The following is a 57,671-nucleotide window of genomic DNA, read 5'->3' as shown; positions in this document are numbered from 1 at the left end:
ACCTGATCTCGTCCTGACCTTCTCCGATCTTCAGGCCGATATCGTCGCGCAACTGATCCGCGTGGGGGTGGCCGTGCACGCGTTCAACCAGCGCGACATTTCCGGCATTCTGGCGATGATCCGCACGCTGGGCGCTCTGGTCGGTGCGGGCGCCAAGGCCAAGGCGCTGGCGGCAAGGTTCGAGGCGCGGCTCCAACGTCTCCGCGACAGGACACGGCCCGCCCGACCGAGGGTCTATTTCGAGGAATGGGACGATCCGCCGATTTCCGGCATCGCCTGGGTCAGCCAATTGATCGAAATCGCGGGCGGCATTGATGTCTTTGCTCATCTGAGCGGCGAGCCCGCCGCCAGAAATCGCATTATCGACCCGAAAGATGTGATCGATGCCGCCCCCGACGTGATCATCGCAAGCTGGTGCGGCAAGAAGGTCCGCCCGGAACGGATTGCGGACCGCCCCGGCTGGCAGAACATACCGGCGGTGAGAGCGGGCCGGATCGTCGAGATCAAATCTCCGATGATCCTGCAACCCGGCCCCGCGGCGTTGGGCGACGGGCTGGATGCGATCGAGCAGATCCTGTGGGGTGACTATTCTGGAAAAGGTGAGCGCGTATGACCGATCTTGTCGACTTTCTGAGCCGTGGCGGTCCCGCGATCTGGGCCATCGGCGCGCTGTCTGTCGTCACTCTGGCGCTGATCTTCTGGAAAATCTGGCAGTTGGCGCAGATGGGCGCGTGGTCCGATGGCACCCAGACCGACGAAGCGATCGGGCACTGGCAGGGCGGCGATGCGGCAGCCGGTCTGCGGCATATCAGCGGACGCAGATCCTTGCGCGCGCAAATGGCCGTAGCAGCGATGGAGGCGCGCCAGGATCCGGGCCTGACGGCGGAGGCCGCCCGTGAAGAAACGACGCGTATTGCGAAATCCCTGCTTTCCGGCGCGCGCGGCGGGCTTCGCGCGTTGGAGCTTATTGCGACGATTGCGCCTCTGTTAGGCCTGTTAGGCACTGTATTGGGCATGATTGCCGCGTTTCAGGCACTTCAGGTCGCGGGCACGCGCGCCGACCCGGCCACGCTCGCCGGTGGCATCTGGGAGGCGCTTCTGACAACCGCCGTGGGCATGGCGGTTGCGATCCCGGCCTCTATGGCTCTGACATGGTTCGAAACCGTCGTGGATCGAGTGCAGGCGGATATGGAGGATGCCGCCACGCGCATCTTCACGCGGGGGCCGTCATGAGCTTCCAGTTCGCCCGGACAAGACCCAGCCGCCGCCCCAGCCTGACGCCGATGATCGACGTGGTGTTCCTGCTTCTGGTGTTTTTCATGCTGGCCGCCCGCTTCGGTCAGGACGGTGCGTTGCCGTTGAGCCTTTCGGGGTCGGGCGGCACCTATTCCGGCCCGCCGCGGCTGGTCGATGTCCTTCCGGAAGGGCAGCGGCTGAACGGGCAGGCCGGAGAGGTTGCGGAAATCGTGGCCCGGCTGAATGACCTGACAGACAGGCCGGATGACACCATCGTCTTGCGCGGGGTCGACGGCGCCAGCCTGCAACGTCTTGTCACGCTTATGTCCGCGCTCGAACAGGCCGGTTTCACCCATCTGGTGCTGGTCGAATGATCTCCTTCGGGCCACCCACCCGTCGCCCCCGCGGCGAAACGATCGTTCCGATGATCAACGTGGTCTTCCTGCTTCTGATCTTCTTTCTGATGACCGCGCAGATCGCCCCGCCCGATCCGTTGGAGGTAACCCCGCCCAGTGCTCCGGCCACGCCGGCCGATCCCGCACCAGACACGCTTTACATCGATGCGAGCGGCGCACTTGCGTATGAAACACACCAGAACGACGCGGTATTCGCGGCACTTGCCCTGCGGGAGCCCGGGCCGCTGACACTCCGCGCGGATGCGGCGTTGCCGGCGGGTGATCTTGCGCGCATCCTGCCCCGCCTTGCGGCAATCGGGATCACGGAAATCGCGCTTGTGACGGAGGCGCCATGAACAGGCTGCTTCAGATCCCTGCCTTTCTGACCGTATCGGTTGCCGTTCACGCAGCCGTCTTCGTCCAGCTTTCCGATGGCGCAGCCTCGCGCTCAGACGCATCAGGCGCCGTAGAGACGACATTTCAGGCCGCATCGGGAGAGATGGCCGAACTGGTCGCACGTTGGACCACGCCGCCGGATGTGGCGCAGCCCGCTGCTCTTGCGCCTCCGAGCCTCTTACACCTGCCCATTCCGCCAACGCCGCCCGACCCCGCGCCAAGACCGGCCACGCCGGATACGCTGCGCCAGCAGACACTGCCGGAACCTATGCCGACAGTGCCGAACGCCGAGACGCGGCTTAGCACCTTGCCGGATATCCGCGTGGCAAATCTGACAAGTCCGGAGTTTCAGAATGCGCCGCACACGGCCCTGCCGCCGCCCGAGATAGTCCGCCGCGCCGGGCAGCCCGAGTTGGCGCCCCCGCCGATCTCGGACACTACGCCCAGGCTTGTGCCCGACGCCATCTCGCCTCTGGCCATTGCCCAATCTGACCGTCCCGTGGCCCGGCCGGAACGGCCGCAGGCGCCCGCACCCTCCACAGCGGCGCAAGCCCGACAAACTGCCGGCGAGCCGCGCGGCGACGTCGCGAGGGGCAATCTCCGGCAAGCTTCCGACACCGCGATATCCGCGTCACAACGGCAGCGCCTCGTGGCGGGTTGGGGAGCGCAGATCCATGCTCGTATCGAACGCCGAAGACCAAGTGTGGACGGGCAGGGGGCCGTGACCCTGCGCCTGAACATCGGACGGGACGGGCACTTGCAGAGCCTCTCGCTCATCGTGTCCTCAGGCAATCCAGAGATCGACGAGGCGGGCATCAGGGCCGTCCGGAGTGCGGGCCGCTTTCCCGCCGCGCCTGATGGCCTCTCGGAACAGAGCTATCGGTTCGATCTTCCGATCCGGTTTCGCTGATCGCAGCAGAAACGGGGCGGTAAAGGTACACCGCCCCGTTTCAAACCCGTTTCAAGACCGCGCATCAGTCAGTGGCGTCGATATACATCGCAGCCAGTTCCGCCGTCGTATAGTCGGCCGGATTCACACCCAGATAGGCCGCCAGCTGGGCATTGCCGCCATTTGCGCTCCGGTTCTGTGTCGATACGGTTTCGGGCCCGTCCTGAAGGATGTGACGGATCGCGATCGCATTGTCATCGGACATTGCGTTGGAAAGCTGGATCAGCTCGGCGGTGGTATAGGCACCGGGCTCGACACCAAGCGACGCCGCCAGTTGCGCGTCATTCGCGACGGCGGGAAGCGCGAGGGTCACGGCCAGAGCGGCACCAAGGGGAAGGATCATGCGTGTCATTGTCTTATCTCCGACATTTCCGGGCAAACCGGTCTGATCTGCCCTTCATGACTTCAAGATGGGCCGGAGGCGGCGACAAAACTTGAACCGGTCAATCCAGTTTTTGAACCAAACAGTTTAGTTTATTTTTGACGTCTGTAACCCGAGGGCGTGATTCCGACTGCTGATTTGAAACTGCGGGACAGATGGGCCTGATCCGCAAAGCCGGTGGCCATCGCGATGGCGCCAAGGCTGAGCGCCGGGTCACGTAAACGCGCTTTCGCGGCAGCAAGACGTCGCCGCATGACCAGCGCCTGCGGCGTGATGCCGGTGGTCTGCTTGATCGCGCGCACCAGTGCGGAATCTGACATGCCAAGATGATGCGCCAGTTCCGGCGTCCGCAAAGGCTGGTCGATCCGGCGATCGATGTAGTCAAGCAACCGCGCGTATCGCTCCGTGGTCAGCCCACCGGTTTCGGCAAACGGAGCATCGTCGGTGATCGCATAACGCCGGACCAGCGTCACTACGAAGACCCGCGCCAGGGCATCGAACAGAACAGCCTGGCCGGGCCCCGGCTCCTCAAGCGCGATCTTCATCTGCAGAGCCCAGTTGCCCAAGTCCCTGTCTTGCAGGACGTTGCTGCCATCGAGCCGGGACCCCACGGTCAGAACTCTCAGATCGCCTTGAATGAAGTGCTGAATCCGTTCCGGGTGCGCGCGGATCAGCAGGAACTTGACGGGCGCCAGCCATTCCCAACTGCAGACCGCGCCCACTGGCACCACGACCATCGAGCCGGGAGGCAGATCGAGTGGTGTCTGCCGGCCATCCCGGCGCTGAAGACCTGCGGCGGACTCGGATTGAAGCGGAATCAGAAGGCAGTGGTCGGGCAGGCTCACGGGCGCCATCGGCCCAGCCTCCATTTCGAAGTAATCGGCCCTGAGCAGCTGTTCGGTTCCGCCGCCGGGCAGACGCGTGGAACTGAGCCGCGCCGTGTCAAGCCAAAGCCTGCTATGGACTCCCATACCACCCTCGATAAAACCGAACCGTTCAGTTTAAAATAGAGTATCATCCGGGCAGCGCAAGAACCGTATGGTCCGATATGAAATTGCTATTGCCACCCCCCTGACGTTTTCATCGGGCATGCGCGGCATTCTGTGCCTTTAACCCCGGCATCGCACTGCTAGCTTAACTGCAACTCCCGCCTTGAAAGGCTGTTCCATGCTGAGCGTGACCGATATCCACAAATCCTTCGAAACGGAGGATGGGCCGCTGCCAGTTCTGCGCGGTGTGTCATTGACGGTGGCGCCGGGCGACACGCTTGCGCTGACCGGCGAAAGCGGGTCGGGAAAAAGCACGCTGCTCCATCTGATCGGCGGACTGGACACTGCGGACAAGGGGCGGATCGAGGTGGACGACGTGGACCTCTCGGCGCTGGATGACGCGGGCCGGGCGCGCCTGCGCCGCGACATGGTTGGTCTGATCTTCCAGCAATTCAACCTGATCCCGTCCCTGACGGTCGCGCAGAACCTCTCCTTTCAGGCACGGCTTGCAGGCCGCCACGACGCCGCATGGGTGGATGAACTCGCCAGGCGTCTGGGCCTGTCGGAGCACCTTGCCCGCTACCCCGAACAGCTTTCCGGCGGACAGCAGCAGCGCGTGGCGATCGGCCGGACGCTGGCAGCACGGCCCCGCGTGGTTCTGGCAGACGAACCCACGGGCAATCTCGATGAAACAACGGGCGACACCGTTCTTGGTCTGCTCCTGGAGCTGGCCGCGGAAACCGGCACCGCGATCCTGATGGTCACCCACTCGACACGGTTGGCACACCGTCTGGCCCGACAGGTGCATCTGACCAAGGGCCGGCTCGGCAGCGCAGGGCTTGGGCGGGCGGCCGAATGACCCGTGCCGCCTGCGCCGCCCTGCTCTCCCATTGGAGGCGCCATCCCGGCCAATGCCTGACCCTGATCCTCGGCCTTGCATTGGCCACGGCGCTCTGGTCCGGCGTTCAGGCGATCAATGCCGAGGCGCGCGCCTCCTATGACCGGGCTGCCGCGGTGTTGGGACAGGATCAACTGGACCGCCTGACCCGCGAGGACGGTCTTCCGATACCTCTGGCCGAGTACATCGCGCTCCGTCGCGCCGGGTATCTCGTCTCTCCGGTGATCGAGGTGGAGCTTTCCGACCCCGGCGCGCGCCTCCGCCTGCTTGGCATCGACCCGCTGACCACCCCGCCAGAGGCACAGGCGCCCGCACTAGTGGGCGGCGAGATCTCGTTCGAGGCCTTCGTCACCACACCGGGCCGGTTGCTTGTCGCCTCGGAAACAGCCGCGCGACCGCTTCCGCCCGACCTGCCGCCCCTTGTCGTCACATCCGGTCTCGCTCCCGGCACGGCGCTTACCGACATCGCGACCGCCGCCCGGCTCAGCGGCCGCTCCGACCCGTCTTATCTGCTGGTTGCGCCGGTGCAGCCCTCCGGCCTTCCGCCCCTTGCCGAAGCCACCGATCTAACGCTTTCCACGCCCCAATCGGGCAGCGATATCGGGCGGCTGACCGACAGCTTTCACCTGAACCTCACGGCCTTCGGCCTGCTGGCCTTCGCCGTTGGTCTGTTCATCGTTCACGCCGCAATCGGCCTCGCCTTCGAGCAACGGCGCACCAGCTTTCGGACGTTGCGTGCGCTTGGCCTGCCGATCCGGCGGCTCGTCACGCTTTTGGCCGTCGAACTGACCGCCTTCGCCCTGATTGCCGGTCTTATCGGAATCATTCTGGGATACATCGTCGCCGCTGCACTCCTGCCCGGCGTCGCGGGCACGCTGCGCGGGCTCTATGGTGCCGAGATTTCCGGCCAGCTTGCCTTTCGGCCGGTCTGGGCCGTCACCGGGATGGGCATCGCCCTGATCGGTACCGCCGCCGCATCGGTGCAGGCGCTGATGCGGGTAGCGCGCCTGCCGCTTCTGGCGCCCGCCCAGCCACGCGCCTGGGCGATGGCCTCCGGTCAGGCCATGCGCGGGCAAATGATGTTTGCGATTGGTCTGTTTGCCCTGGCATTCCTCCTCGGCGCATTCGGGACGGGCCTGATCGCCGGGTTTGCCTGTCTCGCCGCGCTGCTTGTCGGGGCAGCCCTTGCGCTTCCGTCGCTGCTCACCGCGCTCTTGCGTCTCGCGACCCGGTTCGCCACCACACCCTTTCGGGAGTGGCTTCTGGCGGATACCCGCCAACAGCTTCCCGGCCTGTCCATGGCGCTCATGGCGCTCTTGCTTGCACTCGCCGCCAATATCGGTGTCTCGACCATGGTCGGCTCCTTCCGGGGCACCTTCACCGGGTGGCTCGACCAGCGGCTTGCCTCGGAGCTTTACGTCACCGCGCGCACCCCCTCCGAAGCCGCTGCGATCCGCGCGGCCCTTCGGCCCCGGACCGATGCGGTTCTGCCGATCGTCTCCGCCCCGGTGACGCTCGCGGGACAACCGGCAGAGCTTTACGGCATTGCCGATCACGCCACCTATCGCGACAACTGGCCGCTTCTGGCCGCCGCACCCGATGTCTGGGCGCAGGTGGCCGCGGGCGAGGCTGCATTGATCAACGAGCAGCTCTCCCGCCGCGAGCGCCTGGCCATTGGCGATCCCGTGACGCTACAACCCGGGTGGACCCTGCCCATCGCCGGGGTCTATTCCGACTATGGAAACCCGGTGGGACAGGCGATCATCGGCCTCGATCTCTTCACCGACCGGTTCCCCGATGTTCCCCAGCTTCGTATGGCCGTCCGCGTCCCGCCCGATCGCGTCCCCGCAGTGGTCGACGCATTGCGGGCGGAATTCGACCTGCCCGCCGCCAATCTGATCGATCAGGAAGAGATCAAACGCTTTTCCCTGCGCATCTTCGAGCAGACATTCCTGGTGACCGGTGCGCTCAACATTCTCACTCTCGGTGTGGCCAGCCTGGCCCTTCTGGCCAGCCTTTTGACGCTGGCCGGGATGCGGCTGCCGCAACTGGCCCCGATCTGGGCGCTCGGCCAGACCAGGGCCGCGCTGGCCCGCGCCGAACTGGCCCGCACCGCGATTCTGGCATTCCTGACCTTCGCTCTGGCGATCCCCGTGGGTCTCGCGCTTGCGTGGGTCCTTCTGGCAGTCGTGAATGTTGAGGCGTTCGGCTGGCGGCTCCCGATGCAGATGTTCCCGGTCGATTGGCTTCGCCTTGGCCTTTATGCGCTTCTCGCGGCCCTTCTGGCGGCTGCCTGGCCGGCGTGGCGACTGGCCAATATCGCACCCTCAACCCTGCTCAAGGTCTTTGCCCATGAACGCTAGGCTGTGGATTCCGATGCTGTTGCTGACCACCGGTCAGGCTCTGTCGCAAGGCTTTGCGGGCCTCGGCACCGATGCCGAGGGCTTTGCCGTCCCCGCACCCGATCCGCAATTCGCCTTCCCCGCCGATCACGGCCCCCACCCGTCCTATCGCATCGAATGGTGGTATCTGACGGCCACGCTCACCGGAGCGGACGGTCGGGATTACGGTATCCAGTGGACGCTGTTCCGCTCCGCCCTCCGCCCGGAGGAGGCCGAAGGCTGGGATGCGGCGCAGCTTTGGATGGGCCATGCGGGCGTGACGACCGAAGACGCGCATTTTTACGCGGAGCGTCTGGGTCGCGGCGGCGTCGGGCAGGCGGGCGTCACGCCCGACCCGTTCGAAGCCTGGATCGATGACTGGGCAATGATCTCCACCGCGCCAACCGGCGCGGACGCGCTCTCGGCCCTAGAGTTGACGGCGCGCGGTGCCGATTTTTCCTATGATCTGGACCTGCGCGCGACCGGCCCTCTCGTATTTCACGGCGATGAGGGATATTCCGTCAAATCCGCCGATGGGCAGGCCAGCTACTACTATTCGCAACCCTTTTATGAGGTGTCCGGCAGGCTCACCCTTCCTGACGGCCCGACGGAGGTTACCGGCAGTGCATGGCTCGATCGCGAATGGTCTTCCCAACCGCTTTCTGCCGATCAGAACGGATGGGACTGGTTTTCGCTCCAGTTCGCGGATGGCGCCCGATTGATGGGGTTCGGCCTCCGGTCGGCCACCCGGCCCACATACACTTCCGCTACCTGGATTGGCCCTGACGGGAGCGCAACCGCCTATCCCGACGGCGCCTTGCGCCTCACGCCGCTGCGCACCGAAAGCGTGTCGGGGCGCGACGTACCGGTGGAGTGGCGCATGGAGCTTGCCGCCCGCGACATCGATGTCGAGACAGTTGCGCTCAACCCGCAAAGCTGGATGGGCACCAGCTTTCCCTACTGGGAAGGTCCGATCCGCTTTTCCGGCAGCCATGAAGGGCGCGGATATCTGGAGATGACCGGCAACGAATAGGCTCTGTCCGGCAGGATAGGGTCTTCTCACGTCGTTCCGGTGAACAGTGGAAACGTCACCGCCAGGGCCCAGGCAAGCACGATACCAAGACCCAGACCCATCGCCAGCGCCGAGCCCGTGCGCCGCCCGACCCAGCCGCCGATCACGCCGAAGCTGAGATAGAAAAGCCCGATCACCGGCAGGATGATGATCAGGAAAAACAGCCGCTCGAAATCCAGGGCGACCGCGATGCCCAGAGATGTCAGAAAAGCCAGCCGCGCCACCCAGCGACGCCAGATGCGGGCATGTCCCGCCTGAAGCAGCGCCGCATCGGCCACCATCGCCAGAACCGCGCCCGGCAGGATCGCCGCCAGAATTGGCAGACGTCCAGCGTGCGGAAAGAAGCTCGCCACATAGCGGTCCAGCACACCGCCGAAGGCGATCAGGGCAAAACCCGCCAGTAGAATGCCGGCCGGCCAGCCTCTCAGCTTCGGCAGATCGCCCTCGACCGCCAGGCCGGCCAGAACCAGCGATCCGTAGACGGCCAGGTGCAGCGCCAGATAATCGGCCACCAGAACGGGCAGAAACCGTGTCTCCACAAGGGAGAGGATCAACGGGGTCAGAACCGCAGGCGCAAGCGCAAGCGCCAGGAATGCGCCCTTGGGCACCTCAGGCAGTCGTGGGCCCTCCGGCAGCATGTTCGCCAGGGGCAGGCCCAGAAGGACGACACCCAGAAGGGTCAGCAGGATCGGGCCGCCGATATTGGCGATGCCGCTGCGATAGTCCCGCCCGAAGGTCGCATTCAGCCATTCCCGCGACTCCCGCATCCCGGTTGCGGAGTAGAGTACGCCCACATGCTCCACCATCGGGGCCGCCACCGCGCGGCGGGCAAAGCCTTCGCCGGGCGTTCCGGCCGTGTCGCCTTCGGCGGCGCCGACCTCGGCCATGATCCGCTGTGCCTCCGCCCGCAAGGCGCCCTCCCACGCGCCGTTGATCACGAGCATGTTCTCCGGTTCGGCCGCCGTGACCGCTTCGGAGAAAAGAGAGATCGCCACCACGGCGGCCACACGATCATCCGCAAGCGCCTGTCGGACGATGATATCCGAGGCCATGGAATGTCCCAGCAGGGCCACCCTCCCATCCGCACCCGGCAGGGCCAGCGCGGCGTCGGTGACCCGCCCGATCTCCTCCATCAGCAACCGGGTGGTGCCGTCGATCGAATTCACGTCGCCGGACATCGGCACCGGGTTTCGCCCATGCCCCTGAAGATCGTAGCTGACAGTGATGTATCCAGCCCGCGCGAGCGTAAGCTGATAGGGATGCATCAACTGCCGCGATCCGGCAAAGCCGTGGGCGATCACCACGACCGGCGCCGTGGTCTCGGGGACCTGCATCACGGTCGCCGGCGTTTCCCCAACCATAAGCGACGAGATCTCAAGCCCCGCCCTTGGCCGCTCCAACAGGAACAGGCCAAGTCCGATGCAGACCAGCGCCACCAATGCCGCGAGGATATCGCGCAAAACCAAACCTGCCCTCCAATGGACTGCTCAGACCTTGTGCCCGAAGCATAAAAGACCCCGGCCCAAAGCCAATCGAGAATTTGAACGGTCATCTGGCCCTTCGGAGCCGAACATGCTCTATGCGCGTCAGCCATTTGCAGACCGGAGCGTTCATGTTCACAGCGACCCTGATCACCAACCCCGCGATGTATCTGGAAGCCGCGCTCGTCGACAGTTTGCGAAATGCGCTTGGTGGCGACGATATCCTGTGGCTCGCCCCCGACAAGGCCGCCGAGTTCACCTTTCCCAAACGCCCGAAAAACGAAGCGCAGATCTGGACCAGCCTGCAGGCCGAGGGCGTCGATCTGGTGGTCCAGCACAGCGAAGGCCGCCGCAAGAAGGTACTGCTGGCCGATATGGACAGCACGATGATCCGCCAGGAATGCATCGACGAACTGGCGGCCGAGGCCGGCGTGGGAGAGGATGTGGCCGGGATCACCGCCCGCGCGATGAATGGCGAGATCGCGTTCGAAGAGGCGCTGCGCGCCCGGGTGAGCCTGCTGAAAGGTCTCGAAACCTCAGTAATAGAGACTGTTCTGGCCCGACGGATCACGCATATGCCCGGTGGCAGGGCTCTGATCGCGACGATGAAGGCTCATGGCGCTCATACCTTTCTCGTGTCAGGCGGTTTCACCGCTTTTTCGGCGAAAATCGCGGCCGATCTGGGTTTTGACGATCATCGCGCCAATACGTTGCTGTCCGAAGGCGGCGTCCTGACCGGAGAGGTCGCCACGCCAATTCTTGGCCGGGATGCCAAGGTGCAGGCGTTGCACGATGTCACGGCGCGGCTGAACCTTGCGCCGGAGGATGTGCTGGCCGTGGGCGATGGGGCCAATGACCTTGGCATGCTCCAGCTGGCCGGCACGGGTGTCGCGCTTCATGCCAAACCCACCGTGCAGGAGCAGGCGAAGATCCGTATCAACCACGGCGATCTTACGGCGCTTCTCTACATCCAGGGCTACGCGGAGGATGAGATCGTCGCGCCTGATTAACCTCGTTTAAGGCGCAGCGCCCCGATCCATCGCAGACTCCCCCTGTTCGATGACAGGAGAGGAACGATGAACCTCAATGCGATTCCGGCAATCGACATGTCGGACAGCCCCACCGGCTGCTGCCCCCGCTTCCACCCCGAAGGCTGGGACGGGCAGAAGCTGCATTTCCGGGACAAGCCTTTCATCCGCGCCACGACCCGCAGCCTTGCGCATGTGCCTCTGAACATGGACAAGGTCATGACCCGCGTGCAGACCCACATCCAAGCCGCGGATGCCGCGATCCCCGAAGGCTACCTGATGCTCAGCCGCGATCTTTCGGCCTGGAAGGGCGAACATCTGATCGCGGTCAGGGGCGATGTGCCGGAGGAGGAGATGGTGACGCTCTCTGGCGACTTCATCACCCGCGTCTTCGAAGGCCCCTATCGCGAGGTCGGCAAGTGGCATGAGGCAATGCAAGACGAGGTCCGTGCCATGGGCAGGGAACCGGGCAAGATCTGGTTCTTCTACACCACTTGCCCCAAATGCGCGAAAGCCTATGGCAAGAACTACGTGGTGGGCGTGGCGGAGACATTGGCCACCTGATCATCGACTAGGTTGCCCGTGGCGCGGCGATGCCGGCGGCGCCGTGGCTCATGGTTCCTGGCCTGGTCGCAGCCCGGGTTGCAAGCAGGCGGATCGATATGGACCGCAACGCCGAAGAGGCTGCCGGAAGATAGGGGCGCGGTCTAACGCCGGTGCTTTCCATTCGTCTGGCTTTGCGGCGAGCCGTCACCCCAACGATGCGGCTCACCGTGATACGCAAACCCAGATCACTCCGCCGGAACGGCCGCCTCTTCGATGCCGAGCGGATGGGACAGCTTGTTGAGCATCTCCTTGGGGCAGACCTGCAGGAAATTGGCCAACTCCAGATCCCAGTGCTGAAGGATATCGCGCGCCTTGCTGCTCCCGGTCTCTGCCGCATGACGCTCCACCAGGGATTTAAGTTCCGCCTCCCAATGCGCCGTGCTTACAGGGGCGGTCACCAGCGTCTCAAGGTTCATGTTGACCTGCGACTGCCCGTCGGGATCGTAGAGATAGGCCATCCCGCCGGTCATGCCCGCACCGAAATTCGCGCCGATGGTCCCAAGGATCACGGCGACGCCGCCGGTCATGTATTCGCACCCGTTCGAACCGCAGCCCTCGATCACGACCTTCGCGCCGGAGTTCCGCACCGCGAACCTCTCGCCTGCTCGGCCCGCGGCAAACAGATACCCGTCTGTCGCGCCATAGAGCACGGTGTTACCGATGATCGTGTTTTCATCGGCCTTGAGCGGGCTTACCTGCGGCGGCTTCACCACGATGATCCCGCCGCTCAACCCCTTTCCGACGTAATCATTGGCATCGCCGGATACTTCGAGCTTCAGCCCCGGGGCCGCAAACGCGCCCAGAGACTGCCCGGCGGAGCCCTCCAGCTTTACCGTGAGATGATCGGGCTGAAGTGCATTCCGCATCCCGAAAGACTGGACGATGTGGCTGCTGGTGCGGGTCCCGATCGTTCTGAGCGTGTTCTGCACTGCATAAGACAACTGCATTTTCTCGCCGTCTTTCAAAAAGCGCGCGGCATCTGCCACGATCTGTGCATCCAGCGTGTCCGGCACCGCATTCCGCGTCTTGTTGCGGTCGTAGACGATCTTGTCCGCACCATCGACCGTGATCAGAAGCGGGTTGAGATCCAGATCGTCCAGATGCGCCGAGCCTCGGGAAACCTGCGTCAGCAGATCGGCCCGGCCAATCACGTCATCCAGCGACCGGGCGCCGATGGAGGCCAGCAACTCGCGAACCTCCTGTGCATAGAAGGTGATCAGGTTCACCACCTTATCGGCCGTGCCGGTGAACTTCTCCCGCAGGCTCTCATCCTGCGTGCAGACCCCCACGGGGCAGGTGTTCGACTGGCATTGCCGCACCATGATACAGCCCATGGAGATCAGCGCGGCGGTGCCGATACCGTATTCCTCGGCCCCCATCATCGCGGCCATCACGATGTCGCGGCCGGTGCGCAGCCCGCCATCGGTGCGCAGCGTGACACGGTCGCGCAGCTTGTTCATCGCCAGAACCTGATGCGCCTCGGTCAGGCCCATCTCCCACGGCAGGCCGGCATATTTGATGCTCGTCGCGGGAGAGGCGCCGGTGCCCCCGTTATGACCCGAAATCAGGATCACATCCGCCTTGGCCTTGGCCACACCGGCGGCGATGGTGCCAACGCCGGAGGACGCCACCAGCTTCACCGTCACCTTCGCGCGCGGATTGATCTGCTTTAGATCGTAGATCAGCTGCGCCAGATCCTCGATGGAGTAGATGTCGTGATGCGGCGGCGGGGAGATCAGCGTCACGCCCTTGGTCGAGTGCCGCAGCCGCGCGATCAGATCGGTGACCTTCATGCCGGGCAACTGGCCGCCCTCGCCGGGCTTGGCACCCTGCGCCACCTTGATTTCCAGCTCTTCGCAGTGGTTCAGGTATTCCGCGGTCACGCCGAACCGGCCCGAAGCGACCTGCTTGATCTTGGCCGAAGGGTTGTCGCCATTGGGCTCCGGCACGAAATGCGCCGGGTCTTCGCCACCCTCGCCACTGTCGGATTTCGCGCCGATCCGGTTCATCGCCACATTGAGCGTCTTGTGCGCCTCAGGCGACAGCGCACCGAGGCTCATGCCCGGCGTCACGAACCGCTTGCGGATCGAGGTGATGCTTTCCACCTCTTCGATCGGCACCGGCTTGCCCAGCGGCTTGATATCCAGCAGGTCCCGCAGATGGATCGGCGGGTTCTTTCGCATGGTCGCGGAATACTGCTTCCAAAGCTCGTAACTCGACCGGTTGCAGGCGGCTTGCAGCATATGCATGGTCTGCGCTTCCCAGGCGTGCTTCTCGCCCGAGCGGCGCGCCTTGTAGAAGCCCCCGATCGGCAGCACGTCCTGCCCCCCGCGCCATCCGCGGGTATGAACCTCTTCCACCTTGTTTTGCAGGCCCGTCACGCCGATGCCGGATATCCGGCTGATCATGCCGGGGAAGTATTCCGCAACCATGGCGCGGGACAGGCCCACCGCCTCGAAATTCAAGCCACCACGATAGCTGGAGATCACGCTGATTCCCATCTTCGCCATGATCTTGAGAAGACCCTGATCGATGGCTTGCCGATACCGCGCCACCGCTTCGGTCAGTGTGCAATCCAGCAACCCCCGGTCGATGCGGTCAGCCAGCGAATCCTGCGCCAGGTAGGCATTGACCGTGGTCGCGCCGCAACCAACCAGAACGGCAAAATAATGCGGGTCGATGCATTCCGCCGAGCGGACGTTAAGCGAACAGAAGGTCCGCAATCCGTTACGTGTGAGCCAGCTATGCACCGCAGATGTGGCAAGGATCATCGGCATCGCAACCCGCTCCTCGTTCTGGAAGCGATCGCTCAGCACGATATGCCCGGCGCCCGAGCGTACCGCGTCTTCGGCCTCGTTGCGGATCCTCTGCAAACCCTCTCTCAGCGTGCCCGCCCCCCCGTTCACGGGGAAGGTGCAGTCGATGGTCACCACGCTTGCGCCGAACTGATCCAGCATCGCCTCGAACTGGGCGTTGCCCACGAATGGGCTCTCCAGCACGAGGATCTCGGTCTGTGAGCTGTCTTCGTCCAGCACATTCTTGAGATTGCCGAACCGCGTTTTCAGGCTCATGACCCGATATTCGCGCAGCGAATCGATGGGGGGATTCGTCACCTGGCTGAAATTCTGCCGGAAGAAATGGCTGAGCGGCCGGTACTGGCCCGACAGAACTGCACTTGGCGTGTCGTCGCCCATGCTTGCCAGCGCCTCTTTGCCATCTTCGGCCATGGGCGCCAGAATACTCTCCAGCTCTTCGATCGAGTATCCCGCCGCGATCTGCCGCTTGCGCAGCTCTCCGCCGGTGAAAAGCGCCCTTTCCGTGACGCCTTCGGTGATCTCGGCCAGATCTGTGATCTTGCCCACCCAATCGCCGAAAGGCCGGGCCGACGCCAGCGCGTCTTTTATCTCGGTGTCATGGAACAGTTTCTGTTCGGCCATATCGACAGCAATCATCTGCCCCGGCCCCAGCGCGCCCTTCTCAACGACGGTGCTTTCATCCACCGGCACCATCCCCGCCTCGGACCCGGCAATCAGCAGCCCCTCGCCTGTCACCACATAGCGCATCGGCCTGAGGCCATTCCTGTCCAGACCGGCACAAACCCAGCGCCCGTCGGTCATCGCAAGCGCCGCTGGCCCGTCCCAGGGCTCCATCACGGAGTTGCAGTAGGAATACATGTCCTGCCACGCCTGCGGCAGTTCCGTCGCCGTCTGGCTCCACGCCTCGGGCACCAGCATCGTCTTGGCCATCGGAGCATTGCGGCCCGCGCGTACCAGCACTTCGAACACGGCATCCAGGGCCGCGCTGTCCGACGAGCCGCCGGGCACGATCGGTTTGATGTCTTCGGCCATATCGCCGAAATAGCTGGACGAAAGCCGGATCTCGTGGCTCTTCATCCAGTTCACATTGCCTTTCAGCGTGTTGATTTCGCCATTATGCGCCAGCATCCGGAACGGCTGCGCCAGCCACCATTGCGGGAAGGTGTTGGTTGAATAGCGCTGGTGATAAATCGCAAACGCGCTCTCGAACCTTTCATCCTGCAGATCCGGGTAAAACTCCGCCACATCCTGGGCCAGCATCATGCCCTTGTAGATGATCGACCGGCAGCTCAGCGAGCAGATGTAAAGCTGCCCGACACCAGCTGCCGCGGCCGCCTTCTCGATACGCCGGCGGATGACGTAAAGCTCCCGCTCGAACGTTTCTTCGTCAACGTTTTTGGAATTCGAGATGATGATCTGCTCGATCTCGGGCCGGGTCGCATTGGCTTTCTCGCCCAGAACCGAGATATCCACAGGCACATGGCGCCAGCCGTAGATGTAGTATCCCATCCGCAATACTTCGGATTCCACGATCGTCCGGCATGTTTCCTGCGCGCCGAAGTCGTTGCGCGGCAGAAACACCTGCCCGACAGCCATCAGACGCATCATGTCCGGCTCGTGACCCGTGCGGCGCACCTGATCATAGAAGAAATGCACGGGGATCTGAACATGAATGCCCGCGCCGTCGCCCGTCTTGCCATCGGCATCAACCGCGCCGCGGTGCCAAACGGCCTTCAGCGCATTGATGCCGTTTTCAACGACCTTGCGAGATGGCTTGCCATCCACCGAGACGACCAGCCCCACTCCGCAGGATGAGTGTTCCGATTCAGCGGAATAGAGACTGTTTTTGGCCATCCAGGCTCTGCGCTCATCTTCACGGGCAGCCCAGCGGGCATCGTATCTGGTCATGGCTGTCCTCCTTGGCGGGGCATCTCAGTCCACCTCCGCGATATGGGGGTGTTTGGCTTCGTAATCGGCCTGGGTGCTGCGCGTGTGCTCGCCTGCGAACCGGCAGGAGGCAAAGGCACGGTCGATGTAGATCTCCGAGATCAGGGGATAGTCCTTCGCCCCGTCAAAGATTCCAACCATGAACTCATAGTCCTCGCCGGGGTTCTGGAGCCACAGGGAGGTCCCGCAACGGGGGCAGAAGGCGCGTTCGGCGATCTCGCTTTCGTAGATCGCCACCTCGCCCGTCACCGTCACCTGATCGGGGGCCGCCGTAAAGACATTGAGCGCCACGCCGGACCACCGACGGCAGCGCGCACAGTGGCAAGCGCCGGTTTCGGCGCGGTGGATGCCCACCTCGATCGTGATGGCGCCGCACAGGCAGCGGCCCTCGACCCCCTGGGCCATGACGGGCTCGTCGACGCTCATGGGGCAGCGCTGCCTTCGGGCGTTGCGTTTTCCATACTCGCGACCATCTCCATAACCTCGGCTTCGGTCATCCGCTTGCGGGTTCCGGCAAATGCGTGGCTGTCCGGCTTCATGTCGATATAGACCTCGGTTGTGAACTCCAGCCCGTCGAAGCTGTCCAGCGATCCGGCCGACAGGCTCAACAGCCCCTGCATCGGCCCCGGTGCGGTCAGCCGCCAGAACAGGCTCGATCCGCAGATCTTGCAGAACCCGCGCTCCGCCCAGTCCGACGATTTGTAGACCCCGATATTCTCCTCCCCGGTCCAGCTTGCGCCGTCCGGTGGAACTTCAAGCCCGAACTCGATGCCGCCGCTGAATTTCCGGCACATCGCACAATGACATGCGCCATAGGTCTTGGGCGCTTCGGCCAGTTCGAACCGTACCGCGCCGCAAAGGCAACTGCCTGTCTTGCATCCGCTCATTCCGTCACCCTCCCTGCGCCTGATCCTCGTCAAACAGCCCCGACATCGTATTTCCGCAATCGTAAATCGGGGTCATGCTCAGAAACCCGTCTTCGCCAGGCTCGGCAAACTCCATGGGCGAATAATTGCCCTCGAACGTACCGCCATCGGGGGTGGTCACCGTTTCGGTCCCGCCGAAGAAGAGACGCCAGTCTTCGCTGACGAACTGGTTGCCACTCACCCGGCGCGGCCCGAACCCGGTCTCGTATTCGTAGGAAAAGGACGTGATCTGCAAAAGATGCCCATCGACCATCACGCTGTCACCGGTCAGCGCGTCAAACCCGACATAATCGCGTTGTTGCCTGCCGTTCGGACCTTCTTCGATGATCGTGTAAACCATCGAATCCGTGCCTGTTTCGAACAGCTCGGTCAGGCTGGCCGGGTCTTCTTCCGGCTCCACAAGCACCGACTCGCCCCCGTCGCGCAGGTCGTAGCTTCTCAGCCAGCGGAATTCGCTGTCGGTGTATGACAGGGAAAACGGCCCGTCTTCGCCGATGCCGATCCGCCAGTGATGGCCCGCGGGGTCGGCCTCGCATGTCCAGAAATGCGACACATAGCAGCTTCGCGATTGCACGGTCAGAAAAGCGGCGCAGCCCGACGGCGGGGTGAAGAAGCCGCCCTGCTGTGCCGCCGCAGGCATTCCCGAAAGGCCGGACGAAAGAAGCAGGGCCATCGTCGTGGCCGCAATGCCTTCTTTGCCTTTTGCTCTGATCCGGTCAGCAATCATGACCTTTAACCTCTCTTCAGATTTCGCCGTTTCGACGGATACGCACGCCCGCACATGCCGCGATCGTATGACATGCCTGCCAGATCCATGCCGAGGCTGCCGTGATACATCACTCCGCCGCCAGTGTCGTATGTTCGGCGATCTTTGCCAGAATCGCCTCGGCCGCTTCCCGTCCATCGCGAATGGCCCAGACCACGAGGCTTGCGCCGCGCACGATATCCCCCACCGCATAGACACGTTCTAGGGCGGTCTCATGGGTCCGGAAATCGGCCTTTACGGTGCCCCAGCGGGTTACCTCCAGTTTGGGCGTCTCCCACAGCGAGGGCAGATCTTCGGGCTCGAACCCTAGCGCCATGATCACCAGATCCGCATCTTCCACATAATCGGCGCCGTCGATGACCTCGGGGCTTTGGCGGCCCGTCGCATCGGGCTGCCCCAGCCGCATTTTCTGCACAATCACGCCCTCGATCCGGTCGCCCTTGAAGCCCTTGGGCGCGGTCAGCCAGACGAATTCGACACCTTCCTCCTCGGCATTCGCCACCTCCCGCTGGCTGCCGGGCATGTTCGCCCGGTCGCGCCGGTAGAGGCATTTGACGCTGGTGGCGCCCTGCCGAACGGCGGTGCGCACGCAATCCATAGCCGTATCACCACCACCGATGACGACCACGCGCTTTCCCTCGGCGTTCAACTCACCGCTGTCGAACTCCGGCACGTCATCGCCGAAGCTCTTGCGGTTCGATGCGGTCAGATAGTCGATTGCACGGACCAGACCATCGGCACCGACACCGGGTGCCTGCAACTCTCGGGACTTGTAAACCCCAGTCGCGATAACGACAAAATCGTGCTTGTCGCGGATGTCGGCGAAGCTGATCTCGTCGCCCACGGTGCAATTGAGCACGAAGCTGACGCCGCCATCTTCCAGCTGGTCGATCCGTTGCATGACCACCGGTTTTTCAAGTTTGAAGCCGGGGATCCCGTAGGTCATCAACCCGCCCGCGCGGTCGTAGCGATCGTAGACGGTCACCTGCAAACCGGCCCGGCGCAGCATATCCGCAGCCGCCAGCCCGCCGGGACCCGCGCCGATGATGCCAACGCTTTCGCTGCGTTCCGTCTTGGGGGCGATCGGCTTCACCCAGCCCATCTCGAACGCGGTGTCGGTGATGTATTTCTCCACCGATCCGATCGTGACGGTGCCATGACCGGATTGCTCGATCACGCAATTGCCCTCGCACAGGCGATCCTGAGGACAGATACGGCCGCAGATTTCGGGAAATGTATTGGTTGCCTGGCTCAGCTCATAAGCTTCTTCCAGCCGCCCCTCGGCGGTCAGGCGCAGCCAATCGGGGATGTTGTTGTGCAGCGGACAATGGGTCTGGCAATAGGGCACACCGCACTGGCTGCACCGACCGGCCTGCTCGGCGGCCTTCTCCCGGGCATATTCACCGTAGATTTCCTGAAAATCCTCTTTGCGCAGATCGGGCGGACGCTTCTCCGGCATCGCCTTTTCCACGGTCACGAATTTCAACATGGTTTGATCGGCCAAGACAGCCTCCCCTTCAGCACATTGCTCCTATATCTCTCCGCAAATCTCAATAAAAGACAGTAGTGCTTACCTAATTGCAGATCTGCGGATGAGTTTTCTCGCAATTCGCGTGCCGAGCCGGAAAAATATGTCAGCTTTAGCTACCTATATGCCGACTTTCGATTTGTCTCCAACACTTTAGGTTGTTGGTATTGATTCGTCACCGGGATGGTCCATGAGCCTCTTTCACCTGTTCCTGGTCGCCCTGATCCAGGGTTTGACCGAGTTTCTGCCGATTTCGTCGTCCGGCCATCTGATTCTGCTGCCGAATCTCACCGGCCTGGACGATCAGGGGCAGGTCATCGACGTTGCGGTGCATGTCGGCACCCTGGGCGCTGTGATCCTGTATTTCTGGGCCGATGTGAAAGACGCCGCGGCGGGCTCACTTCGCCTGATCCGGGGCAAAGTGGACACGCGGGGCGCCTTTCTGGCGCTCTGTCTTGTGATCGCGACGATCCCGGTGATCCTTTTCGGGCTGATCCTGAAGCTGATGGGATGGGATGATCTGTTGCGATCGACAGCCGTCATCGGCTGGACGATGCTGATCTTCGGGATTGTTCTTTACTGGGCCGACCAGTCCGGCGCCCAGACGCGTACCGCACAGCAATGGACCCTCAAACACGCGCTGATCATGGGGCTCTGGCAGGCGATCGCCCTGATCCCCGGCACCTCCCGGTCGGGTATTACGATCACTGCCGGGCGGTATCTGGGCTATGACCGCGAAAGCGCCGCGCGGCTCGCGATGCTCATGTCGATCCCGACGATCATCGCCTCGGGCGCCCTTCTGGGCGGTGAGGTCATTGCCACGGCAGATGCGCAGGCCGCGCGGGACGGCGCAATCGCCGCCGTCTTCGCCTTCCTGGCGGCTCTTGCCGCGCTGATCTTCATGATGCGCCTGCTGCGCAGCGTCAGCTTCACGCCGTATGTCATCTACCGGGTGATTTTGGGGCTGATACTTCTGGGTATCGCCTACAGCTAGGTCCGCAGGTTCTCGGCGCTTTCCTTGATCTCGGCATATTGTCCGCCGCTGCGATAGGGCCAGAGATACTCTTCCAGAACCGCATCCATGGCGACCGGCTCGATACCAAGTTCGGCAAACCCGCGCAGGTCGTCATTGGCGACATTGTCACGCCGCAACTGCCGGGCCTGATCACGCGTCAGCATGCCATTGTGCAGAACTCCAAGCGTGACAGTCTGCACCGCATCCAGAAACCAAGCCATAAGCCCCGCGATCCAGAACGGAACATTCATGATCAGGCGGCGCCTGCGGATCACGCCCAGCATCCGCTGCATCAAGGCCCGGAAGGTTTCCACCTCAGGTCCGCCCAGTTCATAGACACCAGGCGCGGCCTTTCCCAGAACCCCGGCAACGACCGCGGCCGCAACATCATCGACATAGACCGGCTGAAACCGCGTATCCGCACCGACCACAGGCAGGATCGGTCCAAACCGTGTCATCGCCGCAAACCGGTTGAAGAACTCGTCTTCCGGGCCGAATATGATCGACGGTCGCAGGATCACGGCCTGCGGAAAATGCTCAAGGACAGCAGCCTCCCCTTCGGCCTTGGTCCGGGCGTAAGCGCTGTTGCTGTCCGGGTCGGCTCCGATGGCGGAAACCTGCACCAGATGCGCGACACCTTCGGCCGTGGCCAGACGCGCGACACGGCCCGCGCCCTCGGCCTGCACGGCATCGAACCTGTTCTTTCCGCGTTCCGACAGGATGCCGACGCAGTTGACCACGGCATCCGCCCCGTTCAAGGCCGCGGCCACCGAGGCGTCGTCGCGCAGATTGGCGAAAACCGGCTCAACCTGACCTACGGCGCCGTAGGGCCGCACGAACAGGGCCTCGTTCGGGCGACGGACCGCAACCCGCACCCGCCAACCCTCTTTCGCCATACGCCGCGCCACATAGCGACCGACAAAGCCCGAACCGCCGAAGATTGTGACGAGTTTCGACATGGCCATGATCCTTCCGTCCTGCTTGTTCCGGTTGATACGCGCGCCTCTTTGACGGAACAAGGCGCAAATCGTCCCAAGATCGGGCTGAAATCTATCGCAACCGTCTCAAGACCAGTGGTCAGGACGCTCTCACACCGCTACATCTGGACGAAGCGGCTATTGAGGGGTGGGGGCTTGGCCCGGTTACGTGCGTTTCTTCTGTCATGTGTTTTGCTCTACCCGGGTATCGCCGGTGCCGAGGTCGCTTTCGATGTGCCCGGCGGGTCGGAAGATCTGATCGATGCGCTGCGCGCGACCTCCTTGCTGGCCAGAACCGACGCAGAAGAAAGCACCTCCGTCCAGGACAGGGTTGCGGCAGCCCGCGCGGATTATGCGCGCCTGCTCGGAGTGCTTTACGAATATGGATATTTCGGGCCGGTGATCAGCATCCGCCTGAATGGCCGGGAGGCCGCGGAACTGTCACCTTTTTCGCCCCCGGCTCGTATCGACCGCGCGGATATTCGCGTTGAAACCGGTCCCGCCTTTCGCCTTGGCCGAACCGACATCGCTCCGCTGGCTCCCGATACCGAGCTGCCGGAGGGGTTTCGTAGCGGCGCACCCGCGAACACGCCCGTTCTGAGAGAGGCCGCGGAGGCCGCGATCACGGGATGGCGGCAGGCGGGTCACGCCACGGCGGATATCGGGCGGCAGTCCATCACCGCACGTCAGCAGGAGGCGGTGCTCGATGCGGATATTTCGGTTTCACCCGGGCCCCTTGTCCGGTTCGGCGATCTGATCCCGCAAGGTCAGCAGCGCACGCGGCCCGAGCGGATCCGGGAGATTGCCGGCCTGCCCCGCGGCGAGATCTTCGACCCCGACACGCTGGAAACCTCGGAACAGAGACTGCGCCGCACCGGCACATTCCGGTCCGTCGCGCTGGAGGAACGGACGCCGGACGCCAACGCGGTCATGGATATCGGCGCGACACTGGTCGAGGCACCGCTCAGACGGTTTGGCTTCGGCGCCGAAATCTCCTCCTCCGACGGTGGTGCGCTTAGCGCGTACTGGCTGCACCGCAATCTTCTCGGCGGTGCGGAGCGGCTGCGCTTCGATGCCGAGATTTCCGGGGTCGGGGGCGACACCGGCGGCGCGGACTGGGAGTTGCGCGGCGTCTTTACCCGCCCCGCAACGTTCCGGCCGGATACCGCGCTGATCTTCGACACGCGCCTCGCGGGTCTGGACGAGCCGACCTTCGAAGAGACGGTGTTCGAAACCAGCCTTGGCTTCGAAAGGCTGATCTCGGACGAGCTGACAACCCGGTTCGGCGTCGGTCTGCGCTTTTCGGATATCGACGACGCCTTCGGCAGCCGCCAGATCGTTCTGGCCACCTTGCCGACCAGTGCGACCTATGACCGGCGGGACAATCCGCTGGACGCCCGCAGCGGCTATTATGCCGAGCTTGAACTGACACCCTTCGCCGTTCTGGAGGGCACGGGCGACGGGTTCGGGCTTCGTGCCGTGCTGGACGGGCGCGGCTATCTCGGATTTGGGCAGGATGACAGGGTCCGCCTTGCGGGCCGTGTGCAGCTTGGCACCATCGAAGGCGGTGCCTTCACCGACCTTCCGCCGGAGTTTCTGTTCTATTCCGGTGGCGGCGGAACGGTGCGTGGCCAGCCGTACAAATCGCTCGGCGCGACCCAGGGTGGCACCAGCAGCGGCGGGCGCGGCTTTGCAGGGCTCTCCGCCGAAATCAGGGCCGATATCACGGAAACCTATGGGCTCGTGGCCTTTGCCGATGGCGGCTACATCTCCGCCGGGCCGCTTGGCGATACGGATGGCGACTGGCACGCGGGGGCGGGGCTGGGATTTCGTTACAACACCGCGCTTGGCCCGATCCGGCTGGATGTGGCGACACCCGTCACAGGCGACAATGCCGGCCAGCGCGTGCTGCTTTACATCGGCATCGGACACACGTTTTGAGACGGCTCCTGCTCATATCCCTGCTTGCTTTCTTTCCCGTCGCGCTTGGCGCGCAGGATGACGACAGGGGAAGGCTGCAGGCGCTTCTGGAAGACGCGCTTTCCGACGATGCGGCGCGGCAGGTCAGGATCGAGGGGTTTCGCGGCGCACTGAGTTCTCGGGCCTCACTTGACCGGCTGACCATCGCGGATGAGGACGGCGTCTGGCTGGTGCTGGAAGACGTCACGCTGGACTGGAGACGCAGTGCCCTGTTTTCCCGCGCGCTGGAAGTCAACGAGCTGACCGCTGCACGGCTGGAGCTTGCCCGGCTTCCGCAATCCACAGGCGGCCTGCCCGATGCCGAAGCGACGCCGTTCAGTTTGCCCGAGCTTCCACTGAGCATCCGCATTCAGGAGACGGCCATCGACCGGGTTGAAATCGGGGAGCCGGTTCTGGGCCAGGCCCTTGTGTTTTCCGTCAACGGATCCGCCGAACTGGCGAACGGGGACGGGACCGCAAATCTTGAACTCGAACGGCTCGATGGCCCGTTGGGGCAATTCAGCCTGACCGCCGGATTTGAAAACGAAACCCGGATTGCCGAGATCGCCCTGCTGTTCGAGGAGGAAGAGGGCGGGCTTGCCGCTTCGCTCCTTGGCATTCCTGGCGAACCTTCCGTGCGGCTTTCGCTGGAGGGACAGGGGCCGCTTTCGGATTTCGTGGCCGAGTTCTCGCTGGAAACGGATGGGGAGCCGCGGTTTGCCGGAGATCTGGAGTTCATGCAGACCGACACGGGCGCGCAATCTGTCACGCTCGATCTGTCGGGCGACATCACGGCGATTGTCCTGCCGGAATACCGCGATTTCTTCGGGACGGACGTTTCCCTGATTGCGAATGTCACGCAGGATGCCGCCGGTATCCTGACCGCCGACCCCATACGGATCGACGCGGCCGCCATGCAATTGGAAGGGCGTGTGGTGCTGGATGCCGAACGCCAGCCTGACAGCTTTGCCCTGCGTGGCAATATCGCCCCCACCCGCGCGGGGGAAAATCGGGTTCTGCTCCCACTCGCCGATGGCGACGTATCCATCGGATCTGCGCGGCTGGACATCAGCTACGACCGGCGGGACGGCAACAGCTGGGCGGGCGACGCAGAACTGCGCGATCTTGTTGCGGGCGAGCTCACCGCGGAGGCCGTGACGCTGGAAATGGGCGGCGATATCACCGAAGCCGCGCGCGGATTGTCGTCGGTCACCGCGCGCATATCCGCCGCGGCGACCGGCCTTGGCCACAGGGATGAGGCCGTCGCAACGGCCATCGGCGACGCGGCCACGCTCCGCACCGATCTGGCATGGGAGGCGGACGCGCCGGTCACGCTCAGCGGTCTGCAAGTGACCGCCGGCGATCTGACCCTTGAGGGGGAGGCCGGCGCCGAACTGGCCGATGACCGTCTTGATCTGACCTATGCCGTGCAGGCCGAAAGCGCGGACCTGAGTCGTTTTGCGCCGCTGATCGGCGATGGTTTGCAGGGCAGCGCCGCTTTGGCGGTTGAGGGCACAGCCGATGCATTGTCCGGCGCCTTCGACGCCAGCATCAGCGGGCGGTCGACGGAGCTGCGCCTGTCACCAAGCCTGCCGCCCGCCCTGTTTGCCGGAACCACCGAGCTTGCGGTGGCCATTCGCCGCGACGAAACGGGGCTTTTTCTTGAGGACCTGAACCTCGCGAGCCGCGAGCTTTCGGTCAAGGGCGGCGGTCGGCTCAGCAGCGAGGCAAGCGAGATATTGGCCTCGGTCTGGCTGCGGAACGTGGCGCTGTTCACCTCAGCCCTGACCGGCCCGGTCGAGGTCCATGGCGGCATACGCAGAACCGGCGGTGAAGGCCCCTGGACAACCGAGGCCGATCTGGAGGGCCCCGGCGGCACGACGATGATCCTGACCGGCGATGTGGGCCTGCCGGAGGGCGCGGTTGACCTAGGCCTGACCGGGCGGGCGCCTCTGGCGCTGGCGGATCGGTTCATCGCTCCCCGAACCATTCGGGGCGACCTGACCATGGATCTCCGCCTTGCCGGCGCCCCCGATCTTCGCAATGTCTCGGGCAGCCTGAACGCCAATGGGGCGAGGATCGCAGCACCGGCGCTTGGCTTCGGGCTGGAAGACGTCACGGCGAATATCCGGCTGGCCGAAGGCACCGCACGCGTGACGACAAGCGGGGCCATCACGTCCGGTGGGCGGGTCACCGCCAATGGATCGATCGGAATTTCCGGGCGCAGCCTGCCGGTGCGCTTCGACATCGCGATGAACGAGGTCGTTCTGGTCGATCCGCAGCTTTACGAAGTTCTCATCCCGGAAGCCCGGCTAAGTTACGCGGGCAATCTTGTGGGCTCGACGCGCCTGTCGGGTGAGATCCTGATCGGCGAGACGGAAATCCGCATACCGGAATCCTCGCTTGGCACCACCGAAGCCATTCCCGAAATCGCCCATGTGGGCGAAACCGCCGCGCAGCGCCGGACGCGCGCCTTTGCGGGTCTGCTTGGCAGAAACGGAGACGGCACCGGCGGAGGCAATTCGGAAATCGCACTGGACCTGACGATCAGCGCCCCGGGCCGCATTTTCCTGCGCGGTCGCGGTCTGGACGCGGAACTGGGCGGCACATTGCGGGTGCGGGGCACCGCCGCCAACGCGATACCCGATGGCCGGTTCGAGCTGATCCGCGGGCGGCTTGGAATTCTGGGCCAGCGGCTGGATCTGGTGCAGGGCAGCGCGACCCTGCAAGGCAGCTTCGACCCCTTCATCCGCCTTGTCGCGCAAAGCCGGTCCGGAGAGTATCTGATCCGCATCATCCTTGAAGGTCCGGCCTCGGCACCCGAGGTCATCTTCTCCTCGGAACCGGAACTGCCCCGTGACGAGGTGCTGGCACAGTTCTTCTTCGGTCGCAGCGTTTCCAGCTTGTCGGCGATCCAGGCGCTCCAGCTTGCGGATGCCGTGGCCGGCCTGGCAGGCGGCGATTCCGGCGGAGGTATCTTCGCCGGCCTGAGAGAGAATCTCGGGCTCGACGATCTCGATATCCAGACCACCGAGGATGGGAGCGCCGCGCTGCGCGCCGGCCGGTACATCTCGGACAATATCTATACGGATGTGACCGTAGGCGGCGAAAACGGAGCAACCGTCAATCTCAATATCGATCTGACGCCGAGCATCACCGCGCGCGGGAGTTTCGGCGCCGAGGGAGACAGCAGCCTGGGTTTGTTTTTTGAGCGCGATTACTGAACCGCGCCGCGGGTCGGGATTTCGCGCATTGGCCCGTTGACAGCGCTTTGACCCCGCTATATCAGCCGCTTCCACGACACCTGCCCAGGTGGCGGAATTGGTAGACGCGCTAGCTTCAGGTGCTAGTGTCCGTATGGACGTGGAGGTTCGAGTCCTCTCCTGGGCACCACCCCTTTTTCTGACCAGGGGTCGAGAAAAGGGGCAGATGTGACGATCCATACCTATCAGAACGATTTGCCGGACGGGCTTGATCTTGGGCCAGTGGTCGCGATCGATTGTGAAACCATGGGTTTGAACCCGCATCGCGACCGGTTGTGTTTGGTCCAGCTCTCGGGCGGGGACGGCAATGCTCATCTGGTGCAGATCGCCAATGGGCAGACGCAGGCGCCCAATCTCGCCGCCCTGCTCACAGATCCAGATGTGCTGAAACTGTTCCATTTCGGGCGCTTCGACATCGCCGCGATGATGAATGCCTTCGGAGCATTGGCGGCGCCGGTTTACTGCACCAAGATCGCGTCGAAGCTCGTGCGGACCTATACCGACCGGCACGGGCTGAAGTATCTTTGCCAGGAACTTCTGGGCATCGACATCTCCAAGCATCAGCAAAGCTCGGACTGGGGTGCGGAGGTGCTCAGCGAGGCGCAGAAAACCTATGCTGCATCCGATGTGTTGTATCTTCACCGGCTTCGGGAAGAGCTTGACCGGCGACTGGCGCGCGAAGGGCGGAGCGATCTTGCGCAAGCATCGTTCGACTTCCTTCCGGCACGGGCCCGGCTTGATCTGGCGGGCTGGCCGGAGATCGACATCTTCGCGCATTAGCCGCGCCGATGGCCGTAACAAACCGATATTCACAAATCGTGGCCTGGGTGAAAGTCATCTTGCCGCTCCTGGCACTTGGCCTTCTGTCGACGCTGTTTCTGTTCTCCAACTCCCCCGATCCGGATCGTGCAATTCCATTCGCCGAAGTTGATGTAGAAGAGCTTGCGCGTGAACAGCGGCTGGGAAACCCCCGTTTTGCCGGCACCCTGGAGGATGGGCGGGAGGTTCTGTTCATCGCCGAAAGCGCGGCGCCGGCGCCTGACGCGCCGGATCGGATTTCCGCACAACAGGTCGAAACCCGCGTCGCCATATCGGAAACTGATTATATTCTTCTGAACAGTGCCGCATCGGAGGTGGATCTGAGCAACCGGACCGCCGATCTGCAAAATGATGTCCGCCTCACCAGTTCGACCGGCTACCGGCTTGAAAGCGACCGTATCGTCGTCTCCTTCGAGGTTCTGAGCGTCGTTTCTCCCGGCCCGGTCCGGGTCGACGGACCCTCCATGACGCTGAGCGCGGATCGAATGGTTCTGTCCGAAGAAACCGGTGTGCAGGTTCTGAGTTTCAACGGACGGGTCAGGATGCTATATGAGCCGGAGAGTTGAGGTTTCTTGATGCGCGCATTTCTTACGGTTTTTCTGGCCCTCCAGTTTTCGGCCCTTGCCGCCTTCGCCCAGGTCAATATCGGCTTCGGCGATGTGGCGCATGATGCAACACAGTCAATCGAGGTCACCGCCGATGCCCTGACATTGAATCAGGAAACCGGCAACGCCGTCTTTACCGGCAACGTGATCATCGTTCAGGGCGACCTGCGCATCGCGGCGGGCGAGGTCACCGTCTTCTACAACACCGAAGATGGCGGCGCGCAGGATGTCAGCCGGGTCGAGGCCACGGGAGGCGTGCTCGTCACGCGCGGTGTGGATGCCGCCGAGGGGCAATCCGCAGCCTATGAAGTCGCCTCCTCCCTCATGACGCTGTCGGGCGGTGTGCTGGTGACGCAGGGGGCCACGGCAATCTCGGGCGACCGGATGGTCGTGAACATGGCCACCGGTGACGGCACGGTCGAAGGGCGCGTTCGTACCGTCCTGCAGCAGGGATCGGATTGATGGCGGCCCGTCCAAATCTGACCGTCACCGAAGGCCAGAAGGGCCTGCATATCAGCCAGCTGCGCAAAAGCTATCGCCGCCGGCCGGTGATCCGCGATGTCACGATGTCGCTGAACCAGGGGGAGGTTGTGGCGTTGCTGGGCCCGAACGGATCTGGCAAGACCACATGTTTCTACTCGATCGCCGGGCTGATCACACCGGATGGCGGAACGGTCACGCTGGATGGGCGCGATGTCACGCAGCTTCCCATGTATCGCCGTGCCAAGGCCGGAATCGGGTATCTGCCCCAGGAAATGTCGATTTTTCGCGGGCTGTCCGTGGAAGACAACATCATGGCGATACTTGAGGTGGCTGAGCCGAACCGCACGACACGTCTGGATCGTCTAGAAGAACTGCTTTCGGAATTTTCTGTCGGGCACCTGCGCCGGGCGCCTGCGCTGTCGCTTTCCGGAGGGGAACGCAGACGGGTGGAGATCGCCCGCTGTCTGGCCTCGAACCCGCGATACGTGCTTCTGGATGAACCTTTTGCCGGGGTCGACCCGATTGCGGTGAGCGAGATCAGGGCGTTGGTTTCCGACCTCAAGACCCGCGGTCTGGGCGTGCTGATCACCGATCACAACGTGCGTGAAACCCTGCAGATCGTGGATCGCGCCTATATCCTGCATGACGGTACGATCCTGATGAACGGCACGGCGGATGAAGTCGTCCGGGATGAGAACGTACGCCGGGTCTATCTCGGGCAGAGCTTCCGCATCAGCTAGGCAGCCGATCATTCGGCAATTGCCCGCGCAGCGGCTGAACGCGATGTGCATGCCACCATATGCCGCCCCTTTCGGCGTCGTCTTGCGATTGACAGAGCCCGGCAAAGTGTCGCCAAATGGTGCTGATGTTCGCAATTGCCGATCCCCAATTTGTGCCATGCCCGGGCCGCACAGGCCTGGTAGCGCGCAGCAGACCGGCTCATCTGCATCCAGACATCATAAACACTTGGTTAGGGCCACACGGCTAAGGTTGTGGAGGGCTCTATAGGGCTATTTCGGAGGATACATGCGGTACCAAATCAGCGGAAAACAGATCGATATCGGTGACGCACTTCAGACCCATGTGAAGGAGTGCCTTGGCTCGGCCGTATCCAAATATGCCGAACGTCCCACCGATGCCAATGTGATCTTTTCGCGGAGCGGCCATGAATATGTGTGCGAAACCACGGTTCACCTGTCGACCGGACTGACGGCTTCTGCGAAGGCCTCCGCACATGAAATCTATGCCGCGTTCGATTCGTGCTGCGACAAGATGGAGAAGCAGCTGCGCCGCTACAAACGCCGCCTGAAGGACCATCACAAAGAGCGATCACAACCCGTTGAACTTTTCGGCGCGTCGTCCTATATCCTCGCCGCATCGGAACATAACGATGCCGCCGAACCCGAAACTCTCCAGCCCATCATCGTGGCCGAGATGGAAACGAAAATCCCTTCCCTGTCCGTGGGTGAGGCCGTGATGCAGATGGAAATCGCCGGGGCGCCGCTTCTGGTCTTCCGTAACGAAGGGCATGATGGCGTGAATGTTGTGTACCGCCGGGATGATGGAAATGTCGGGTGGATCGACCCCCGTCCGGAAAAGTAACCGAGCACGCGCACCGGGACAGGCGCGAGGATAGGATCAGACATGGACTTGCCGACACTGCTCAAACCGCAGGGCGTTAAGGTTGTTTCGGATGTCACGAGTAAAAAGCGGCTGATGCAGACCATCGCCGATGTGGCGCAAAACCTTGTCGGGCTTCCGGCGAGCAGCATTTTCGATGCGCTGCAGGACCGCGAGAGCCTGGGTCCGACCGGGGTCGGCCACGGCGTGGCCCTGCCTCATGCACGGCTTGGCGATCTCACCAATGTCAGCGGTGCCTTCCTCAAGCTCGACAAGCCGATCGATTTCGAATCGGTCGATCGGCAGCCGGTTGACCTGATTTTCGCGCTGTTCGCCCCGGCTGACAGTGGTGTCGACCATCTCAAGGCTCTGGCACTTGTGTCGCGGACCCTGCGCAACCCTGCGCTCTGCACCAAACTGCGCGCCAATTCGGACCCGGCGACTCTGCATACGCTGATCACAGGCGGCGCCGCCTCGCAGGCGGCCTAACGCCGGTCCCAGCGCGGAAATCCGAAATTCAGATAGTCGCGGCGATAAACCTCCATCGCCGCGTCTTCGACCGAGCCGTCATAGATGCTTTTCAGCGGAAAGGGCTCGTCGGGCAAAGGCGTATCGAAACCGGCATCCCCATGGCCGAGTTTCGCGGCCAGAGCGGGCAGTTCCTGCGCCATCTCTTCCTCCCGGATCAGTAGATCGGGCAGGGTCACGTTCGCCATGCCCTGAAGGATGGCCGTTTGGGTGGCCCAGGACGGATCGACCTTCAGACCGGTCTGGCCGGCCAGATTGCCTTTCAGAAAGGCAAGAAAGGCGAGGAACGCGGCCTTATGCTCCTCCGCTCCATACCCTTCCACAAGCCCTTTCGCGGGAATGGGAAGACCGTACATCTTGCGCAGCACCCGCCGCGCCTCCGCATATGCCGGGCGGTCGTTCGGCAGAATGCAGCGGTTGAACACATCATAGGCGCGGGCAACCGGATGCCGCAGAACCGTGAAGCTGCGATGTCCCTCGTGCCGGCGCATCCATTGGCGAAGCTCCTTTTGGTTCATCCCGCTGGCCACATCCCGCGCGGCGAGCCCATCAAGCCCGGCCATCCAGGTCACGACCGGCGCCACGACCGATCCGTTGATCGGCAGGAACAGCAATCCCGTCTCCGGCAAAGCGAAAAACCCCGGAACGCCGGGATGCCGTCTCGGTTCGAAATTGGGGGTCCGGGTCAGATCGAACCGGTCAAGCGCCGCGACGGCCGCGGCCATTTCCTCGAAATTCTCGACCTTCTGGCTCAGGTCACTCGGGTTTTGCTTCTTAAGCTTTTTATTGGTCGCCGAAATCTCATGGGAAGACCCCAGATATCGTGCCATCCCGTTGATCACATCCAGATCGTTGATGTCTTCATAGGAGATGTAGAAGGCGGTTTGCCCCGTTCGTTGCAGACCGTTTTGCAGTGCAATCTGGAATGCCTGGAGCTTTTCCAGCAGAACCTCGAACTCCTCTGTGTCGAATGTAATCTTGTTGGACTCGCGACGGTGTTTCATATCCGTCAGCCGCCACTGACCCGTCGCCGCCGCGATCTTGCGCGACACATAGCTTTCCAGCGGATTGCGGGTCAGGATGATCTTGGCGACTTTCGGGTCCGGCAACACCCGCTCCAGCACCCGGGCGTCATGATCGTGAAAGAACCGGAACCCCGGCAATCCTTCGACATTCTCAAGCAGCGCGTCGAAAAGGCGGACCGGGTCTTTTTCGCGCGCCTTCATATCGATGCCGAACATCTCGAAGGTATTGTGACGGCCCATGAAGGACGGGTTGAACACTTCGCCCAGGCAGTCCAGGTCGGGGAACTCGTTCAACGTCGCCTCAAGATTGTTCGAACCGGTCCGCATCTCGGCAAACATCACGAAGGCGTCAAATTGGCGGGGCATCTACTTCTTTACCAGATAGGGGCGGTTATCACCGGGCTTCGTTTGTGATCCCTGGGTCGTGGCCGAAAAATCACCGATCACGAAGGGTTGCATGCCCTGGTTCTTGAGGTTTTGCAGAAACTGCCCGAACCCGTCCAGATTGGCCATGCGCGGCGCCTCGGTCAGGCGCGGCGCCGAAGGCCCGTCCATCGCATCCAGAATGCTTTGCAGGTTCTCCATCGGCTCCTCCACGAACTCGGCAAGCGACCAGATCCGCACATCGGCCCGGGTCTTGACGCTGCGCAAGATGTTCAGGAATTCAACCTCCTGCTTCTGCATCATTGCGGCCTCTTTGCGGATCTCGCCGAAATCACGATTCGACAGAAACAGCGGCACGGCCCAGGCCCCGGTGATGACCGAGATCTGCGCGTTGCTGTCGGAGGACAGAAACCAGCCGATTTTCTGATTGTCTCGCGGGCTGAACTGGAACACCTGGCGTTCGCCCCGCGTGTTCCAGATGAGGCTCGTCAGGAAATGCTGCGGATTGTAGTCGCGCAGTTTTGCCGCCGATGACAAACAGCCGGCATAGACATCCGTATCCCCGGCGAAACGGGCCCGGACAGGATCAAAGAGGTTGCCGTGGACCCGCGCTCCCAGACGGCGGGACAGCCAGGGCTCGAAATCCTCAAACAGGTCCCTGAAGCCCTGAAATACGGAGTACCGCGCGCAGGTCTTGCCGTTTTCCCAGTCGAGATTGGGGAATCGGCTGTGCATGTAAAGGCCCGCCCGGCCCCGTGTCCGGCGTTCCAACGCCTTTGCGAACACCCGGTCGATCTTGCCCGGTGCGGGCTCCGCCATCTGGGATCCGGGCTGATCGGCGCGCAGAAATGTATCGTAAAGGCGGTTTGCGCGCGGCCATGCCTTGCGCGCCACGAAGCAATCCGAGCGCCGCAAAAGATGCAGATGGTCATCGTAGAACACATGCGGCTTGCCCTGAAAATCGAACTTGGACAGGGTCAGCGACCGGCTCTCCATCTGTCTGGAATAGACCCGCGCTAGCGTCTGATAGTAGCTCTCGTCGGGAATCCAGACCAGCTTGAAGAAAGCGTCATGTGCCTTGCGCGCCGGGTCCTGCAGGATCGCCGACAATGTCTGCCGCGTCAGACACCACCATTGCGAGCCCAGATGCGGCACCAGCCCTTCGGGCATTTCGCGTTTCAGGCCAAGCCTACGTTGCATCTCGACATAACGATCGAACAGGAAGCGTTGCCGCTTCCAGGAAAAAGGAAACCGGAACTGGAACCGCTCTGCGTTCAGCCCGCCGACGGTCCATTCCACATCCTGCGTGGTCACGCTTTCGATGAAATCCGTTTGCGGACGGGCGGCAAGATATTCTTTCAGTTCCTCAACCGGCCTCAGCGGCAGGCAAGAGCCGCTGGCCAGATAGACATGACGCACCGAAGGGAACTCCGTCAGCATCACCTCTGACGCGGTTTGGGATGCCGCGACCAGTGACCAGGTACCCCACTCGCATTTATGCCGCTTGGAAAACCGGATATTCGGCAGGTCCGACAGTGTGGATTGCAGCCATGCGTTGGCCTTGGCGCTGACCCGCTTGTCCACATGAATCACGACCGGGCATTCGCGTTCGGCCCAGTGCCGTGCCACCTCCGCCGCCCGGTCCAGCGCGGTATGGCAAAGCATGACAAACCCGACGCTGCTCATGCCCAGTTCCCCTTGGACATGAGGCCCAGGATCTCAAGCTGCCGCCAATTGATGTAGCGTTCGGACCATTTGCACCAGAAATTCGGATCTTCGTTCAGGCCCGCATGATAGGCCTTGTATTCATGGCTGTTGGCATAGTGCTGCCTGCGCTCCAGCTCCTCTTCGGCCTTCAAGGTGAACGTGTCGAGAAACTTGGCATGCATCAGAACGCCGGAGGTCTTTTCCCCGCCCCACTCGTCGTAAACGTGGTTCAGTCCGCGCGGCAGAAGCATGTGGGTCGAGCTGGCAAAAGCATAGGAGCGGTTCCATTTGACCAGCGGGATCTTGTTCAGCGCCGGCGCACGCTCGGGACGTTCGGAAAAGAAAAGTCGGGCGCGCGGGCCGCCCTGGATCCACAGGTTTCCGAACTGCCAGTTCCGCTTGATCTGATAATTGCCCGCATCGAACCAACAGGCGATCTCGAACGGATTCTGACCGTCATGATAAGGTTGTGCGGTGATCGACCCTTTCGGGTACATATCAAGGAGCATGGTCCCGAAGGACTTGATCGAAGAGGCATCCAACCAATCGGTCAGCGCCGGGATCGGGCGGCTGTCGCAGAACGGATAGACCAGGAACTCGTCGGGATCGACCACAAGGCTCCAATGGCCATGCGCGTATTTCATCAATAGCCAGTTAAGCCAGTCCATCCCGAAGCGGGATCGCTTGTAGCTGGCATCCGTCGTCCAGACCGAGCAATCTGGCTGACCGGCAAGAAACTCGCGCGTCCCGTCGGTGCTGTCATTATCGACGAAGAAGAAATGCGAGATGCCGCGGTCACGATAGTATTCGAGGAAGTACTTCAGGCGCAGTCTCTCATTGCGAAGGGTCACGAAACACAAGACATCGCGCGGGCGGATCAGGTCGGTGCGGTCGGCGACCGGCAGAAGCTGCCAGCGTTTGCGCATCGCACGTAGACGATACTTCTTTCGCCTAAGGCGCAATCCATAGCGCTTAATCACCTTCATAACCTGCCTTCTTGCCTGTCCTGCCAAAGCGCGTGCAGGGCGGCTTCGACGGTAGTAAAATGTGCCTGCCAGTCGGGAAGCCTGGCTTTCGCCGTTTCAGGCACTGAGAAACTATCCACAATTTGTTGCTTTATCGTTGCGGACCAAGAGTACGCATCCAGAGGGTCAAGGTAAATGACGCTATCACCCAGAACCTCGCGCAAAACCGGAAGATCCGAGCAGATCGGAACGCAGCCTTCTCGAAGCGCCTCGGTCGGAGGCAGGCCGAACCCCTCCGCAAGGCTGGGGAAAAGCAGCCCGCTTGCCGCCGCCATCATGCTTCTCACCTGCGTATCGGGCAAGGCACCATGCTCGAAGATGCAGGTCCCGTTCAGAGGGTGGTCGTCAAGGCGGGCAAAAAGGTCCTCGCTCCGCCAGCCCCGGTTTCCGACCAGATGCAGATGCGGAACCCGGTTTGCAGGCAGGGTTTCGGCCAGATCGTCCCAGACATCCAGCAAAAGCGTGTGGTTCTTGCGGGGCTCAATGGTCCCCAATGCCAGAAAGGACGGATGGCCCGTATCAAAACCCGGCGGCAGGGGTCCGAATGCCACCGGATCCGGCAGGCCCAGATGGGCGACCGCGACATTCGGCAGTCTGCCCCAGCCCGCTGCATGAGATGTCAGGCGCGTGCGGGTATCGTGGGAATTCGCAATGATCAGATCCGCCTGCTTGCAAACCCGCATCATCATGGCTTCGAATCTCTGCGGCTGACCTGGGACGACGAAGTCTGGATGATCCAACGGGATCACATCATGAACCAGAACCGCCATCCGCAGTTCCGGGTGGGCGGAACCTGCTGCAAGCATCCGAATGGACAGATTGCTGTGCCCCACATTCAGATAAACGGTCCGATCACGGAATTCCGAGGTCAGCATTCTGGCGATGCGCCGTGCAAGGCAGCGTGCCTGGGCATGCGGTCGCAGCATGGCCTCGGCCCGATGCCGGAGACTGCCACCCTTGCCGTAAAGACGCGACAGCCGGTCCGCCGGGCCAAGGGGCGCGCGACCATCAAGGATGCCGGCAAGACAGGATCCGCCATCATGGCCAAAAAGCAGATACCCGCGCGTTGTCCGGCAAATGTATCGGGCATCCGGATGATGCCGAAGGCACCAGCTGAGATACGCATATTCGACACGGTCCACACCGGTCAGCGCGCCACGGCCAACCCGGCTGAGCAGGCGCGTCACATCCAGACAGATCGAGTATTCGGCACGGCCCACGGGCAAGGCCCCTTTCATCTGGGGCAGGCGCTCACTGTGCCGCGTTTTGGGTGGCCATCATTTCGTCCAGATATTGCGAGAACTCGTCGCGCAAATCCTCCCGCGCCAGGCCGAACGCGACAGTCGCCTGAAGGAAACCGGCCTTGGAGCCGCAATCAAACCGCTGCCCCCGGAAGCGGAAGCCGTAGACATTGCCGGACACTTCGATTTCTTGCGCGATCGCATCGGTCAACTGCACCTCGCCGCCCGCGCCGGTCTTGATCTTGTGCAGGTTGTTCATGATGTTCGGCGTCAGGATGTACCGCCCGATGACCGCAAGGTTCGACGGCTCCTTGCCCGTGGGGGGTTTCTCGACCATTCCCTTGACCGAAACCACGGAGCCCATGTCCTCCTTGATGTCGAGAACGCCATAGGCCGAAGCCTTGTCCGAGGGCACCTCCATCGCGGCGACCATATTGCCCCCGGTTTCGGCATGCGCCTCGACCATCTGCTGCAGGCAGGGCGTTTCGGCGGCGATGACATCATCGGGCAGGATCACGGCAAAGGGCTCATCCGCCAGAAGCCGCCGCGCGCACCAGACGGCATGGCCAAGGCCGAGAGGCCTGTGCTGACGCAGATAGGCGATGGCACCGCTGTCCATATTGGTTGTCTTCAAGGCCTGAAGCAGATCGTCCTTACCCTTTTTGCGCAGGGCGGTTTCCAACTCCGGTGAATGATCGAAGTAATCCTCCAGCGCGCTCTTGCCGCGCGACGTGACGAAGATGAATTCCTTGATCCCTGCAGCACGCGCCTCGTCGATCGCGTATTGGATCAGCGGCCGGTCGACCAGCGTCATGATCTCCTTGGGAATGGATTTCGTTGCGGGCAAGAACCGGGTGCCCAGCCCCGCCACCGGAAAGATCGCCTTGGTCACACGTTTTTTCATAAACTCACCATTCAGCCCCATGGCTCGCACGCAGCCACGCCTCTACCGACATAGTCAGGTCGTTGACGAAGGGCCAGCTTTTGCTGGCTTTGTGGCGCTGCGAAGCCCGCAAAAGTTAATATCTGTGGCTTCCTTATCAAAAATCAGCCGCGATAGGGACGGCATCGGTCCGTCTCGGCGCGAACCCGTCCGCGAAATCCCCAAGCCTCGGCAAAAGCCTGCCCACGATCCGAACGGCCGAAAAGGCCTCCGGCCTGAACCCAGACCCCGGTTTCCGAAAACTCGACACGATGGGCGCGCACACTCGGCGCAAACAGAAAAACCGTGACCGTACCGCCTTTGTCGGCTTTCTGCGCAGCCTCGGCCAGAAGGCGCCGTGCCTGAAACCAGCGACCGGCCATGTAGATCGCTTGCGGCGCGGGTTCATCCCGCAATGTCAGAAACGCGCCGTTACCAACAGTCGGGATCAGCGTCTGCCCGGGCTGACGCGTCATACCCGCGGTGATCCCGTCCTCAAGGTCTGTCCGCAAGCGCCTTACATCCCCGGGTTCCAGATCTCCGTGCAGCAGAAACCGGTCAAGACGTCCCTGTTGCTGCTTACGAAACGCCTCCAGTCCCAGGGCGACCCGATCGGCCTGCCCGTGTTTGCGCAGATAGACCGCCATGCTGGCCCCGATCTGCGCCAGCGATTTGGGGGCCCGGTTGCGGTGACGCCGGCTTGAGGGTGCAAAACCGTGATGGACCAGTGCTCCGGGCACGGCGGCACTCTTGAGGCCGGCTCGGTGCAGCCGCATGGCCAGATCCGTGTCGTCAAGATAGAAGGCGAACGCCTCATCGAAACCGCCGATCTGCTCAATCGCCTCCCGGCGCACCGCGAAATTGGTGCCTTGCAGCTTCAGTGCGTAGCCCTCCGGCAAGGCCGGGCAGACCGGCCCGACGCCCGGCAGATCGAGCGCCATCTCCTCGGCCGAGCCGTTCACGGCCCGGCTGCCCCATTGCAGAGAAATCCCGTTGCGTCCGATCACATGCCCCGCCGCTGCCATCACCCTAGGGTCTTCGAAGGCCGCGATCAGGTGCGTCAGCCAGCTCGGCTCCGGCACCGCGTCGTCGTCCACAAAGGCGAGGATCTCTCCGGTTGCCAAGGCGATACCCAGATTGCGCGCCGCCGAGATGTTCTGCCGCGTCTCAAGCCTGGTCTTGATACGTCCGGAAAACCTCAGATCCGCGATGCAGTCCAACCCGTCCCGGTCGGCGACGACGATCAGTTCGACCGGATGATAAGCCAGTTGATGGATGCCCAGCAGGCACCGCCTCAGCAGGGCGGGGCGGCCTTGGCTGACGACGATCACGCTGACCGGAAGCGCCGCCATCAGGGCATGTTCATCTGGGCCAGCATCGCCTCGATCCGGGGAACATCCTCGGGGTTGTTGAGTTCCCAGAACTGGCGTCCGCGCGCGGCGACCTCCACACACAGAACCGCGTGGCCGTGTTCCAGAAACCGCAACTGCTCCAACCCCTCCATCTGTTCAAGTCGCCCTGCGGCAAGGCCGGGATAGGCTGACAACGCCTCCGGCCGATACGCATAGACACCAACATGATGAAACACGGGCGTCTCCGCGTCTGCCGGGTAGGCCCCGGCGGTGAAGGGGATCACCTCCTTTGAGAAGTAGAGGGCATGATGCGCCGTATCGAATACCGCGGTCGTACCGCCGACGCGACCGGCGAGACGGTCCGCCTTGAGCGCATTCAGCGTTTCACCATCGCAACGCAGGACCGGCGTGGCGACCGCCGCATCGGGCGCGGCGCGCAATCCGGCAATCAGATCCTCCAGAAACCAGGCGGGCGTCAACGGCGCATCACCCTGCAGGTTCACCACCATTTCCACGCCCCCGCCGATCTGGCTCAGGGCCTCGGCGCAGCGTTCGGTGCCATTGGCGCAGGTCTCCGAGGTCATCAGGACGCGGCCACCGAACCGCTCCGCCGCTTCGGCGATCCGCTCATCGTCCGTGGCGACGTAGACTGCATCGAATCCGTCCACCGCCATCGCCGCGCGCCAACTTCGTTCGATCAGGCTTTGCGTTTCTCCGGTCGCGCCGCGCAGCACCGCCAGCGGTTTGCCCGGATAGCGGCTCGACGCGTAGCGCGCCGGGATGATGCAAACGACACTCATGAGGATTTCAGGGCGACACCCGGCGCATATGCTATAAAAAACGGGTTCTCGTAGCCGGGCTTGCCATAGACAAACGGCGTATGATCGTCGAAGCGGACCATCTTGCCGCCCGCGCCGCGCAGGACGGCATCGCCCGCCGCCGTATCCCACTCCATTGTCCGGCCCAGTCGCGGATAAAGATCCGCCTCCGCAGTGGCCAGGAGACAGAATTTGAGCGAGGAGCCCGCACTTTTCATATCCGCGACATTGTACTTCGCGATATAAGCATCGGTTGCGCTATCCCGATGCGATTTCGACGCAACGACCCTAAGCGCGCGCACATCCGGCACGGAAACGCCGATTTCCGTCACTTCGCCGGGCATATCCGGGTCGAAATCGCCGGTTTCTTCGACACTGCGGCCATTCGCCTGCGTGTAGAACAACCGTCCCTTCGCCGGCGCATAGACAACGCCGCGCGCCGGCACACCATCCCGCACAAGCGCGATGTTGACAGTAAAGTCTCCGCGGCGCTGGATGAACTCCTTGGTTCCGTCCAGCGGGTCGACGATGATGAAATCGCGGGCGGTTCGCTCGTGACTGCTGGCCTGCTCTTCCGTGACGAGTGCCATGTCAGGAAATGCAGCGCGCAGGCCTGCCGAGATCATCGCATCGGCCGCCTCATCCGCTTCCGTGACAGGGCTGTCATCGGATTTGACCTTGACGTCGAAATCATCGGCCTCGTAAATCTCCATGATCCGCGCACCGGCCTCAATCGCAAGCTTGCGGAAGACGCGTTCGATTTGCTCAAAATCCACTCAGGATACTCCTTGCGGTCTAGATTGATCGTTAATCTCTTTGGCGGTATCGTCATGTAAAGGGCTAAGGGCAAAGCTTCCCTGCATCAAGACAGGGTCCGGCCCCATGGGGCACATTCGGCAGGTAGGACCATCCCATATGTTCGAGGCCAGAAGACAAAGATCCACTTGGGGGCTGATGTTCGGCCTGGCGGAAGTCACTTTCTTCGCGGCCGCGCGAAAGGTGCGTCAAAGCCATCGCAACGCGCTTGTGGCGATCGGGATGAACATTCTCCAGTCGATCATGTTCATCGCCGCCTTCTATCTGATGTTCAACCTTCTCGGAACCCGCACGGTCGCCATCCGCGGCAACTTCATGCTGTATCTGATGACCGGGATATTCCTCTACCTTGTGCATATCAAATCCCTTACCGCCGTTGTCGGCTCCGAAGGCCCGGCCAGCCCGATGATGATGCATGCGCGGATGAACACGATCGTCGCCATCGTGTCGTCGGCCCTGTCGATTCTTTACCAGCAGACGATTTCGCTGTTCGTGCTTCTCTTCATCATACATGTCGCGATCGCCCCCGTCGAAATACAGGACTGGAACATGGCGTTTTTCATGTTCCTCTTGGCCTGGTTCACCGGCTGTGTCGCCGGGGTGATCCTGCTTGCGCTGAAACCATGGTTTCCCGATCTGGTCACGATCGTCCAGCTTGTCTACGTGCGCGCCAACATGATCGCCTCGGGAAAGATGTTCGTGGCCAATATGTTGCCAAGCGCGATGGTTGCCCTGTTTGACTGGAATCCGCTGTTTCACGTAATCGACCAGATGCGCGGTTTCGTCTTCATCAACTACAATCCGCACTACACCAACTGGCAATATCCGATCTATTTCGCGCTGATCTTGTTGTTGCTGGGCCTGATGGGTGAATTCTACAGCCGGAAAAACGTGTCGTCGAGTTGGAACGCGGGCAGATGAGGGGCCTTCTGGTGGCATTATGCCTGCTCTGGGCCGGTATGGTGCATGCAGAGGATTACCCGGCACTTTACGATGTTCGCGGCGTTGCGGCCGATGACGTCCTGAATGTACGCGCGGGGCCCGGTGTCGGCCACCCGGTCATCGGCGTGTTGCTGCCCGGCGCAAGCGGAATAGAGGTGGTCGCCGCCAGCGCCGATGGCCGCTGGCTCCTGTTGAACGCGGACGAGACGGCAGGCTGGGCCTCGGCCTTCTACATGCAGCGGACCGGGCCGATCTGGTCATTCGGCCTGCCGGCGCCTCTCGCATGTTTCGGGACCGAGCCGTTCTGGTCGCTGGAACGGACCGGTCCGCAGGCCGTCTTCAGCGATATGGGCTTCGAGCGGATCACGTTGTCCGAGGCGTGGAGCGGCCAGGCGAGTGCCCGGGGGACGGACCAGTTCGGCGCGGTCTGGGAGGGGTCGGACCGTCGCATCACGGCAACCTTGCGCCGCGAGGCCTGCAGCGACGGCATGTCCGAGCGGATGTTCGGCCTTTCGACACTTGTGATCGTCCAGAATCCCGATGGGGTGCAGATGCTGTCGGGCTGCTGCGCGCTGGCTCCCTAGTTTACCACGCGCAAGGTCAGGTTGATCCGCCCGCCCTTGGGCAGCAGGGCCGATGACCCCGTCCTTGTACGGTCAACCCCGTGATAGAGAAGTCGTGCGTCGCCCGCCAGAACCGCCACATCGCCCGATTTCAGCCAGACTGACTCCGTTGTGCCGCCCCGGCTCAGCCCGCCAACCCGGAACAGAGCGTCATCGCCCAGCGAGATCGAGACGACCGGCATCGAGAAATCCGCCTCGTCCTTGTCCTGATGAAGGCCCATGCGCGCGCCGTCGGCATAGAAGTTCACGAGACAGCATTCGGGATCACGGTCAACATCGCTCACTTTCGTCCAGACGCGCAGGATACTTGGCGGAATCGCGGGCCAGGCCATGCCAGATGGGTGGCGATCCACATAACGGTATCCGCTTTTGTCGGAAAACCACCCGAACTGCCCCGCGGCGGTCATCCGGACAGACATCTGCTTGCCGTAAGGCGTCTGTGGACGGAAAAGCGGCGCGGCACGCATGACCTCGCGAATGTCTTCGACCATCGCCGCCTGTTCCGCAGGGTCGAGGAATCCAGTGTGTATGCGCACCCCGCGCAAGTTCAGATCAGGCATCCTCCGGCCCCTCCGCAGATCCCTTTAGCCATGGATGCGACGGGCCAGCCTTTAGCGATGACCGAACCGCCGCAGTGCCGCAAAATGCAAACGCTTTGCAAACCAAGCTCCAAATCGATCTTTGACTCCGCTTGCAGCCCCAAAATCCCCTTCTTATATACCCAACGAAACCGGCCAGGGCATACCCCTGGTTTTTCATATGGCGGATTGGGGGCCGATACCGGACCCGACCCCGCCTGGATCGCCTGAGAAAGGGACTCGAAACATGGCCAAAGTGATTGGTATTGACCTCGGTACGACAAACTCCTGCGTTGCCATTATGGACGGCTCGCAACCCCGCGTGATCGAAAACTCCGAAGGCGCGCGCACCACACCTTCGATCGTCGGCTTCACCGATGACGAGCGTCTGGTAGGGCAGGCCGCCAAACGGCAGGCCGTCACCAACCCCGACAACACGATTTTTGCCGTCAAGCGCCTGATCGGCCGCCGCGTTGACGATGCAGAGGTCGAAAAAGACAAGGCCCTGGTGCCTTACTCGATCGTCGATGGCGGCAATGGCGACGCCTGGGTTGAGGTGAATGGCGAGAAATACTCCCCCTCCCAGATTTCGGCCCTGATCCTTGGCAAGATGAAAGAGACTGCCGAGAGCTACCTCGGCGAGGATGTGACACAGGCGGTCATCACGGTCCCCGCCTATTTCAACGACGCCCAGCGCCAGGCGACGAAGGATGCCGGCAAGATCGCCGGGCTCGAAGTTCTCCGCATCATCAACGAGCCCACGGCGGCGGCACTGGCCTATGGTCTGGACAAGAAAGAGACCAAGACGATCGCCGTTTACGACCTTGGCGGCGGTACCTTCGACATCACCATTCTGGAAATCGACGACGGCCTCTTCGAGGTGAAATCGACCAATGGCGACACGTTTCTGGGCGGTGAAGACTTCGACATGCGCATCGTCAACTATCTGGCGGGCGAGTTCAAAAAGGAAAACGGCGTCGATCTGACGAAGGACAAGATGGCCCTGCAGCGGCTCAAGGAAGCCGCGGAGAAGGCCAAGATCGAATTGTCCTCCTCCTCTCAGACGGAGATCAACCAGCCGTTCATCTCGATGGACCCCAAGGGCGGCCAGCCGCTGCACATGGTCATGAAGCTGACCCGCGCCAAGCTGGAAAGCCTCGTGAACGACCTGATCAAACAGTCGCTGAAGCCCTGTCAGGCGGCCCTGAAAGATGCCGGCCTGTCGAAAGGCGACATCGATGAGGTGGTTCTGGTCGGCGGCATGACCCGGATGCCAAAGGTCATCGAGGAGGTCACCAACTTCTTCGGCAAGGAGCCGAACAAGGGCGTGAACCCCGATGAAGTGGTCGCCATGGGCGCCGCCATTCAGGCCGGCGTTCTGCAGGGCGATGTGAAGGACGTGGTCCTGCTGGACGTCACGCCGCTGTCTCTCGGCATCGAAACGCTTGGCGGTGTCTTCACCCGCCTGATCGACCGCAACACCACGATCCCGACGAAGAAGTCCCAGATCTTCTCCACCGCCGAGGACAACCAGAATGCGGTCACCATCCGCGTGTTCCAGGGCGAGCGGGAGATGGCGACGGACAACAAGATGCTGGGCCAGTTCAATCTGGAGAACATCCCGCCTGCGCCCCGCGGCCTGCCGCAGATCGAGGTGACCTTCGACATCGACGCCAACGGTATCGTGTCCGTCTCGGCCAAGGACAAGGGTACCGGCAAGGAGCAGACGATCACGATCCAGGCCTCGGGCGGCCTCACGGACGAGGACATCGAGAAGATGGTCCGCGACGCCGAGGAGAATGCCGAAGCCGACAAGCAGCGCAAGGAGCTGGTCGAAGCAAAGAACCAGGCCGAAAGCCTGATCCACTCCACCCAGAAGTCGCTGGAAGAGCATGCCGACAAGGTCGATCCCACCACGGTGGAAGCCATCGAGCTTGCCATCAAGGCGCTTGAAGAGCAGATGGAGAGCGAAGACGCCGGCAAGATCAAGGGCGGCATCCAGAATGTCACCGAAGCGGCCATGAAACTGGGCGAGGCGATCTACAAGGCCCAGCAGGAAGAGGCCGGCGAGGAAGCGCCTGACGGTGTGGACGAGCCGGGCGGCGTGGACGAGGATATCGTCGACGCCGATTTCGAAGACCTGGACGACCGCAAGAGCTCGTAACCGCGTCCCCTAACCCCGCACGACCGGCCATGGGGAACCTGGCCGGTCGGCGCGTTTCATGAGGGTGGATCAACCATGTCAAAGCGCGATTACTACGATGTTCTGGGTATCAAACGCGGTGCGTCGGAGGCCGAGATCAAGAAGGCCTATCGCCAGAAGGCGAAAGAGCTGCACCCGGATCGCAACTCCGACAATCCCGATGCCGAAGCCCAGTTCAAGGAAGCGAACGAGGCCTATGACGTCCTGAAGGACGCCGACAAGAAGGCGGCATATGACCGGTTTGGTCATGCCGCGTTCGATGGAGGCATGGCCGGTGGTCCACGTGCGGGCGGCTTTGGCGGCGGGGGCGGCGGGCAGGGCGATTTTGCAAGCGCCTTCTCGGATGTCTTCGAAGATCTGTTCGGCGATTTCATGGGCGGCCAGCGCGGCACCGGCGGCGGCCGGCGCGCAGCGCGCGGATCGGATCTTCGCTACAACCTCAGGATCAGTCTCGAAGACGCATATTCTGGTCTTCAGAAGGCGATCACCGTTCCTACATCGGTTGCGTGTTCGAACTGCAACGGAACCGGCGCGGAAGGTGGCGCGGAGCCTGTCACCTGTCCGACCTGTTCGGGCATGGGCAAGGTGCGCGCGCAGCAAGGCTTCTTCACGGTGGAGCGAACCTGCCCGACCTGTTCGGGCATCGGGCAAATCGTCAAAAATCCATGCAATGTCTGCGGTGGCGCCGGTCGTGAGCAAAAAGAAAAGGCGCTTTCCGTCAACATTCCTGCAGGTGTGGAAACCGGCACGCGGATCCGCCTCTCCGGCGAGGGGGAGGCCGGGCTTCGCGGCGGACCGGCGGGCGACCTGTATATTTTCATCGAGGTTGCAGATCACGCGCTTTTCCAGCGCGACGGGCTGGATCTTTTCTGTCGTGTTCCAGTTTCGATGGTCACCGCCGCCCTGGGCGGCGAGATCGAAGTACCGACAATCGATGGTGGCCGATCCAGGGTGAAGGTGCCCGAAGGATCGCAATCGGGGCGGCAGATGCGGCTGCGCGGCAAAGGCATGCCTGCCTTGCGGGGGACCGCGACCGGCGAAATGTATATCGAACTGGCGGTCGAAACGCCGGTGAAGCTGACGGCGCGGCAGAAGGAGCTGCTGCGCGAGTTCGAGGAGTCCTGCGCCAAGTCTAACAACCCCAACGCCAGCGGGTTTTTCGACAAGGTCAAGAACTTCTGGGACGGGATGAAAAGCTGATCCCTCAGAGCTTGCGGGCTTTCAGAAACCGCAAGACCTCGCCGATTGACGGCATGGCATCCGCAGCACCGGGCCGCGTGACCTGCAGCGCCGCTGCGGCGCTTGCCCGTTCAATCGCCTCTTCACGGGACGCGCCTGCATCCAGCCCGGCCACCAGATACCCGGCAAAACAGTCTCCCGCGCCGGTGGTATCAACGATCTCCGAAACCCGAAAAGCCGGTTGAACGATCCGGCCATGTGCAAAGGTCCAGACCGCCCCATCGGCACCCCTTGTCACGACCGTTTCGATGTCGCTGAGGTCCGAAATCTCCCGGTTCAGAGCCGTTTCAAGTGCAGCGGCCTCTCCTTCGTTCAGCAAAAGAAGATCGATCAGGGGGAGCATTTCCTCCACGGCGTCCACATCGAACGGGGCGGCTGAATAGACCACGCGCAGCCCGTTCTGCCGCGCCACACGCGCCGCGTGGCCGCTGAGGTTGACTTCATTCTGGAGGATCAGCGTGTCACCAAGCCCAAATCCCGCAAGCCCCGCCTCAACCCGCGTGTCGCTCAGCAGGTGATTGGCGCCGGAAAAAAGAACGATCGCATTCTCGCCGGACGGATCGACAGTGATGATCGCATGGCCAGACGGATCTTCTCCAGTCTCGATACCTGACACATCGACGCCGGCGGCGGCCAACTGATCCAACGCGAAGCGCGCTTCGGGGCCAACGCGGCCCAGATGCCGGGTGGTCGCGCCGGCCTTAGCCGCTGCGATGGATTGATTGGCACCCTTGCCGCCGAGACCTTTGGCATAGGCATCGGCCGCCAGTGTCTCCCCCGGGCGCACAAGATGCGGCACGCGATAGACATGGTCGATATTGACCGAGCCGACGCAAATCACCGTCATGGGTCAGCGCCCGATCTCGCAGGCCGCCATCACGGCCATGTTCAGAATGTCGTTGGCGGTGGATACGGTCGAGCAAATCTGCACAGGCCGGTCCAGCCCGGTCAGAATCGGGCCGATTACGGTCGCGCCAGCCATTTCCTGCATCAGTTTGACCGAGATCGACGCAGAATGCCGTGCCGGCACCACCAGAACATTTGCCGGACCGGAAAGCTTGCAGAACGGATATTGCGCCATCACCTCGGGGTTGAGCGCGACATCGATGGCCATTTCACCATCATATTCAAAGTCCACACCTTTTCTGTCCAGAACCCTCGGCGCCTGATGCATCTTCTCGGCGCGTTCGGACACCGGGTATCCAAAGGTCGAAAAGCTGACAAACGCAACCTTCGGCTCCAGCCCCAGATGGCGCGCGACATGTGCGCCGCGCTCCGCGATCAGGGCGAGGTCTTCTGCCTCGGGCCATTCATGCACAAGCGTATCGGCCACCAGCACGATACGCCCTTTATGGATCATCGCCGTCACCCCCACGGCCCCATCGGCCGCGGTTGCGTCGAAGACATGGCCCAGAAGACCCAGAACATGCGCCGATTTGCGTGTCGCCCCCGTCACCAGCCCGTCACCATGGCCATGGGCCAGCATCAGCGCGGAGAAGACATGTCTATCGCGGGCGGCGAGCCGGTGGATATCGTGGTGATCGAAGCCTTTCCGCTGCAATCTCTGGTAGAGGAATGACTTGTAGCTCTCAAGATGGGACGTATTTGCGGCATTCACCACTTCCAGCTCGTCCACCGCATCGGCAAGCCCTGCGGCATCAAGCTTTTCCTTCACATCCGCCTCGCGTCCGACGATCAGCGCCTTGCCCATACCGTTTCGCTGATAGGCAACTGCCGCGCGCAATACCCGGACATCGTCTCCTTCGGCGAAAATCATCCGGGCCTGCGCGTTCCGGGCGCGCACGTTGATCCCTTGCAGGATCGAGGAGGTCGGATCCATCCGGGCGCGCAGTGTGGTGACATAGGCATCCAGATCGATGATCGGGCGGCGCGCAACGCCGGTATCCATGCCCGCGCGCGCCACCGCCGGAGGAACCACGTAGATCAGGCGCGGATCAAAGGGCGTGGGAATGATGTAGTCGCGCCCGAAAGTGAGCTTGCGGCCATATGCCATCGCAACCTCGTCCGGTACGTCTTCCCGTGCCAGCTTTGCAAGGGCTTCGGCACAGGCGATTTTCATGTCGTCGTTTATGGCTCGGGCATGAATATCCAGCGCGCCGCGGAACAGATACGGAAAGCCCAGAACATTATTCACCTGATTTGGGTAGTCTGACCGCCCGGTCGCCACGATCGCGTCCGAGCGTACCTCGCGGGCCTGCTCGGGTGTGATTTCAGGATCGGGATTCGCCATCGCGAAGATCACCGGGTTTTCGGCCATGCTCCTGACCATCTCCGGCGTCACGGCCCCTTTGACCGACACGCCGAGGAAGACGTCCGCACCCGACATCGCCTCTTCCAGCGTCCGCAGATCGGTCTTCACCGCATGGGCCGATTTCCATTGGTTCATGCCATCGGTGCGGCCCTGATAAATCACGCCCTTGGTGTCGCAAATGATGCAGTTTTCGTGACGCGCGCCCATGGCTTTGAGCAGTTCGATACAAGCGATCCCGGCGGCACCCGCGCCGTTCAACACGATCCTGCAATCCTCGATCTTCTTGTTCGAAAGATGCAGCGCGTTGATCAGCCCCGCGGCACAGATCACCGCCGTTCCGTGCTGGTCGTCATGGAAGACGGGGATGTCCATCTCTTCCTTCAGGCGCTGTTCGATCATGAAACATTCAGGCGCCTTGATATCTTCCAGATTGATGCCGCCGAATGTGGGGCCCATCAGTCGAACGGCATTCACGAACTCGTCCACATTCTCCGTGTCCAGCTCGATATCGATCGAGTTCACGTCGGCGAACCGCTTGAAAAGGACGGATTTGCCTTCCATCACGGGTTTGGATGCAAGCGCGCCCAGATTGCCCAGACCAAGGACCGCTGTCCCGTTGGAGATGACGGCGACCATGTTGCCCTTTGTGGTGTAGTCATAGGCCAGCTCGGGATTTGCGGCGATCTCCTCGCACGGCACGGCCACGCCGGGCGAATAGGCGAGACTGAGATCCCGCTGCGTCGCCATCGGGGTGGAAGCCTGAATGTCGATCTTGCCGGGACGCGGCTCCAGATGATAGGCGAGCGCCTCTTCACGGGTGATCCTGCTTTTGTTCGGCATTGTCTCGGGGCCCTTTTTTGCGACGCTTCCCGTCTTAGCCCTGATGCGCACACCTCACAACATGTGGCATTTCCGGGTTTCGCCCGGACGGACCCGTTTGTAGGCTGCGCAGGTGCGAACAGGGGAGCCGCCGGAATGACCGCGCAAGTCACACCAATGATGGCGCAATACATGGAAATCAAGGCGCAGCACAGCGATGCGCTGTTGTTCTACCGCATGGGCGATTTCTACGAGATGTTCTTCGATGACGCGGTTGCGGCCGCGGAGGCGCTGGACATCGCACTGACCAAGCGCGGCAAGCATGACGGCGGCGATATCCCGATGTGCGGTGTACCGGCCAATTCCGCCGAAGGGTATCTGCTCACCCTGATCCGCAAGGGGTTCCGCGTGGCGGTTTGCGAACAGATGGAAGATCCTGCGGAAGCAAAGAAACGCGGGTCGAAGTCGGTCGTCCGCCGGGAGGTGGTTCGGCTTGTGACCCCGGGTACGCTGACCGAAGACAGCCTTCTTGACGCGCGGCGCCACAATTATCTTGCAGCATATGCCGAGGTGCGCGGCGAGGGCGCGCTTGCCTGGGCCGATATCTCCACCGGCGCGTTTCAGGTTATGGCTTGCCCGCCGGTGCAATTGTCCCCTGAACTTGCCCGGCTCGGCCCTCGTGAGGTGCTGGTTTCCGATGGCCTGGACGGCGCACGGCAAGACCTGATCCGGGACAGCGGCGCGGCACTGACCCATCTGTCTCCGGCAAGCTTCGACAGTGGTTCGGCAGAAGCGCGGATTCAGTCTCTGTTTAAGGTCAAAACGCTCGATCCCTTCGGGTCCTTCACCCGCCCGGATCTCAGCGCAATGGGCGCGCTGATCGACTATCTGGAGCTTACGCAGAAAGGCAATCTGCCGTTGCTCAGGCCACCTCGGAAACAGAGCCTCGGCCGGGTCATGCAGATTGACGCCGCCACGCGCCGCAATCTGGAACTGACGGGCAGCCTGAACGGCGGGCGCGCGGGCAGTCTTGCGGCAACGATCGACCGGACGCTGACCGCTGGCGGCGCCCGGCTATTTGAACGACGGCTATCCAGCCCCTCCACCCATCTTGACATTATTACCGCCCGCCATGACGGGGTTGGCGCGATGTTAGACAATACCGGGCTGGCCGCGGATATCCGGGCCGCTTTACGGCAGGTGCCGGATCTGGACCGGGCCCTGTCACGGCTTGCGCTGGACCGCGGCGGGCCCCGTGATCTGGCCGCGATCCGCAACGGATTGACCGCCGCCGAAGCATTGGCGCAACTGGTCAGCGGCGCGGAGCTACCGGAAATTCTTGCGGACGCTGCCACGGATCTGCGCGGCCATGACGATCTTGTGGCGCATCTGAGCGACGCTCTGGTTGCCGAGCCGCCTCTTCTCGCACGGGACGGCGGCTTCATCGCCGCCGGTTTCGACAGTGAGCTCGACGAGGCCCGCAGCCTGCGCGACGAAGGCCGAGGCGTCATCGCGAAAATGCAGGCGGATTACGTGGAACAGTCCGGGATCCCCTCGCTCAAGATCAAACATAACAACGTGCTCGGCTATTTCATCGAAACCACGGCGACCCATGCGGAGAAAATGCTCTCCCCCCCCCTATCCGATAGCTTCATTCATCGGCAGACCACGGCGAATGCGGTGCGGTTTACCACAGTGGAGTTGTCGGAACTGGAAACGAAGATCCTGAATGCCGGTCAGCGCGCGCTGATAATCGAAAAGACTCTGTTCGAGACACTCAGGATCGCGATTCTCGATGAACACGGCCCGATCGGCGCCACAGCGCGCGCCCTGGCCGAGTTTGATGTTGCGACGGCGCTGGCTGATCTGGCGCGCGACAAGGACTGGACCCGGCCGAAGGTGGATGACAGCCGGGAGTTTGTGATCACCGATGGCAGGCATCCGGTCGTCGAGGCCGCGCTTCAGGCCGCCGGAGAGTCCTTCATCGCCAATGACTGCAGGCTGAGTGCAGGGAAGGGCGCGGCCGCCATCACCCTGCTCACCGGGCCGAATATGGCGGGCAAATCCACCTTCCTGAGGCAAAATGCGCTGATCGCCATTCTCGCGCAAATGGGATGTTTCGTGCCGGCCAGTGCAGCGCATATCGGGATTGTGAGCCAGGTTTTCAGCCGTGTGGGCGCATCCGACGATCTCGCAAGAGGGCGGTCGACCTTCATGGTGGAAATGGTGGAAACCGCGACGATCCTCAATCAGGCGGATGACCGCGCTTTGGTCATCCTGGATGAAATCGGGCGCGGAACGGCCACTTATGACGGCCTTTCGATTGCATGGGCCACGCTAGAGCATTTGCATGCGGTCAACAGATGCCGCGCGCTCTTCGCGACCCATTATCATGAGATGACTGGCCTTGCCGCCCGACTGGAGGGCGTGGCCAATGCCACCGTCGCGGTGAAGGAGTGGGACGGCGAGGTGATATTCCTTCACGAGGTGCGCGAAGGTGCCGCGGATCGCTCCTATGGCGTACAGGTTGCAAAGCTGGCCGGGCTGCCCGCATCGGTCATCTCGCGGGCACAGACGGTGCTTGAGGCGCTTGAGCGCGGAGAGCGAGAGGGAAATCAGCGAAAGGACACGCTGATCGATGACCTCCCTCTTTTCGCTGTATCTCCGCAACCGCAGGTCGCCGCCACCAGGCAATCTCCGCTCGAAGATCGCCTGAGGCAGGTTCATCCGGACGAGTTGACCGCGCGAGAGGCGCTTTCACTGATCTACGAGCTGAAAGCCGCGATGGGAGACTAGGACGCGGGCATGGAGGACACGCCGACCTGTGCCGGTCTCAGCAGCCGGTCATGTAGCATGAAGCCTTCGGCCATCACCTCGATGATCTCGCCCGACTTCGTGCCCGGCACCGGCGCCTCGAACATCGCCTGATGCTGTTGCGGGTCGAACTTGTCTCCGGCCTGCGGGACAATCGGGGTCATCCCGTGTTTGGTGAAAACATTGAGAAGCTCCCGAAGGGTCAACTCGACGCCGTCGATCACACCACCTGCGACGGCTTTCTGATCGTCGTTCACGATATCCAGCGCACGGCGGAGATTGTCGTAGACCGGCAGAAGATCCCGCGCCAGACGCGAGCCTCCGTATTGCTCGGCCTCGCGCCGGTCCCGTTCACCGCGTTTGCGCATGTTTTCCGAATCGGCCAACACCCGCAAAAGCCGGTCTTTCAGCTCGTCGCGTTCCGCTTTCAACGCGTCCACTTCGGAAACCTCGGGCTCCGCGATGCCTTCGGCTTCCATCATCTCGTCGAGGCTTGCCTCTATCTCTTCCACATCATCCAGGAACGGATCTTCCTTGGGATCTGCCATATCTAACCCTTTTAACCCCGGTCGGAGATCAGCTTTCCGACCAGCTGTGCCGTATAATCAACGATCGGAACGATCCGACCATAATTCAGACGAGTCGGCCCGATGACGCCCACCGCACCGACGATCTTTCGGTCAGCGTTCATATAAGGAGAGACCACCAGAGAGGAACCCGAAAGTGAAAATAACTTGTTCTCCGACCCGATAAATATGCGCACACCCTCGCCACCTTCGGTCAGCTCCAGGAATTCGGCGATGTCGCGCTTGCGTTCCAGGTCGTCAAACAGGGTACGGATGCGATCCAGATCGTCATTTTCGGGCGCGGTATCCAGAAGATGCGAGCGGCCGCGAACGATCAGACGCTCGGTTCGGTCGCCTTCGTTCTCCCATATGGCAAGCCCGCTCTCGATCAGGCCCCGGGCAAGGCTGTCGATCTCCTGACGGCGGGCCTTTATCTCGGTCTCCATGACACTGCGAAGCGTCCGGAGGGTCTTGCCGGCGGCAAGCGCGTTCAGAAAATTGGCCGCCTCGCGCATGGAGTTTGGCGTCTGGCCCGGTGGCGGCTGGAACAGCCGGTTTTCCACATGCCCATCGCCGAACACCAGAACCACAAGTGCCTGATCCGGCGAAAGGGATACGAACTCGATATGCTTGATCGGCGCTTCGTGCTTCGGCACCAGAACAAGGCTGGCCCCATGGGTCACGCCGGACAGGGCGGATCCGATGCGGTCAAGCATCGTGGTCACATCCTCGGAATTGCCGCCAAGAGTGGCGTCAATTTTTCCACGGTCCTCGTCTGTCAGGTCGCCGACCTCCAGAAGCCCGTCAACGAACATCCGCAGGCCCAACTGCGTCGGAACGCGACCGGCAGATATATGGGGGCTGCCGAGCAGACCGAGATACTCCAGATCCTGCATCACGTTCCGCACTGTCGCCGCGGACACCTGCTCCGAGAGACTGCGCGTGAGCGTGCGCGATCCTACCGGCGCGCCGGATTCCAGATATCCCTCCACCACGCGGCGAAACACCTCGCGGGAGCGATCGTTCATCTCGTTCAGGATATTCGACTGGTCTGCCATTTTCAGCTTCATCCTTGGAGCCGGGCCATTAAGCGGCGCGGCGTGGAAGAGGTCAATCGGGGTTGCGCCCGCGCGCCATGGCGGACTATCCAGACCAAACACATTCCACGGAGTCAGATATGCGTCCTTCCGGCCGAAACCTAGACGAGCTGCGCCCGATTTCCATCGAAACCGGTGTGACTGCACATGCCGAAGGCTCCTGCCTGATCAAATGCGGGAACACCCATGTTCTTTGCACCGCCTCCCTTGAAGAGCGGGTACCGCCGTTTCTGAAGAACACCGGGCTCGGCTGGGTCACCGCCGAGTACGGAATGCTGCCCCGGGCGACCCATACACGGATGCGGCGCGAAGCGGCCGCCGGCAAGCAATCGGGTCGCACACAGGAAATCCAGCGGCTGATCGGGCGGTCCCTTCGGGCCGGGATCGACCGCGTGGCTCTCGGCGAACGCCAGATCACCGTCGATTGCGATGTGATCCAGGCCGATGGCGGCACCCGCTGCGCGTCCATCACCGGCGGATGGGTGGCCTTACGGCTTGCCGTGAACAAGCTGATGGCCGCCGGTGACGTTCTGTCTGACCCGATCACCGATCATGTGGCGGCCATCTCCTGCGGGGTTTATGCAGGCCAACCCGTTCTGGATCTGGACTATCCCGAAGACAGCGAGGCGGGCACCGACGCCAATTTCGTCATGACCGGCAGTGCGCAGATGATAGAAGTTCAGGCCAGCGCAGAGGGCGCCACGTTCTCGCGCGACCAGTTTGCGGAACTTCTGTCACTGGCGGAAAAGGGTGTGTCCGAACTGGTTGCCGCGCAAGCGAAGGCAATTGCCTGAGATGCGCCGGTTTTCCGGCGATACCCTGCTTGTGGCGACCCACAATCAGGGCAAGCTGGATGAAATCGCGCATCTTCTGGCGCCCTACGGTATCAGGGTCACTTCCGCAAAGGACCACGGTCTTCCCGAACCGGAAGAAACGGGAACCAGCTTTGTCGAAAATGCCCGGCTGAAAGCACATGCCGCGGCGCAGGCCACCGGTATGCCGGCCCTGGCCGATGACAGCGGTATCGAGATTGATGCGCTGGACGGCGCTCCGGGCGTTTACACCGCCGATTGGGCCGAAACCGGCCACGGGCGGGATTTTGTCATGGCGATGACCCGGGCCCATGATGCGCTGGAAGCGAAAAACGCATCATTTCCCAGAACGGCGCGGTTCTGCTGCACCCTCGTGCTCGCATGGCCCGATGGCCATGACGAGGTGTTTCCCGGTGTCATGGAGGGTCAGTTTGTCTGGCCGATGCGCGGAAGCCAGGGCCATGGCTACGACCCGGTTTTCCAACCCGACGGATATGATATCACCTTTGGGGAAATGGACCGTTGGGAAAAGAACAAGATCAGCCACCGAGCCGATGCTTTCCGCAAACTGGTCGCGATCTTCGGCGATGGCTGACTGGCACAGCGCGGGGTTCGGTCTGTATCTGCACTGGCCATTCTGTCAGGCCAAATGCCCCTATTGCGATTTCAACTCCCACGTATCCGCCGAGATAGATCAAGGCCGCTGGCAGCGGGCCTTTCTGGCGGAACTTGAACGTGCAGGCCGTGAGACCGGGGACCGGACGCTGAACAGCGTTTTTTTCGGGGGCGGAACGCCATCTCTCATGGCGCCAGACCTCGTCGGGTCGATCATAGACCAGATCCGCAAGACATGGCCGGTGGCCAATGATCTGGAAATCACGCTGGAGGCGAATCCGACATCGGTGGAGGCCGGGAAATTCCAGAGCTTCAGGGAGGCGGGCGTCACCCGGATCTCTATGGGAATTCAGGCAATGAACGACGAGGATCTGAAGCGACTTGGGAGGTTGCACACGGTCGAGGAAGCCGTGAAAGCCTTCGATACTGCCAGAAACTCCTTCGACAGGGTCAGTTTCGATCTGATCTATGCACGCCAGCATCAGACCCTTGAGGCGTGGAAGACGGAGCTGAGCGAAGCCCTCTCGCTCGCGCTGGATCACCTGTCTCTCTACCAGCTGACGATCGAGGACGGCACCGCCTTCGGCGACCGCTACCGCCTCGGCCGGCTGCCCGGATTGCCGGGCGATGACCTTGGCGCGGACATGTATGAGCTGACGCAGGAGTTGTGCGAACGGGCCGGGTTTCCGGCCTATGAGATCTCCAACCACGCGGCGGACATGGCTCAATCCCGGCACAATCTGATATACTGGCGCTGCGGCGACTACCTCGGCATCGGCCCGGGCGCCCATGGGCGGCTTTCCCTTGGATCAAGCAGATTTGCGACAGAAACGCATCGCTTGCCGCAGGCGTGGCTCGAAAAGGTCGAACGGACGGGAAGCGGAGAAACGGCACGGACCGAGCTTTCGCAGGCGGATCAGACGCAGGAATATCTCATGATGAGCCTGCGCCTCGCCGAAGGTAGCAACATGGCGCGCTACGAAGCTCTGAATGGAGCCGGGATCGACCCTGATACGCTGGATAGACTAGCAGAAGATGGCTTCATCGAGATAAGGGGCACCCAACTTCTAGCCACGAAACGGGGCCGGCCCGTGCTCAACGCGATCTTGCGCGAATTGCTTGTCAGCTAGCCACGGTTCAGAATGCGAACAATGTCGTCAAGCTGTGATAAGTCTTTGTATTTTATGGAAATAGTGCCGCACCCCTGCGCGATATCATGATCAATACCAACCTTCATGCCGATCGCGGCCGATAAATCACCTTCCAGCGCCTTCGTATCCGCATCTTTCTCAGAGGGTTTTCGAGTTATCTGCTTTCCCCGGCCCGGTGCGGCTTTGGCCAGTTTCTCCACGTCGCGGACCGACAAGGCTCTGGAAATGACCCTTTGCGCCAGAGCGATCGGATCATCGGCAGTGATCAGGGCACGTGCGTGACCCGCCGACAGCTGCCCATCACGGACCATATCCTGAACCTCTTCCGGCAGGTTCAGAAGCCTCAGAAGATTTGCAACATGGCTTCGGCTTTTGCCCATCGCCTCCGCCAGCTTTTCCTGGGTGTGACCGAACCGGTCCATAAGTTGCCGATAACCGCTCGCTTCTTCCAGCGGATTGAGATCGGACCGCTGAATATTCTCGATTATCGCGACTTCCAGAACTTCCGTATCATTGAAATCCCGCACAATGGCCGGAACATCATGAAGTTGGGCAAGCTGCGACGCGCGCCAGCGCCGTTCCCCGGCAACGATCTGATACATCCCCGGCTCTGCCGGGTCGGGTCGTAGAATCAGCGGCTGAATGACGCCCTTTTCCCGAATTGACGCAGCAAGCTCGTTCAGGGCCTCTTCCGTGAAGCTCCGACGCGGCTGATCGGGATTGGGATGGATCATTTCCACCGGAATCCGGTGATCCGCGCGACGCGCGACGGCACCAGACGGGTCAGCGGGCGCTTCGGACGTGGGCTCGATATCCGCCATCAGGGCCGAAAGGCCCCGCCCAAGACCGCGTTTTTCACGTTTCGATGCCATAGCGCCTCTCCTCAAGCCGTCGCGAGATGACGATCAAGCATCTCTCTTGCCAGATTCATGTATGCCTGGCTCCCACTCGAAGCGGGATCGTATTCCAGAACCGGAATCGAATACGAAGGCGCCTCGCTCAGCCGGACATTTCGCGGAATTCGCGTCGCATAGACCAGATCGCCCAGGGTCTCCCGCGCATCGTCTTCCACCTGACGGGACAGGTTGTTGCGTTGATCGTACATCGTCAACACGACCCCTTCGATCCGCAAAGCCGGGTTGGCGGTCTGCCTCACCTCCCTGATCGTCAACATCAGCTGCGACAGCCCTTCAAGCGCAAAGAACTCCGATTGCAGCGGGACCAGCACAGCATCTGCCGCCACCATCGCATTTATCGTGAGAAGATTCAAAGACGGTGGGCAATCGATCAGAACAATGTCGAAATCCTTCGTCGCTCTGTTGGCCAGGCTGTCCTTCAACATGAAAACGCGGTTTTCATTGGCAACCATCTCGATATCGGCCGAGCTGAGATCGGTTGTGGCCGGTGCAATCCAAAGGTTTTCGACACTCGTCTTCCTGATGATCTCCGCCAGCGGTGTATCTTCCAATATGAGATCATAGGTTGTCAGGTCGCGGTTCCGGGCGTCGACACCTAGACCGGTAGATGCGTTTCCCTGCGGGTCGAGATCGAGAATCAGCGTTCGCTGTCCTTCCAGCGCAAGCGC

50 protein-coding genes, 1 tRNA gene and 1 pseudogene (2 of these 52 only partly in view) are annotated in these 57,671 nt (G+C 62.2%); 28 read left to right on the top strand and 24 right to left on the bottom strand.

Annotated features, from left to right (window positions below; translation table 11 throughout):
* The 5 genes and pseudogenes from D9R08_RS08785 to D9R08_RS08765 all read left to right on the top strand — a co-directional run.
* A protein-coding gene (locus tag D9R08_RS08785) for a cobalamin-binding protein (RefSeq protein ID WP_121897642.1) crosses the window boundary here: on the top strand, positions 1–613 show its 3' portion. Its footprint begins 191 nt before the window's first position; the window shows 613 of its 804 coding nt (coding positions 192–804); its start codon lies beyond the left edge, outside the window; the stop codon is at positions 611–613.
* 14 nt (positions 614–627) lie between these two features.
* Positions 628–1,233 (top strand): annotated as a pseudogene (locus D9R08_RS08780) (MotA/TolQ/ExbB proton channel family protein); the annotation flags it as partial.
* Positions 1,230–1,610 carry an ExbD/TolR family protein gene (locus D9R08_RS08775; RefSeq protein ID WP_121897640.1) on the top strand — a complete coding sequence of 127 codons (381 nt, stop codon included), beginning with the start codon at positions 1,230–1,232 and terminating at the stop codon, positions 1,608–1,610. The pseudogene D9R08_RS08780 and the gene D9R08_RS08775, both read left to right, overlap by 4 nt.
* A complete protein-coding gene (locus D9R08_RS08770; protein WP_121897639.1) occupies positions 1,607–1,987 on the top strand; it encodes an ExbD/TolR family protein in 381 nt (126 codons plus the stop codon). Before D9R08_RS08775 ends, D9R08_RS08770 begins: the two co-directional genes overlap by 4 nt.
* Positions 1,984–2,937, top strand: a complete 954-nt coding sequence (locus D9R08_RS08765) for a cell envelope integrity protein TolA (RefSeq protein ID WP_121897638.1) — start codon at positions 1,984–1,986, stop codon at positions 2,935–2,937. Before D9R08_RS08770 ends, D9R08_RS08765 begins: the two co-directional genes overlap by 4 nt.
* Before the next feature lie 64 nt (positions 2,938–3,001).
* Here the strand turns inward: D9R08_RS08765 and D9R08_RS08760 are convergent, their stop codons facing one another.
* Both D9R08_RS08760 and D9R08_RS08755 read right to left on the bottom strand, forming a co-directional pair.
* The gene (locus D9R08_RS08760) at positions 3,002–3,319 is read right to left on the bottom strand and encodes a hypothetical protein (protein ID WP_121897637.1); all 318 of its coding nucleotides are present in this window, start codon (positions 3,317–3,319) and stop codon (positions 3,002–3,004) included.
* Between the two features lie 131 nt (positions 3,320–3,450).
* Positions 3,451–4,329: a helix-turn-helix domain-containing protein gene (locus D9R08_RS08755; protein WP_121897636.1), complete on the bottom strand. Its 879-nt coding sequence runs from the start codon at positions 4,327–4,329 to the stop codon at positions 3,451–3,453.
* 196 nt (positions 4,330–4,525) lie between these two features.
* Between D9R08_RS08755 and D9R08_RS08750 the strand changes: the two genes are divergently transcribed.
* From D9R08_RS08750 to D9R08_RS08740, 3 genes are read left to right on the top strand one after another with little or no spacing between them, the layout of a single operon-like run.
* Entirely contained in the window at positions 4,526–5,206 is a 681-nt protein-coding gene (locus tag D9R08_RS08750; RefSeq protein WP_121897635.1) for an ABC transporter ATP-binding protein, read from the top strand.
* On the top strand, positions 5,203–7,608 hold the full coding sequence (locus D9R08_RS08745) for an ABC transporter permease (RefSeq protein ID WP_121897634.1): 2,406 nt from the start codon (positions 5,203–5,205) through the stop codon (positions 7,606–7,608). The genes D9R08_RS08750 and D9R08_RS08745 overlap by 4 nt, the downstream gene beginning before the upstream one ends.
* On the top strand, positions 7,598–8,659 hold the full coding sequence (locus D9R08_RS08740) for a lipocalin-like domain-containing protein (protein ID WP_121897633.1): 1,062 nt from the start codon (positions 7,598–7,600) through the stop codon (positions 8,657–8,659). The genes D9R08_RS08745 and D9R08_RS08740 overlap by 11 nt, the downstream gene beginning before the upstream one ends.
* A gap of 26 nt (positions 8,660–8,685) precedes the next feature.
* On the opposite strand, the gene D9R08_RS08735 is transcribed toward D9R08_RS08740, so the two are convergent.
* Complete coding sequence (locus D9R08_RS08735; protein ID WP_233557359.1) at positions 8,686–10,164, bottom strand: alpha/beta hydrolase; 1,479 nt, start codon at positions 10,162–10,164, stop codon at positions 8,686–8,688.
* 146 nt (positions 10,165–10,310) lie between these two features.
* On the opposite strand from D9R08_RS08735, the gene serB reads away from it, so the two are divergent.
* Together serB and D9R08_RS08725 are read left to right on the top strand one after the other, a co-directional pair.
* Positions 10,311–11,189, top strand: a complete 879-nt coding sequence (gene serB / locus D9R08_RS08730; protein ID WP_121897703.1) for a phosphoserine phosphatase SerB — start codon at positions 10,311–10,313, stop codon at positions 11,187–11,189.
* A gap of 66 nt (positions 11,190–11,255) precedes the next feature.
* Positions 11,256–11,771, top strand: coding sequence for a hydrolase (locus D9R08_RS08725; RefSeq protein WP_121897632.1), 516 nt, complete (start codon positions 11,256–11,258; stop codon positions 11,769–11,771).
* Positions 11,772–11,998: 227 nt separating this feature from the next.
* Here D9R08_RS08725 and gltB read toward each other — a convergent pair whose 3' ends face one another.
* The 5 genes from gltB to D9R08_RS08700 form a co-directional block, all read right to left on the bottom strand.
* Complete coding sequence (gene gltB, locus D9R08_RS08720; protein ID WP_121897631.1) at positions 11,999–16,537, bottom strand: glutamate synthase large subunit; 4,539 nt, start codon at positions 16,535–16,537, stop codon at positions 11,999–12,001.
* A gap of 24 nt (positions 16,538–16,561) precedes the next feature.
* On the bottom strand, positions 16,562–17,002 hold the full coding sequence (locus D9R08_RS08715) for a GFA family protein (protein WP_233557357.1): 441 nt from the start codon (positions 17,000–17,002) through the stop codon (positions 16,562–16,564).
* Positions 16,999–17,463: a GFA family protein gene (locus tag D9R08_RS08710; RefSeq protein ID WP_121897630.1), complete on the bottom strand. Its 465-nt coding sequence runs from the start codon at positions 17,461–17,463 to the stop codon at positions 16,999–17,001. Before D9R08_RS08710 ends, D9R08_RS08715 begins: the two co-directional genes overlap by 4 nt.
* 4 nt (positions 17,464–17,467) lie before the next feature.
* Positions 17,468–18,175 carry a hypothetical protein gene (locus D9R08_RS08705; protein WP_147450643.1) on the bottom strand — a complete coding sequence of 236 codons (708 nt, stop codon included), beginning with the start codon at positions 18,173–18,175 and terminating at the stop codon, positions 17,468–17,470.
* A gap of 163 nt (positions 18,176–18,338) precedes the next feature.
* Positions 18,339–19,772, bottom strand: a complete 1,434-nt coding sequence (locus D9R08_RS08700; protein ID WP_121897628.1) for an NAD(P)-dependent oxidoreductase — start codon at positions 19,770–19,772, stop codon at positions 18,339–18,341.
* 214 nt (positions 19,773–19,986) lie between these two features.
* Here D9R08_RS08700 and D9R08_RS08695 point away from each other — a divergent pair, with 214 nt between their 5' ends.
* Positions 19,987–20,790 (top strand): undecaprenyl-diphosphate phosphatase, encoded by an 804-nt coding sequence (locus D9R08_RS08695; RefSeq protein WP_121897627.1) that lies wholly within the window; start codon positions 19,987–19,989, stop codon positions 20,788–20,790.
* Here D9R08_RS08695 and D9R08_RS18890 read toward each other — a convergent pair.
* Positions 20,787–21,770, bottom strand: coding sequence for a complex I NDUFA9 subunit family protein (locus tag D9R08_RS18890; RefSeq protein ID WP_147450642.1), 984 nt, complete (start codon positions 21,768–21,770; stop codon positions 20,787–20,789). The two genes, D9R08_RS08695 and D9R08_RS18890, sit on opposite strands and share 4 nt — an antisense overlap.
* A 174-nt stretch (positions 21,771–21,944) precedes the next feature.
* Between D9R08_RS18890 and D9R08_RS08690 the strand changes: the two genes are divergently transcribed.
* The 9 genes from D9R08_RS08690 (at position 21,945) to D9R08_RS08650 (ending at position 31,026) form a co-directional block, all read left to right on the top strand.
* Entirely contained in the window at positions 21,945–23,729 is a 1,785-nt protein-coding gene (locus D9R08_RS08690) for an autotransporter assembly complex protein TamA (protein ID WP_158598960.1), read from the top strand.
* On the top strand, positions 23,726–26,971 hold the full coding sequence (locus D9R08_RS08685) for a translocation/assembly module TamB domain-containing protein (protein ID WP_121897625.1): 3,246 nt from the start codon (positions 23,726–23,728) through the stop codon (positions 26,969–26,971). The genes D9R08_RS08690 and D9R08_RS08685 overlap by 4 nt, the downstream gene beginning before the upstream one ends.
* An 82-nt stretch (positions 26,972–27,053) precedes the next feature.
* Positions 27,054–27,140, top strand: a tRNA-Leu gene (locus tag D9R08_RS08680).
* Positions 27,141–27,178: 38 nt separating this feature from the next.
* Positions 27,179–27,790, top strand: a complete 612-nt coding sequence (locus D9R08_RS08675; RefSeq protein WP_121897624.1) for a ribonuclease D — start codon at positions 27,179–27,181, stop codon at positions 27,788–27,790.
* Between the two features lie 47 nt (positions 27,791–27,837).
* Positions 27,838–28,395 (top strand): hypothetical protein, encoded by a 558-nt coding sequence (locus D9R08_RS08670; protein WP_158598959.1) that lies wholly within the window; start codon positions 27,838–27,840, stop codon positions 28,393–28,395.
* Between the two features lie 9 nt (positions 28,396–28,404).
* Entirely contained in the window at positions 28,405–28,896 is a 492-nt protein-coding gene (locus D9R08_RS08665; RefSeq protein WP_121897622.1) for an LptA/OstA family protein, read from the top strand.
* Positions 28,896–29,657 (top strand): LPS export ABC transporter ATP-binding protein, encoded by a 762-nt coding sequence (gene lptB / locus D9R08_RS08660; protein WP_121897621.1) that lies wholly within the window; start codon positions 28,896–28,898, stop codon positions 29,655–29,657. The genes D9R08_RS08665 and lptB overlap by 1 nt, the downstream gene beginning before the upstream one ends.
* A 286-nt stretch (positions 29,658–29,943) precedes the next feature.
* Positions 29,944–30,519, top strand: coding sequence for a ribosome hibernation-promoting factor, HPF/YfiA family (gene hpf / locus D9R08_RS08655; RefSeq protein ID WP_121897620.1), 576 nt, complete (start codon positions 29,944–29,946; stop codon positions 30,517–30,519).
* 42 nt (positions 30,520–30,561) lie between these two features.
* Positions 30,562–31,026, top strand: coding sequence for a PTS sugar transporter subunit IIA (locus D9R08_RS08650; RefSeq protein WP_121897619.1), 465 nt, complete (start codon positions 30,562–30,564; stop codon positions 31,024–31,026).
* Here the strand turns inward: D9R08_RS08650 and D9R08_RS08645 are convergent.
* From D9R08_RS08645 to cysQ, 8 genes are all read right to left on the bottom strand, one after another.
* Positions 31,023–32,456, bottom strand: a complete 1,434-nt coding sequence (locus D9R08_RS08645; RefSeq protein WP_121897618.1) for a nodulation protein NodH — start codon at positions 32,454–32,456, stop codon at positions 31,023–31,025. The genes D9R08_RS08650 and D9R08_RS08645 overlap by 4 nt on opposite strands.
* Positions 32,457–34,160, bottom strand: coding sequence for a DUF5927 domain-containing protein (locus tag D9R08_RS08640; RefSeq protein WP_121897617.1), 1,704 nt, complete (start codon positions 34,158–34,160; stop codon positions 32,457–32,459).
* Positions 34,157–35,167: a glycosyltransferase family 2 protein gene (locus D9R08_RS08635; RefSeq protein ID WP_121897616.1), complete on the bottom strand. Its 1,011-nt coding sequence runs from the start codon at positions 35,165–35,167 to the stop codon at positions 34,157–34,159. Before D9R08_RS08635 ends, D9R08_RS08640 begins: the two co-directional genes overlap by 4 nt.
* Entirely contained in the window at positions 35,164–36,444 is a 1,281-nt protein-coding gene (locus tag D9R08_RS08630) for a glycosyltransferase family 4 protein (protein ID WP_121897615.1), read from the bottom strand. Before D9R08_RS08630 ends, D9R08_RS08635 begins: the two co-directional genes overlap by 4 nt.
* A 13-nt stretch (positions 36,445–36,457) precedes the next feature.
* Positions 36,458–37,351, bottom strand: a complete 894-nt coding sequence (locus D9R08_RS08625) for a UTP--glucose-1-phosphate uridylyltransferase (protein WP_121897701.1) — start codon at positions 37,349–37,351, stop codon at positions 36,458–36,460.
* A gap of 143 nt (positions 37,352–37,494) precedes the next feature.
* Positions 37,495–38,721 (bottom strand): glycosyltransferase family 2 protein, encoded by a 1,227-nt coding sequence (locus D9R08_RS08620; RefSeq protein WP_121897614.1) that lies wholly within the window; start codon positions 38,719–38,721, stop codon positions 37,495–37,497.
* A complete protein-coding gene (locus D9R08_RS08615) occupies positions 38,721–39,521 on the bottom strand; it encodes a 3-deoxy-manno-octulosonate cytidylyltransferase (RefSeq protein ID WP_121897613.1) in 801 nt (266 codons plus the stop codon). The genes D9R08_RS08620 and D9R08_RS08615 overlap by 1 nt, the downstream gene beginning before the upstream one ends.
* Positions 39,518–40,315, bottom strand: a complete 798-nt coding sequence (gene cysQ, locus D9R08_RS08610) for a 3'(2'),5'-bisphosphate nucleotidase CysQ (RefSeq protein WP_121897612.1) — start codon at positions 40,313–40,315, stop codon at positions 39,518–39,520. The genes D9R08_RS08615 and cysQ overlap by 4 nt, the downstream gene beginning before the upstream one ends.
* A gap of 178 nt (positions 40,316–40,493) precedes the next feature.
* Between cysQ and D9R08_RS08605 the strand changes: the two genes are divergently transcribed.
* Entirely contained in the window at positions 40,494–41,276 is a 783-nt protein-coding gene (locus tag D9R08_RS08605; protein WP_407690603.1) for an ABC transporter permease, read from the top strand.
* Entirely contained in the window at positions 41,273–41,881 is a 609-nt protein-coding gene (locus D9R08_RS08600; protein WP_121897610.1) for an SH3 domain-containing protein, read from the top strand. The genes D9R08_RS08605 and D9R08_RS08600 overlap by 4 nt, the downstream gene beginning before the upstream one ends.
* Here D9R08_RS08600 and D9R08_RS08595 read toward each other — a convergent pair.
* Positions 41,878–42,480, bottom strand: a complete 603-nt coding sequence (locus D9R08_RS08595) for an alpha-ketoglutarate-dependent dioxygenase AlkB family protein (protein ID WP_121897609.1) — start codon at positions 42,478–42,480, stop codon at positions 41,878–41,880. The two genes, D9R08_RS08600 and D9R08_RS08595, sit on opposite strands and share 4 nt — an antisense overlap.
* 265 nt (positions 42,481–42,745) lie before the next feature.
* Between D9R08_RS08595 and dnaK the strand changes: the two genes are divergently transcribed.
* On the top strand, positions 42,746–44,662 hold the full coding sequence (gene dnaK / locus D9R08_RS08590) for a molecular chaperone DnaK (protein WP_121897608.1): 1,917 nt from the start codon (positions 42,746–42,748) through the stop codon (positions 44,660–44,662).
* Between the two features lie 75 nt (positions 44,663–44,737).
* Positions 44,738–45,901 carry a molecular chaperone DnaJ gene (gene dnaJ, locus D9R08_RS08585; RefSeq protein WP_121897607.1) on the top strand — a complete coding sequence of 388 codons (1,164 nt, stop codon included), beginning with the start codon at positions 44,738–44,740 and terminating at the stop codon, positions 45,899–45,901.
* Positions 45,902–45,905: 4 nt separating this feature from the next.
* Here dnaJ and D9R08_RS08580 read toward each other — a convergent pair whose 3' ends face one another.
* Together D9R08_RS08580 and D9R08_RS08575 are read right to left on the bottom strand one after the other, a co-directional pair.
* On the bottom strand, positions 45,906–46,787 hold the full coding sequence (locus tag D9R08_RS08580) for a ribokinase (protein WP_121897606.1): 882 nt from the start codon (positions 46,785–46,787) through the stop codon (positions 45,906–45,908).
* A 3-nt stretch (positions 46,788–46,790) separates the two neighbouring features.
* On the bottom strand, positions 46,791–49,052 hold the full coding sequence (locus D9R08_RS08575; protein ID WP_121897700.1) for an NADP-dependent malic enzyme: 2,262 nt from the start codon (positions 49,050–49,052) through the stop codon (positions 46,791–46,793).
* A gap of 135 nt (positions 49,053–49,187) precedes the next feature.
* On the opposite strand from D9R08_RS08575, the gene mutS reads away from it, so the two are divergent.
* A complete protein-coding gene (mutS, locus tag D9R08_RS08570) occupies positions 49,188–51,827 on the top strand; it encodes a DNA mismatch repair protein MutS (RefSeq protein WP_233557355.1) in 2,640 nt (879 codons plus the stop codon).
* Here the strand turns inward: mutS and D9R08_RS08565 are convergent.
* Both D9R08_RS08565 and hrcA read right to left on the bottom strand, forming a co-directional pair.
* A complete protein-coding gene (locus D9R08_RS08565) occupies positions 51,824–52,393 on the bottom strand; it encodes a nucleotide exchange factor GrpE (protein ID WP_121897604.1) in 570 nt (189 codons plus the stop codon). The genes mutS and D9R08_RS08565 overlap by 4 nt on opposite strands.
* Positions 52,394–52,404: 11 nt before the next feature.
* Positions 52,405–53,469, bottom strand: a complete 1,065-nt coding sequence (hrcA, locus tag D9R08_RS08560) for a heat-inducible transcriptional repressor HrcA (RefSeq protein WP_121897699.1) — start codon at positions 53,467–53,469, stop codon at positions 52,405–52,407.
* Positions 53,470–53,588: 119 nt separating this feature from the next.
* Here hrcA and rph point away from each other — a divergent pair, with 119 nt between their 5' ends.
* The 3 genes from rph to hemW are packed head-to-tail and all read left to right on the top strand — an operon-like array spanning position 53,589 to position 56,065.
* Positions 53,589–54,302 carry a ribonuclease PH gene (rph, locus tag D9R08_RS08555; protein WP_121897603.1) on the top strand — a complete coding sequence of 238 codons (714 nt, stop codon included), beginning with the start codon at positions 53,589–53,591 and terminating at the stop codon, positions 54,300–54,302.
* Between the two features lies 1 nt (position 54,303).
* Positions 54,304–54,915, top strand: a complete 612-nt coding sequence (rdgB, locus tag D9R08_RS08550) for an RdgB/HAM1 family non-canonical purine NTP pyrophosphatase (RefSeq protein WP_121897602.1) — start codon at positions 54,304–54,306, stop codon at positions 54,913–54,915.
* Positions 54,908–56,065 carry a radical SAM family heme chaperone HemW gene (hemW, locus tag D9R08_RS08545; RefSeq protein WP_121897601.1) on the top strand — a complete coding sequence of 386 codons (1,158 nt, stop codon included), beginning with the start codon at positions 54,908–54,910 and terminating at the stop codon, positions 56,063–56,065. Before rdgB ends, hemW begins: the two co-directional genes overlap by 8 nt.
* Here the strand turns inward: hemW and D9R08_RS08540 are convergent.
* Both D9R08_RS08540 and D9R08_RS08535 read right to left on the bottom strand, forming a co-directional pair.
* Positions 56,062–56,958: a ParB/RepB/Spo0J family partition protein gene (locus D9R08_RS08540; RefSeq protein ID WP_121897600.1), complete on the bottom strand. Its 897-nt coding sequence runs from the start codon at positions 56,956–56,958 to the stop codon at positions 56,062–56,064. The genes hemW and D9R08_RS08540 overlap by 4 nt on opposite strands.
* Positions 56,959–56,969: 11 nt before the next feature.
* Positions 56,970–57,671, bottom strand: the 3' portion of a protein-coding gene (locus D9R08_RS08535; protein ID WP_121897599.1) for a ParA family protein. It continues 90 nt past the right edge of the window; the window shows 702 of its 792 coding nt (coding positions 91–792); the start codon falls outside the window, past its right edge; its stop codon occupies positions 56,970–56,972.

This window comes from Rhodophyticola porphyridii, assembly GCF_003688285.1.
Taxonomy (GTDB): Bacteria; Pseudomonadota; Alphaproteobacteria; order Rhodobacterales; family Rhodobacteraceae; genus Rhodophyticola; species Rhodophyticola porphyridii.
This window is presented reverse-complemented; position numbering and strand designations above follow the sequence as displayed.

What these genes read in the sequence shown, in the direction of transcription:
- D9R08_RS08620 (WP_121897614.1), bottom strand. Translation starts at nt 38,721, where the DNA reads ATGGCGGCGCTTCCGGTCAGCGTGATCGTCGTCAGCCAAGGCCGCCCC.
- hpf (WP_121897620.1), top strand. Translation starts at nt 29,944, where the DNA reads ATGCGGTACCAAATCAGCGGAAAACAGATCGATATCGGTGACGCACTT.
- D9R08_RS08665 (WP_121897622.1), top strand. Translation starts at nt 28,405, where the DNA reads ATGCGCGCATTTCTTACGGTTTTTCTGGCCCTCCAGTTTTCGGCCCTT.
- lptB (WP_121897621.1), top strand. Translation starts at nt 28,896, where the DNA reads ATGGCGGCCCGTCCAAATCTGACCGTCACCGAAGGCCAGAAGGGCCTG.
- D9R08_RS08760 (WP_121897637.1), bottom strand. Translation starts at nt 3,319, where the DNA reads ATGATCCTTCCCCTTGGTGCCGCTCTGGCCGTGACCCTCGCGCTTCCC.
- D9R08_RS08750 (WP_121897635.1), top strand. Translation starts at nt 4,526, where the DNA reads ATGCTGAGCGTGACCGATATCCACAAATCCTTCGAAACGGAGGATGGG.
- rph (WP_121897603.1), top strand. Translation starts at nt 53,589, where the DNA reads ATGCGTCCTTCCGGCCGAAACCTAGACGAGCTGCGCCCGATTTCCATC.
- D9R08_RS08640 (WP_121897617.1), bottom strand. Translation starts at nt 34,160, where the DNA reads ATGAGCAGCGTCGGGTTTGTCATGCTTTGCCATACCGCGCTGGACCGG.
- D9R08_RS08625 (WP_121897701.1), bottom strand. Translation starts at nt 37,351, where the DNA reads ATGAAAAAACGTGTGACCAAGGCGATCTTTCCGGTGGCGGGGCTGGGC.
- D9R08_RS08575 (WP_121897700.1), bottom strand. Translation starts at nt 49,052, where the DNA reads ATGCCGAACAAAAGCAGGATCACCCGTGAAGAGGCGCTCGCCTATCAT.
- D9R08_RS08765 (WP_121897638.1), top strand. Translation starts at nt 1,984, where the DNA reads ATGAACAGGCTGCTTCAGATCCCTGCCTTTCTGACCGTATCGGTTGCC.
- D9R08_RS08725 (WP_121897632.1), top strand. Translation starts at nt 11,256, where the DNA reads ATGAACCTCAATGCGATTCCGGCAATCGACATGTCGGACAGCCCCACC.
- D9R08_RS08605 (WP_407690603.1), top strand. Translation starts at nt 40,494, where the DNA reads ATGTTCGGCCTGGCGGAAGTCACTTTCTTCGCGGCCGCGCGAAAGGTG.
- dnaK (WP_121897608.1), top strand. Translation starts at nt 42,746, where the DNA reads ATGGCCAAAGTGATTGGTATTGACCTCGGTACGACAAACTCCTGCGTT.
- D9R08_RS08755 (WP_121897636.1), bottom strand. Translation starts at nt 4,329, where the DNA reads ATGGGAGTCCATAGCAGGCTTTGGCTTGACACGGCGCGGCTCAGTTCC.
- D9R08_RS08775 (WP_121897640.1), top strand. Translation starts at nt 1,230, where the DNA reads ATGAGCTTCCAGTTCGCCCGGACAAGACCCAGCCGCCGCCCCAGCCTG.
- D9R08_RS08580 (WP_121897606.1), bottom strand. Translation starts at nt 46,787, where the DNA reads ATGACGGTGATTTGCGTCGGCTCGGTCAATATCGACCATGTCTATCGC.
- rdgB (WP_121897602.1), top strand. Translation starts at nt 54,304, where the DNA reads ATGCGCCGGTTTTCCGGCGATACCCTGCTTGTGGCGACCCACAATCAG.
- D9R08_RS08600 (WP_121897610.1), top strand. Translation starts at nt 41,273, where the DNA reads ATGAGGGGCCTTCTGGTGGCATTATGCCTGCTCTGGGCCGGTATGGTG.
- mutS (WP_233557355.1), top strand. Translation starts at nt 49,188, where the DNA reads ATGACCGCGCAAGTCACACCAATGATGGCGCAATACATGGAAATCAAG.
- D9R08_RS18890 (WP_147450642.1), bottom strand. Translation starts at nt 21,770, where the DNA reads ATGTCGAAACTCGTCACAATCTTCGGCGGTTCGGGCTTTGTCGGTCGC.
- D9R08_RS08745 (WP_121897634.1), top strand. Translation starts at nt 5,203, where the DNA reads ATGACCCGTGCCGCCTGCGCCGCCCTGCTCTCCCATTGGAGGCGCCAT.
- hrcA (WP_121897699.1), bottom strand. Translation starts at nt 53,469, where the DNA reads ATGGCAGACCAGTCGAATATCCTGAACGAGATGAACGATCGCTCCCGC.
- D9R08_RS08710 (WP_121897630.1), bottom strand. Translation starts at nt 17,463, where the DNA reads ATGAGCGGATGCAAGACAGGCAGTTGCCTTTGCGGCGCGGTACGGTTC.
- D9R08_RS08615 (WP_121897613.1), bottom strand. Translation starts at nt 39,521, where the DNA reads ATGAGTGTCGTTTGCATCATCCCGGCGCGCTACGCGTCGAGCCGCTAT.
- D9R08_RS08645 (WP_121897618.1), bottom strand. Translation starts at nt 32,456, where the DNA reads ATGCCCCGCCAATTTGACGCCTTCGTGATGTTTGCCGAGATGCGGACC.
- D9R08_RS08540 (WP_121897600.1), bottom strand. Translation starts at nt 56,958, where the DNA reads ATGGCATCGAAACGTGAAAAACGCGGTCTTGGGCGGGGCCTTTCGGCC.
- D9R08_RS08630 (WP_121897615.1), bottom strand. Translation starts at nt 36,444, where the DNA reads ATGAAAGGGGCCTTGCCCGTGGGCCGTGCCGAATACTCGATCTGTCTG.
- dnaJ (WP_121897607.1), top strand. Translation starts at nt 44,738, where the DNA reads ATGTCAAAGCGCGATTACTACGATGTTCTGGGTATCAAACGCGGTGCG.
- D9R08_RS08740 (WP_121897633.1), top strand. Translation starts at nt 7,598, where the DNA reads ATGAACGCTAGGCTGTGGATTCCGATGCTGTTGCTGACCACCGGTCAG.
- D9R08_RS08770 (WP_121897639.1), top strand. Translation starts at nt 1,607, where the DNA reads ATGATCTCCTTCGGGCCACCCACCCGTCGCCCCCGCGGCGAAACGATC.
- gltB (WP_121897631.1), bottom strand. Translation starts at nt 16,537, where the DNA reads ATGACCAGATACGATGCCCGCTGGGCTGCCCGTGAAGATGAGCGCAGA.
- D9R08_RS08705 (WP_147450643.1), bottom strand. Translation starts at nt 18,175, where the DNA reads ATGGCCCTGCTTCTTTCGTCCGGCCTTTCGGGAATGCCTGCGGCGGCA.
- D9R08_RS08650 (WP_121897619.1), top strand. Translation starts at nt 30,562, where the DNA reads ATGGACTTGCCGACACTGCTCAAACCGCAGGGCGTTAAGGTTGTTTCG.
- D9R08_RS08695 (WP_121897627.1), top strand. Translation starts at nt 19,987, where the DNA reads ATGAGCCTCTTTCACCTGTTCCTGGTCGCCCTGATCCAGGGTTTGACC.
- D9R08_RS08565 (WP_121897604.1), bottom strand. Translation starts at nt 52,393, where the DNA reads ATGGCAGATCCCAAGGAAGATCCGTTCCTGGATGATGTGGAAGAGATA.
- D9R08_RS08635 (WP_121897616.1), bottom strand. Translation starts at nt 35,167, where the DNA reads ATGAAGGTGATTAAGCGCTATGGATTGCGCCTTAGGCGAAAGAAGTAT.
- hemW (WP_121897601.1), top strand. Translation starts at nt 54,908, where the DNA reads ATGGCTGACTGGCACAGCGCGGGGTTCGGTCTGTATCTGCACTGGCCA.
- serB (WP_121897703.1), top strand. Translation starts at nt 10,311, where the DNA reads ATGTTCACAGCGACCCTGATCACCAACCCCGCGATGTATCTGGAAGCC.
- D9R08_RS08595 (WP_121897609.1), bottom strand. Translation starts at nt 42,480, where the DNA reads ATGCCTGATCTGAACTTGCGCGGGGTGCGCATACACACTGGATTCCTC.
- D9R08_RS08715 (WP_233557357.1), bottom strand. Translation starts at nt 17,002, where the DNA reads ATGAGCGTCGACGAGCCCGTCATGGCCCAGGGGGTCGAGGGCCGCTGC.